The organism is Hydrogenoanaerobacterium saccharovorans (genome assembly GCF_016901815.1).
GTDB classification, from domain to species: Bacteria; Bacillota; Clostridia; order Oscillospirales; family Ruminococcaceae; genus Avimicrobium; species Avimicrobium caecorum.
The window spans coordinates 57,672-115,342 of the sequence record NZ_JACSNR010000006.1 but is presented as its reverse complement, the minus strand read 5'-3'; the positions used below and the strand labels follow the sequence as shown (position 1 = coordinate 115,342).

Genomic DNA, 57,671 nt, shown 5'->3' with positions numbered 1-57,671 from the left:
ACCAGAAGAACCACTTGTCCGACTGGCGGAGGGTATCTGCCAGCCAGCCGATGGAGGCATCTTCCGGTCCCTGGTCCACGGCATCGGGACAGAACGCGTACTGTTCCATGGCAAGCTCCATGGCCTGATCCGCAGGCACCGGAGCAGGCAGGGCACACTCGAGCACATCGTGAGTAATCACTGCCGGCACAGCGCCGTACTGTTCCAGCCAGTACCGGGCGATTGCCATCAGTTCCGCTGTGTCGGGGCATTCGTTCCAGCCGCCGAAGGGCAGGTAGGCAAAGACTTCCCAGGGATTCTTCACCGGAATCTTTGCCAGGATCAGCGGACAGGTGCGTCGGGTGTCATAATCCCAGTAGGACAGGAACCGGTTCCCGGGCTCGCCGCCCTCCATGGTACCGGTGATCTCCTCCAGACTCATGTCGTCGTCCTCCAGCTCGGAGATACGGTCGTTCATGCGGCTCTGCAGCACCGTTTTGCCGTCCAGCGGGGCGGCGCTCAGAGCGGCCTTGCGGTACTTGGCGACCTGGATGGGGTCAAAGCCATAGTCCTCAGCGCCGTCGCTTTCGGGATCGGCGTTCAGAATGAGCATTTCCCAGAGGGTTTCGTCCACAGCGACCAGCACCGGCAGGAAGCCCTCTTCCATACCCCGGCGGCGGGCATAGCTGTATGCCGCGGTGATGGGGTCATCGTCCCGCATAGGCGGGAAGTATTCACAGTCGCAGCCCAGATACTGCATCATGGCCTGGGCCAGTTCCGAAGGCTCCTCGTCTGACGGCTCATACTGCAGCCAGCTGTCCCAGCGCTGCTGGATCAGCCGGGCCATATCCTGATAATAGACCTCATCAAAGGGGATAAAGAGATAGGTTTCATTCTGATACTTTTCCGAGAAGTACTCCTCCGGCCCGAACCGGCGCAGGGCATAGTCATCAATATCCGACGGGAAGTAGGGAGCGTCCCCCTGACCGTAATAGTACTGGGAGAAGGCTTCTCCTTCCTTATTGAACATCGAGTGCCGCAGTACGCCGCCCAGCTGATCCCGGATAAAGACCCGAAGATCGGTTCCGGCAGGGTCCCCGGCAAACTGACGCATCAGATCCCCGTATTCCGCACGGAAGCTCTCGCTCATCCGGTCGTGTTCCAGATTCCAGCGCAGGTAGATTGCCATGTGGTTGTAGGCGGTGATCTCATCCACCGGCAGGTGTTTGTCCCGCAGATCCCGCAGATGCCACTGGGCATCATCCATCCGGTCCTTCATCGCCTCCAGCTCCTCCTGAGTGGGAGCCGGGCCGGCTTCTTCCAGAATATCCGGACGTTCCGGGTCCACCACAAAGCTGACACCCTCGTAGAGTTCCAGCAGACTGCCGGCGCCGAAGCGGATCTTATACTCCATCTCGTCCTGATAGAGCGGAATGACCTGATAGAAGTTGATCTCCTCACCCTCAGCCAGCGGACAGATACAGGCATCTTCATCCACCTGCTGGGGTGTCACCAGAATGGCGGCAGAGAGCTGGGTGCTGTCGGCATAGGGCTCCTGGTTATCGATGGTGTGTCCCCAGCCAAGCCAGGTATCGTTGATGCCGGGCAGCCGTGCCAGCGCCTTGAGCAGCCGGACAGGCCAGTACCAGGCTTCCTTCTGCAGCGAGTTGTGATCCAGCTTCCAGTCCGGCGGCAGGGCGATCAGCAGTTCCGCCCGTTCCAGCTTCTGGTCCGCCAGCTCCTCCGGGACATTCATACGGTGCGCGCCCATGCCCATGGTCACCAGGGTGTAATAGTTCTTTTTCGGGCTGGGCGGAATCAGGCAGATATCCACATGGATATCCGGGGAGACCAGCTCGTGCATGACCGTCTCGAACTCACCGAAGTGGCTGGAGATGTGTTCCTCCACCCGTTCCAGTTCTTTCGGGGTATAGTATTCAGTTTCAAATTCACTGGGGTCGGGCATGTCCGGCTCCTCCTGGGGCTCCTTCGGACAGCCGTTTTCATCCAGCAGAACCGGGAAGGGCTCACCCTGTTCCGGACGCCAGATCAGTGCCGCAGCATGGCTGAGGTCAAAGACCACGGCTTCCAGTTTTCCGGGAGTGCCGTCCGGGAGGGTCAGCCACATGCCGCTGTCCAGCCGCTCCTTCTGAAGGCGCAGCCAGTCCGCCTTGAGCTTGGAAAGGCCGGCCCGGTTCATGCGGAACACCAGCTCCACTGTCTGTCCCTGCACTGTATAGGGGAAGGAGCAGTAGGGGGAATCGACGGTGAAGGTGTCAGGGTCGGGGGCAAACAGCTCCATAAAGCGTTCCAGTCCTGCGGGGTCGGTGTTGATGCAGGAGATGGCCTGGAGCTTGCTGTCCGAGTTCTCGTCCAGTCCCTTCTGGAGCAGCAGGTCGGCATCGGGGTGAATCCAGTGGTATTCCATCTCCTCGAGGGTGGCCCCCTTTTCGATCTCCTGGCGCAGGGTGGTGAACTCATAGTCGCCGGGCACCAGCTCCAGGCCCCGGTCGGCTGCTGCCAGTGCCCCGGCACGGTCGCCGAAGTGACTGCGCAGCTTACCCAGCTGCAGCCAGATCCACGGATAGTCCGGCTCTTCCCGGGCGCCCTGTTCGGCATACCGGAGCGCCTCCTCCGGGTGTCCGCAGTAGGTCAGGCCGATGGAGTAGCGGTAGTACCAGGTGCCGCAGCCGGCGGCATTCTTCTCCGAATCCCGCATCCACTGGACACCCCGGTAATAGAAGGGGTATTCGTCAATATTCATGCAGGCGTAGCCGTACCACAGCGCGATCTGCAGGTCTTCCCGGGCCTGCTGCTCTGTAAAGCGGTGAGACTTTACACCGTTTTCAACGAAGGTTTCCAGGTAATCCAGCGCCCGGTAGAAGTAGCCGCTCACATCTCCGATGAAGGATTCCAGTGTTTTGATGTCCTCCTTCGAGAGCAGAGAGCCGGTTTCCGGGTCCACATTGGGGGCGGGAGCCGGGGCGAGGGGTGCCTCCTCGGGAGAGATCAGCCGCACAGTGCTCACATCCCGGCGGAAGCTGTGGAAGCTGGCCCAGGGCAGGCCGGATTTTTCAAAGAAGGCGACAGCGGCATCCAGGACAGCCGGCAGATCCCAGGCGATGAAGTCCAGGTATCCGGCGTACAGTCCGGTGGCGCCGCCCAGCAGGGTAAAGGCATCCTCCCCGGCCTGATCCAGCAGAGCGGCTTCCAGTTCGTCCCGGAAGGAGAGGATCGCCTCACTGCGGTTCTCGCCGGTGAAGGAGTCCAGCGGGTAGATGAGAAATCCCGCCATGACGCCGTCCTGGTGCAGCAGGTCCATGGTGTCGCTCTCAGCACGCAGGTAGTCCCCGACGATCACCGGGAGCCGGGTGGAACCGGATACGGTATCCAGCCGCCAGTCAGCTTCCGGGTCCTGTTCGGGCTCCATCTGGTAGACCGCGTAGGCCGAATCCAGGTAATCCCCGGCGGAAGCGGGTACCTCGAATCCCATCTGCTGCACCCAGGCGGGCAGATCGCTGAGCAGCATATCCTCTCCGTCCAGCGGGGTATCGGAAATATCAAAACCGCGGATCAGCGCCATAGCGGGGATCTCGCCCAGCACCTGGTCTACCAGGGTGGAGAGCAGCCACCAGGCCTGATTCTCGTCCTCCCGGAGCAGCGGGAGCAGGGCTTTGCAGTACAGGGTCAGGGAGAGGGAGTCATCATCGGTCTTTTCCGGCAGCACCCGGACATCCTGCCCGGAGATCTCCATTCCCGCCGCAGTGCGGATGGAGAAGTTGACCGAAGCCTGGCGCCCCACAGGGAAGTTCCAGTGTTTCAGCAGTTCTGCGGGGGCATGGCGCTGGAAGTAGACCAGCTCATAGAGCCTGGCAAGATTCCCCTCGGGGGTGAGGATCAGTTCGTATTTCTGACCGTTGTGTCCCACTTCAAAGGCGGGGTTCAGGAAAGCCGGGAGGAGGGCTGTTTCACACAGGCTGATGAGCTCCTCCTGGACAGCGGAGCGATCCCGTACATCCAGAAGCTGCCGCAGCTGGGCTTCCACTTTGGAAAAGGCAGCCCAGGCCTCCTGGGTGCGCTCCCGGAAACTGGGATCGAACCGGGGCAGGGCCAGACGGCGGCGGCAGTCGTCGACCATCTGCTGGGTGTCCTCATCGCCGGGACGGGCTTCCAGAGCCTGTTCGAAATAGCGCAGGGCCTGTCCCTCCTGGTCCAGGTAGTAATAGGCATAGCCCACACGGAAATTCCAGTTGTGATCCCCCTGGAAGTGCTCCTCATAGGGCAGGAGCAGGGACAGTGCCTTTTCATACATTTCCTTGTCATCCACATCGGCGGCATTGTTGTAGGCCCGGGCGAGCTCACTGCACAGCTCGGGGGTGCGGCTCTCTTCGGGGATGGCTTCGATGGTGTCGATGATCTTCTGGTACTCGTCCTTCTCGTTCCAGATCTGACATTGTTCCAACAGGGTCATATTGATGTCCTCCTTCAGCAGTGGATTGGATATGGAAAGCAGTGTTTTTTATATGGAAAAATCTGCGCAGGCAGAAAGGGCTCTTATCAGCGCTCTGCCTGAATTCCATGGACAGCGGGAGATTTCAGCAGGCGGCGTGGTCCGGCGAGCGATCTCCCGGGAATGTTCCGCTCAGTATACAGGTGTATGGACAACGGATACACTCTCTCAACTCTAATGATACTAAGAAACCCTCACAGGCGCAATCCATGAATCACACAAAAAATGTGAATTTTTATATCCAAATTCCCAAAAGGCAGCAGCATATAAAAACTCCCCCGTCCGGTTCGGAAACGGGGGAGAAGAAGCTGAAACCGGGCTCAGCGCAGATATTTTCCGGTGATGCTCCAGGGATTTTCCCGGACCTGTTCGGGGGTGCCGGCAGCGACGATCTGTCCGCCGGATTCCCCGCCGCCCGGGCCCATATCGATAATGTAGTCGGCGTTGCGGATCACGTCCAGGTCGTGCTCGATCACCACTACGGTGGCGCCCTTTTCGATGAGGGTCTGGAACACGCCCAGCAGAGTCCTGACATCCAGCGGATGCAGGCCGATGGTGGGCTCATCAAAGACAAAGACGGTGTCCGCCTGACCCCGGCCCATCTCGCTGGCGAGCTTGAGCCGCTGGGCCTCACCGCCGGACAGACTGGGAGTGGCTTCCCCCAGGGTGAGGTAGCCCAGGCCCAGATCCCGCAGCACCGAAAGGCGCTGGCTGACTGTTTTCCAGCCGGCGCAGAGGGGCAGGGCGGAGTTGATGTCCTTTTCCATCAGGTCGGGGAGGGAGTAGCTCTGTCCGTCCGGGGCGGTGTGACGCACCCGGTCAGCTTCCCGGGCATAGCGGGAACCCTGGCATTCCGGGCAGGGGATTTCCACATCGGGCAGGAACTGCACATCCAGGTCGATGACCCCGGTGCCGTCACAGACCGGACAGCGCAGGCTGCCGGTATTATAGGAGAAGTCGCCCGCCTTGTAGCCGGCGGCCTTGGCATCGGGGGAGCGGGCGTAGATCTTGCGCAGCTCATCGTGGACACCGGCATAGGTTGCCACCGTGGAGCGCACATTGATGCCGATGGGAGTGGCATCGATGAGCTTGACCCGCTCGATGCCCGGGGCCTCCACTGCACAGATATGCTCTGGCAGCGGGGTGCCGGAGGTGGCGGCTTCCAGGGCCGGGATCAGGCTTTCCAGCACCAGAGTGGTTTTGCCCGAGCCGGATACACCGGTGATGACGGTGAGCTTTCCCTTGGGGAAGTCCGCTTCCAGCGGCTTGACCGTGTGGATCGCCCCGGTGGAGAGGTGGATGTGCCCCTGTTCAAACAGCTGTTCTGCCGGGGTGCGGGGACGGACCATCGTTTCGGCCTTGTCGGAGAGGTATGGGCCGATCTGGGAGTCCGGCTGGCAGCAGAGATCTTCCACCGTGCCCTGGGCGATAACCTGTCCGCCGCCGGCACCGGCTTCCGGGCCCATCTCTACGATCCAGTCCGCTTCCGAGAGGATCTGGGTGTCGTGGTCCACCAGCAATACCGAGTTGCCGTCCGCCACCAGATCGTGCATGACCGCAGTGAGCCCGTCGATGTTGGAGGGGTGCAGGCCGATGGAGGGCTCGTCCAGCACATACAGCACTCCGGTGGTACGGTTGCGCACCGACCGGGCCAGCTGCATCCGCTGGCGTTCTCCGGTGGAGAGGGTGGAGGCGGCACGGTCCAGGGTGAGATACCCCAGTCCCAGTTCCATCAGCCGCCGGGCCGCGGTGCGGAAGGAGTCGCAGATGCTCTCCGCCATGGGACGCATCTCCTCCGGCAGGGAGCCGGGGACACCTTCCACCCAGTCAGCCAGGTCGGACAGGGTCATTTTGCAGGCTTCATCCAGGCCGATGCCCCGGAGCCTGGGCGCCCGGGCCTCTTCCGAAAGCCGGGTGCCGCCGCAGTCCGGGCAGATGTCCTCCCGGAGGAACTTTTCCACCCGCTTCATGCCCTTTTCGTCCTTGACCTTGGAGAGGGCATTTTCCACTGTATACACCGCATTGAAGTAGGTGAAGTCCAGTTCCGCGGCGTCATTGGAGTTCTTGGCCTTGTAGAAGATGTGCTTTTTCACTGCCGGGCCGTGGTAGACGATCTCCTTTTCCGCTTCGGTGAGGTCCCGGAAGGGGATATTGGTACGCACCCCCATCTCCCGGCAGACATCGGTCATCAGCGACCACATCAGTGTGTTCCAGGGGGCGACGGCGCCCTCCTCGATGGTCAGGGAGGGGTCAGGGACCAGGGTGGCAAGGTCCACGGTGCGGACAATGCCGGTGCCGCCGCAGGTACGGCAGGCGCCCTGACTGTTGAAGGCAAGACTTTCGGCAGCCGGGGCATAGAAATGTTCCCCGCACACCGGGCAGACCAGTTCCTGTCCCGCAGCCACTGCCAGGGTGGGTTCGAGGTAGTGTCCGTTGGGGCAGCGGTGATGGGCCAGCCGGGAGAACATGAGCCGCAGGCTGTTGAGCAGTTCGGTACCGGTGCCGAAGGTGCTGCGGATGCCTGGTACACCGGGGCGCTGGTGCAGGGCCAGGGCTGCCGGGACATAGAGCACCTCGTCCACTTCAGCCCGTGCAGCCTGGGTCATCCGGCGGCGGGTGTAGGTGGAGAGGGATTCCAGGTAGCGGCGGGAGCCTTCAGCATAGAGGACACCCAGTGCCAGGGAGGATTTGCCCGAACCGGAGACGCCGGCAATGCCGACGATCTGGTTGAGGGGGATATCCACATCAATATTTTTGAGGTTGTGAACCCGTGCGCCGCGGATCTGGACCGCGCGCGGGGGAATGGATCGTTCTTTTATGGGGATCATCTCATTTCTGTGTTGGTCGTGTGGGAAAGCCGGGAGGGGGGAGTGCTGTTCCCCGGCGGTGGATTCTCCCTCTATTCTGCGCCCCGGGCAGTTGTGTGTCAAGACCGGCGGCTTGTTTTTTGGCTCCATAGTTGGTACAATGGTAAAAAACAAAGCTGTGTCCCGGACATGCCGCACTCTGCCGGGCCGCAGGAAAACGGCAGCGGAACACTCCCCTGCCAGAGGAGGAGCCATGCCCAAGGTAGCATATTCAGAAGAGGATCGCAGACGGGTCCGGGAAGAGCTGCTCACCACAGCCCTGAAACTCATGTCCACCCAGGGAATCCAGCATACCACGGTGGAACAGGTGTACCGGTCGGTGGGGATTTCCCGCAGCTTTTTCTATGCCTTTTTCCCCACCAAGGAGGATCTGATCGTAGAGGCGCTCTATCTGCAGCAGCCCCGTCTGCTGGAATATGCCCGCAGCCGGATGGAAGATCCGGCGATCAGCTGGCGGGAAGGGGTGCGGCAGTTCCTGGATACCTGCTGCTATGGCGGCAGGAATGGGGTGGCGGTGCTCAGCGTGGATGAGCAGCAGATGCTGTTCCAGCGGCTTTCGGAGGAGAGCTTCCGCACCTTCCGTACCCGGCAGCGGCAGCTCTTCGAAGGCATTCTGGAGAGCTTCGGCATCGCTCCGGAACCGGACCGGGTGGATCTGTTCATCAATCTGAGCCTGGCGGTCATTGTGCTGTCCCGGGCGATCCCCCAGACCTTGCCGATGTTTGTGCCCGATGCCGCCCGGGAGTCCACAGCCTTCCAGATCCGCTGTATTGTGGACTGGCTGGAATCCCTGCGGGAACAGCCGGGAGAACAGCACTGAAAAATCCCGCTTTTCACAGAAGATACAGAAAAACGGTGTCCTTTTAGGACACCGTTTTTGCTGTGCGTTATTTCCGGAGATTCAGCCGGGAGCGTCAAAGGGCCGAATAGCTGATTTTCAGCGTCATAACCGGCAGGGCGACACCCGGGCTGCGGGTGATGGCGTGCTTATCCTCTGCCGAGAAGCCGATGGTCTCGCCATCGTGCAGGGTAACTCCTCCCGACAGCACATATTCCACCATGCTGGCAAGGAAGTCCCGCACTTCCGAGGGATCGGCATCGGCGTCCAGCACTTCCATCTCATCGAAGCCGAACACATCCATGCCGTAGGTATAGCCGCAGATGCCCTTTTCGCTGCGGTAGAGCCCGAACCAGATCCAGTTGAAGATGGGCAGTTCCCCTTCCTGCATCATGTCGGCAAAGCCCTCATAGAACCGGGGCTCGAATACCACGCCGCTGGTATAGACACCCAGGGCATTTTTCTGGCGGCAGCAGGAAGCCAGCAGCTTGACATAGAGCTTGCCCCGTTCCAGCAGATCTTCCTCCTGACCCAGCACAACCACCATCAGATGGGCCTGGTGGGTCTTGGTGATCTCCACCGCTTCGGGCCACAGGAAGTTGTTTTCGGCGTTGAGTTCTGCCTCGCCGTTGGGAATCGGCGCCGCCATCAGGCTGACAGCGGCGATCATCTTGCCCTCCTCAAAGACAAGGGTGTCATCGCCGGTTTCCTCATCCTCGTCCTCCTGGACAGTGAGACCCCACTTCTCCTGGAGATCCCGGATAAAGGCAGCCTTGTCCCAGCTCGGGTCGGAGAGCAGTACAAATCCGGCAAAGGCTCCGGTGCGCTCGGAATCCTCTCCCTGGGAGTCGGCCTTTTCTGCCTGCTGCATCCAGTAGGCACGGATCATCTCCACCATGGCAGTGGCCTTTTCCACCGCGGTGGATTCGTCATAGGGTTCCATTTCACTCCACACATGACCGCAGTGTTCCAGCTCATCGCCTTCGTAGCCGCCGCAGACACCCAGAAGCCAGCTTCCCAGCAGGGTTTTCTTGTAGCGGAACAGATAGTAGCGCAGTCCATGCAGTTCAAAGGTGCCGGTGCATTCGATGCGGGCCGGGGCTTTTCCCAGCTCCTGGGGGTGGGCAAGCCATTCCTTCATGGCCTGCAGAGCAGCATTTTCCTGTGTTTGAGCCATATTCAGTTCCCCTTTCACAGTCGGTTTCGGGCTGGCGCGGACGGTGGGACCGGCACGCCATTGTTAAGAAAAGTATATCAAATCCCTCAGGGAATGACAAGGGAAAGCCTGCCGTCCGGGCGGGGATTTTCTCAGAATCCGGGGCTGGGAACGGGGAATATGCAGGCTTTCCCCAGAAGACAGCCGCACAGCGGATGATGCGGTTTTATGCTCTGGTATCTGTACCATTTTCTGGCGCTTCATGGTATAATTTACAGACAGACGAGTGTATCTGAGAGAGAATATCCCCGGGACGGGTCAGCCGGTTCCGGGCACAGAGAAGGGGAAAACAGATGGAATACCTGAGCAAAAGGGAATATTTAAGGCGGTATGTCAGCCGGGTGGATCAGCTCCGGATCGGAGTTCTGGGGCTGCTGGTGCTGTTCGGCGGAGTCATCGGCATTGCCCTGGGACTGCGGGGGCAGAATCATGGCCTGGCTCTCTGGGGGCTTCTGATCGCAGTCATGGGGCTGGGGATTCTGCAGTTCCAGAGCCTGGCCTGTTCGGTGGGAACGATGGTCTGCGGGCTGGCGGGCGTGACAGGGCTGATCGACGGCATGAATCCCATCTGCGGCGGCCTGCTGATTCTGGCAGCGATCGGCGCGATCCGGCTCACATATCTGCTGAACCGTGACTATCGCAGTTACCGGGACAGCAGTGCCCCGGCATCGGCTCCAGAGAACCGGCAGGCCCTCTCCAAAGGGGACGGCCCGGCGGCAGCCGCTGTATTTATCCCGCTGCTGGGAATGATGTGCAGTATGGGGCTGATTGCCTTTTCCCTCAACCCCTTCTTCCTGGAGCAGCTGGTGGGGCATGCCCGCACACCGGAGGAGCTTCTGCAGGGGTACAGCCAGTGGTATATCGCGGTGATCAGCGCAGTGGCGTCAGCGATCCTGATCGGAGCTGTGGCGGTGATCCTCTACTGGAAGTGGGGCATCGGTGTGGAAAAGGGCATCCGTCTGATGCTTCTCACCATGGCCTTCCCGCTGCTGCTGGGCGGATTCATGCTGCTCAGTGAGGAGGTTCCCACCCTGCTGATCCACTCCTGGGAGGATCTGGCGCAGATCCGGAGCGGGGAGCTCTCCGAGGAAACTGTCTGGCTCAGCTCCAAAACCTGGACGGAACGGCTTCCGGGGCCTTACAGCAGCGGACAGCCCGAGCCGGTGATCCGGTACGGCGCCACTGGAATGGAGCCCGGCAGCGGCTGGGAGGACTTCTATATCCCGGAAAATCTGGACTTCCGGCCCGACCCGGAAACCCTCTATAAAGAAAGCCAGAGCATCAGCTGGAATGAGGAGCATGCCCAGAAATACCGGCTGCGGTTTACCGATCATTTCCGGCTGGTGGTTTCGGTGGAGCCGGTGGAGGAATAGGCGGCATCCTGCAATCAAGTCAAAAAGCACACAGGAGGAAAGTCACTCCTGTGTGCTTTTTTCATGCGTGTTCGGCTGTGCCGGAAGTGCTGTCCGGGTCAAGGGGCAGCCGGATCCGGAAGCAGACCCCCTGTCCGATGTTTTCCACCGAGCAGGAGCCTCCGTGGGCTGTGACGGCAGCCTGTACAATGGCAAGTCCCAGCCCGGTTCCGCCGCTTTCCCGGCTGCGGGAGCGGTCGCCCCGGAAGAAGGGTTCCCAGAGATGGGGAAGATCCTCAGCGGGGATGGGAAGCCCATCATTGCAGACCGAAAGGCAGACCCAGCCGGCTTCCCGGGTCAGGGCAAGGCGGATCGCACCGCCAGTGGGGCAGTGGCGCAGGGCGTTGGAGAGGAGATTCCCCACCACTTCCCGGAGCCGTTCCCGGTCGCCGGTGAGCGGGAGTTCCGGCAGATCAGCGGTCAGGCGGATCTGCTTCTGCTCCAGCTGGAGCTCCAGCGGCTCCAGTACCTCCCGGATCAGCCCGGCAAACTCCAGCGGTTCCCGATGCAGAGCTGCCCCGGATTCCAGCCGGGAGAATTCCAGCAGCCGCCCCACCAGCTCTGCCATACGGTCACATTCCTCCAGCACGATGCCGAGGTACTGCTCCCGCTTCTCGGGGAGAATGTCCTCCCGGAGGGCTTCGGCATGGGTGCGCAGAACAGCCAGCGGGGTTTTCAGCTCATGCGCCGCCGCCCGGGTGAATTCCCGCTCCCGTCGAAGCTGCCCGGCAAGCTGATCCTGCGCCTGATTGAAGGAAACCGCCAGGGCGTTGAGCTCGGTGATGGGGCCGTCCACCCGGCAGTGTCCGGTGGCTGCCTGCTGGGAGAGCTCCTCCACCGGGCTGGTGACCTTCCGGGACAGATGCCCCGAGAGAAGCAGCACCACTGCCGCAGTCAGCAGGAAGGTGCTAATATAGAGGAACTGCTCCTCCTCGATGGCAGCTGTCAGGGTGCTGCACTGTCCGGCAACCATCCGCATAGTGCCGCTGCTTCCGCTGCTCATTCCGGTGATCTTTCCGCCCCGGGTCTGGACAACCCGGTCTTCGTCTGCCAGCTCCCGGCTCACAATGGCCTGGGCCTCCCGGAAGTTTTTCAGGCGCAGCTGCATATCCACCGGCGAATTTTCCAGCTCGCCTCCGCTGTAGCTGAGCCCGGGGAGCAGGACGCTGCTGATCTTTACATAGTGCAGATCCAGCGTGATGGTGGGTTCTCCGGGGGTGGTGGTTTCCACCATCGTCTCGGTTGTACCGTCCGGGTGGACGATCTCAACCTTCTGCACCTCAATGGCATAGCCCGGCAGCTCGATTCCGGTGATCCGGGCATACCGTCCATCGCAGTTGGGGTCTTTGGCGGCGTCCTCAGCAAACCAGCTGTCCGCTGGGTAGAGGGTATAGGACCAGTGCTGAAGCCGGTGCTCCATGAGCCACTGGGCCAGTTCCAACTGTCCGGCATCGTCCAGACCATTGTCAAAGCGAAGGTGCCATCGCTGTCCCATATCAACGTCGGCTTCATGACCATATCCCCAGGCCAGCTGGCTCTGAATCACATGGTTTTCTTCGTCCCGTGTGACAAATGCCATGCCGCCTTCGGCAATATCGGTGAGGGCAAGGGAACTGCTGCTCAGATTGTCCACCAGAATGTGTTCAGCTTCCGCTCCCAGCCCGTTTTCCAGATTTGCCTCGTAATAAGACCACTGCTCCTCCAGGTCGTCCCGGGCGTCCTTGTAGATGCGCTGGACTGTGATATCCAGCCGGTCCTGGGTGCTGGCAGTGAGCAGCGCCATAGTGCCGAGCCACAGCACCGAAAAGGCCAGCATGAGCGGCACGGCGATCCGCCGCCGGAGCCGGTATGCACGCAGTTTCTCCATGGTATCACGCCTCCTCCAATCGGTATCCGGTCTTGTAGACAGTTTTGATCTGCGTGCCGGCGCTGCCCAGGGCGGCCCGCAGGCTGCGGATGCGCACATCCACAGTGCGGTCGTCCCCGTCAAAGTCCAGCCCCCAGACCTTGTCCAGAAGCTGACTCCGGGAGAGCACCTGTCCCCGGTTGCGCAGCAGGCAGCACAGCAGGGCATAGTCCCGGGGCGGGAGTTTCACCGGCTGACCATTTGCCATACAGAGCTGGCTGCCGGTATCCACTGTGATCGCTCCGCAGGTGAGCTGTTCCGGATGCCCGCCCCGGCTCCGGCGGATCAGCGCCTGGGTTTTTGCCAGCAGCACCGCCAGGGAGAAGGGTTTGGTGACATAGTCATCACAGCCCAGCGCATAGCCCCGGAGCATATCCTCCTCGCCTCCCAGGGCGGTGAGGAACAGAATCGGCACCTGGCTGTTCCGGCGCACGGCGGCACAGACTTCGAAGCCATCCAGATGGGGCATGAAAATATCCAGCAGAATGGCGTCATAGTCGTGATCCCGCAGCAGATCCAGTGCCTCCTCGCCATCCCGGGCCAGATCGCAGTCCAGGCCGTGGGCGGCAAAGTAATCCCGGACAATATCCCGGATGCGTGCCTCATCCTCGACGATCAGAACGGAACTTTTCATACAACCACCTCTTTCCCTTACAGGATACCGCCGTTTTGTGTCGGAGTTGTGTTCAGTTTCATTATAGCGCCCTGGCTAAGAGCGCACAAGGAGGGCCCGCGGGAGGAAATTTGCGGAAAATGAGAGGCAGAAAAATTCCCCGGTGCCTTTTCACAGACACCGGGGAAAAATCAGCTTGTTTTGATGGCCTCCAGGGCGGAGATCTGTACAGCCTTGTTGGCGGGGTAGTAGCCGGAGCCAAGGCCGATTCCCACCGAGAACAGCACCGCAGCCAGCAGCAGCCAGGGCGGGACAACACAGACCCGGGAGAGGGTTTCGCTGCCGACGACGGCGGCGATGAGCCGGGAGGGTTCAAACGGGCCGGGGAAGGAGGCGAGGTTGATGCCGATGGCGATGAGCATGCTCACCACGCATCCCACCAGGCCGCCCAGAAGTCCGATGGCGCCGGCCTCGGAGAGGAAGAGCAGCCGGATGTCCCGGACATAGCAGCCCAGGGATTTCATGATGCCGATCTCCCGGGTGCGCTCTGAAATGGACATGATCATGGTATTGGTGATGCCCAGCGCCGCCACAAAGAGGGAGATGGCTCCCAGACCGCCCAGCATCATCTGCTTCTGACGGGCTTCCTTTTCCATGGGTTCCCGGATGCTCTCCATCGAGGAGGTGGAGTAGCCCATGGAGCGGATCTCCTTTTCCACCGCTGCCACATGGGTGATGTCAGTGACCTTCACCAGCACAGTTTTGTAGCTGGGGTCGGCTTTGGCAGAGCCCTGCAGATCCTGAAGCAGTTTCTTCAGGTCGTCGATGTTCATCAGCAGTCCGTCCGAGGTTTCACTGCCCTTGACATAGTCCTCTTTCAGGACGCCGGTGGTTTTCAGGGGAGTGCGCACCTTTTTCCCGTTCATCTCGATTTCCAGGGAGATGGGGGTGGAGGCTGCGTCAAAGTAGGGGTCCGGTACCGAAACCGGATTGCCGTCCTCGCCGAACCCGCCGCCCCAGCGGTCCACGGTATTGCTGCCCTCGGGACGGAAGGTATCGGCAAAATTGTAGGCCAGGTACTGCCCGGTGAGCACATCGCCGCTCTGTCTGGCATTCTGCCCCGAGATCAGCTTGTAGCCCATCCGGTCCAGTTCCCGGGTATCGATGCCGGCAACGGTGGACCACTCTGCCACATACCGGTCATTGGCGCCGGCATAGAGCCTGATGGTGCATTCATACTCCTCCAGATTGAGCTTGGGCGTTACCGCGGCCACATGCTCCATGTGCCGGATCTGTCCCAGGGCGGAGTCGTTGAGCTTGATCTTGCCCTTGCCGTTCTGTTTGGGAGTGACAGTGATGATGGTCAGGTCGCCCATCTCTGCCAGCATCCGGTTCTGGGATTCCGCCATGCCGATGCCGATGGACACCATGATGACAATGGAACAGCAGCCGATGAGCACACCCAGCAGGGTCAGCAGGGTCCGGGACCGCCGCCGTTTGAGGTTCTGGATGCACATCTTGAGGATATCTTTCCGGTTCATTGTGCATCATCCTCCGGGTTATTGCTGCCGGATTCTGTTTCCGACGGCTCCTGCAGATCGTCCCAGTCGTCCCAGTTCTCGTCCGAAGCATGGGACAGTTCAGTCCGGGCTGCATTCTTCCGGCGGCGCATCCAGATCACTCCTCCGCCGATGAGCACCACAGCCGCTCCGTCTGCCAGCCAGAACCAGAGCCCGAATCCGCTCTGGGGTTCCTCGTCCGGCAGATCATCCAGTTCCAGGTCAGCATCAAATGCCTCCTGGACTTCCAGTGTCACCGGGAAGGTGAGAGTGCGCAGCGTCTGGTTGGCGTCCTCATAGCTCACCTTCAGGGTCAGTTCGGTGCGTCCTGCCTCTCTGGGGGTGAAGATAAAGCCGATGTTGCCGCTCTTGCCGGAATCGAAGTTCCCCAGGTACTGGGAGGCGCTGGGGGTGTCCACTTCGCCCTCAATGGAGGTTTCCACATTGCTCACTTCCTCCTTGCCCTTGTTCACATAGGGCAGGGACAGGGTGACCTCCTCACCGGCCCGGATCATATCCGGGAGCACCGGCGCATTGACCTGGAAGCGGTCGGGCTGCATCACCGGCACCGAGAGCCGGACTTCCGATGTGGCAGAGGAACGCTTGGAGCCGTCCACATACTCATATTTGCAGCTGACCGAAATGGACTGGGCACCGCTTTTGGCAGTGGTCAGCGCCTGCATCCGGATGGACTGACGCTGTTTCCCGGCTGCGGGGATCTTTTCATAATAGAAGGTGTTGGTGCCGCCGTCCACTGTAAAGCTGTCCCCGCCGTCCACAGTGACGATCATGTTTTCCACCGGGCGCTTGCCGGTGTTGAGCAGAGTGAAGTCCAGCGGGAAGCGTCCGCCGGCGGCAACGGTGCTCTCGCCGAACTGGAAGTCGCTCACCACCACATTCGGCACCGAGCCATCCTCGGCGGCCTCTGCGGCATTGACCGGGATATTGACCCGCTCGGTGGAACTGCCCTGGGCCATTTCGTCTCCGGCATCGTAGTTGTATTTGAGATCCACACTGATGCTCTGGGTCGAGCCGGTCAGTTCCTTGCCCGCTTTGAGCTTGAGCGGGAGTTTTTCAGTCTTGCCGGGGGCGATCTGCTTGATCACAAAGGTGGAGGTGTTGTTCTGCAGGATCAGCGAATCGGAGGTGGATACCGAGGCCACAACGCTCTCCATGGTGGTGTTGCCCGCGTTTTCAAGGGAGAGCACCACCGGGAATTCCTGATCGGGGGAGATGGGTTCCACGGCACTGCGGGTGACGATCACCAGCGGCTGGGGGTGCTTTTCATTGCTCTTGACCGCTGCCGGAATGGTGACGCGGTCGCTGGCAGACCCCTGGAGAGGGCCGCTGGCGCCGTCATAGGTGAATTTGAGCTCCACTCCCAGGCTCTGGACCGCGGCGGAGATGGAGTCGGTGGCCTGCAGCTTGATGGTGACTGTGCACGAGGACTCCCCGGGAATATCGCTGAGCTGGAAGGAGGAGGAACCGCCCTCCACCATGAGCGACTCGGACGGGCTGATCACTGCCACCGGAGAGCGCAGGGTGGACTTGCTCAGGTTGCGGAAGGTGAGGGTGACCTCGGTTTTCCGTCCGGGGCGGATGGGTGTGCGGACCTCGCTGCGGCTCACCAGTACAGTGGGCACCGGTGCGGAATCGGGCTCCTTTTCGGAGGGGTCCGGCTCGGCGGCGGAGGGGGCAGCCGGGCTGGCGGGAGAGGCCTCCGGTTCAGCGGCATAGGCAGTCATCGGATAGGCAGCTGCCGCAATGGACAGCGCCAGGAACAGGGAGAGAAAACGCTTCATAGACATGGTCAGTTACCTCGCAGTCTGTGGATTTGGGGAAGTCTGGGAATGGGGTGTGCGCTCATCGCTGACGATCTCACCGTCGATGAGCTTGACCACCCGGTCCGCATAGGCAGCCATTTCCGGGTCATGGGTCACCAGAATGATGGTCTGGCGGAATTTCCGGGCAAAGCCGCAGATCATCTCCATGATCTCGGCGGTGGTGGCGGAGTCCAGGTTGCCGGTGGGTTCATCGGCAAAGACGATGTCGGGACGGGTGATGAAGGCCCGGGCGATGCCGGCCCGCTGCTGCTGTCCGCCGGACATCTGGGAGGGGAAGTGATCCAGCCGGTGGGCGAGTCCCACACGACACAGCATTTTCCGGGCGATGGCCTCCCGCTGTTCCTGGGGCATTCCCCGGAACATGAGGGGCAGGGCAACATTCTCGGTGGCAGTGAGGTTGGGAAGCAGGTTATAGGCCTGGAACACGAACCCGATGTGCCGCTGCCGGAAGGCGGCAAGCTCCTCCTCAGGCAGGCGGGAGATGGGTACACCGCCGATATAGACACAGCCCCGGGTGGGCTTTTCCATGCCGGCAAGCTGGTTGAGCAGGGTGCTCTTTCCGGAGCCGGAGGTGCCGAAAATACAGCAGATTTCACCCCGGTAGATATTGAGGTTGATCCGTTTGAGGGCTACGACTGTTTCGTCCTCCAGGGGGTACTCCTTACGGATATTTTTCACTTCGATGATGGGTTGTTCTCTGGGATACTGCGGCATGGCAGAGCCTCCTTTCACCATCACTGTACCAGACCAGTCTTAAAAGCGTATTCAGGCAGTCTTAAGATTTCGTAAGGTAAGGGGGATTCAGGACATAAAAAAGGGCGGCTGTCGGGGGGACAGCCGCCGGGGAAATATGGATTTATCGGGGGATCAGGATCTCAAAGACAGTGCCGCCAGCCCCGGTTTCCGGAGAGAGCCGGAGGGTCCAGCCATGGGCTTCGATGATCTTCCGGGAGATTGCCAGGCCAAGGCCGCTGCCTCCCTTGGAGCGGGACTGATCGCCCACTGTAAACGGGGTGAACAGATCTTTACGCAGGGCTTCGGGAATGCCGTTGCCATTGTCCGCCAGGCGCAGCAGGACAGCGGAGCCGGTCTGGATCAGCGAAACCCGGATGCGGGTGCCCAGCCGGTTGTGCCGCAGGGAGTTGCCGAGGATATTGTCCAGGGCTCTGCGCATCTGGAAGGGGTCCAGACGGCAGGGAAGGCGCAGGGTTTCGGGAATATCCACCTCCAGGGAGAACCCGGCCAGATCGATTTCATTGAACTTGTCTGCGAGGTATTCCCGCAGGAATTCACACAGGTCGGTTTCCACCGGTTCCAGACGGAAGTCGGGGTGTTCGGTCTTGCTGTACTCATAGAAGCTGTTGATAAGCTCGGTGAGGGCATCGGCCTTTTTCCCGATGATCTCCAGGTACTGGGGCAGATCCTCCTCCGATACCTTTCCGTCCCGGACAGCGCTGATATAGCCGGAAATCACAGTGATGGGCGTTTTCAGGTCGTGGGAGAGGTCGGTGAGCATCTTGATGCGCTGTTCTTCCAGACGCCGGGTCTCAGCCTGACTTTCGGCGAGCTGCCGGGCCATGGCATCAAAGCTGCGCCCCAGCTCCTGGATCTCCTCCGGGCCTCCGCAGGCGGCGGCAGACACCGGTTCCCCGGCTCCCAGACGGCGGATGGCATCTCCCAGCCGGGTGAGCGGACGGCGGAAATGCCGGTTGAGCAGCACGATGAAGAGCAGCGTCACCCCGCAGTACAGCGGAATGGTGAGCAGCCAGAGACGCCCTGCCTTGTCAAAGGCGGCCTGGAAGTCGGCGTCGGAATAGCTGGACAGCAGAATCAGTACCGTCACCGGGGCGCCGGAGGAGTCCTGGGCGGATTTCCGGTAGAGCGTATACTGGCTGGACCAGCGGTTGGTGAGCAGTTCCAGTTCCCGCTGGGTGTAGTCGGTTTTGCCGGGGATCAGGCTGGTGCCGTCCAGCACACGCAGATCCTCGTCCAGGATCATCACCTCGGTCTGAGTCAGGTCGTCCTCCAGCATCAGATCCCGGATCACGATCCAGCACTGCTGACCGTCCTGGGCCTCAAACGGCACAGCGGATACAGTATCCCCAGCGTCAAAATCCGCAACGCACAGCAGTTCGTCCGGGGTCTGGATGGCGGGAATCCGGCTGGTGGAAACATACAGGAGTTGTCCCTGGGCATCCAGCACGGCAAAGCCTCCGGAGGGTCCCAGATACCGCCGGGTGTCTATATCGGCGTATTCGCCGTTCCGGAACTCCCGGGACTGGAACAGGGCATCCGGGTCGGGAATATGCAGCAGGTCCACATAGAGGCGGTCCCAGAGATGGTAGAATCCAAAGAAGAGCGCAAGCAGCACCAGCGTGAATGCCAGATAGTAGCGGGCAAACAGCAGGGAGATGCGCCGGGTGGGTCGGTTATTTTTCAAAGCGGTACCCCAATCCTCTCACAGTGACCAGACGGGCAGGCTTGCGGGGGTTGTCCTCGATCTTTTCCCGCAGCTTGGAGATATGCACCATCATGGTGTTGTCGTCGTTTTCGTAATATTCGCCGTTGATGGCTTCGCTGAGCTGAACCCGGGTGAAGATCCGCCCCGGAGAGCGCATCAGCACCGAGAGCAGCTTATATTCAGTGGGGGTGAGCAGCACCGGTTCTCCGTCCTTGGTGACGGTGCAGGTCTCGGGGTTCAGGGTCAGCCCGCCGGCGGAGTAGACTGCCGTCCGGGAACGGTCGCTGCGGCGCAGATGTGCCTTGACCCGTGCCACGATCTCCAGCGCGTTGAACGGCTTGGCGATATAGTCATCCGCCCCCAGGTTGAGCCCCAGGATCTTGTCATTGTCCTGGTTCCGGGCGGACAGGATCAGGACGGGAATATCGCTCTGCTGCCGGATGGCCCGTACCACGGCAAAACCGTCCAGCTTGGGCATCATGATGTCCAGGATCACCAGATCCGGCGAACCATTCCGCACCGCAGCCACTGCGGATTCGCCGTCGGCAGCCTCCAGCACCTCATAGTTTTCGCTTTCCAGATAGAGCCGGAGAATATTGCGGATATCCGCTTCATCTTCGGCAATGAGAATGGTTTGTTTCATAGCGGCTCCTCCATCCGGCATGGGCCTGGGCCAGATGCGCTCCGGGCCATTGCCTTTCTCCAGAATTCTCGCTCACACAGTTCCGGGGCTTTCCCGGTCAAGCCCATTATATACGATAACCCGCATCCGGCGCAATGCGGTTTCGGGTGATTGGCTCTGAAAATGCCGTTTTTATGGCGGGACAGAAATTTCCAGAAGATACAGTTTTTATATTTCCGGGATACATTTTGTTGTATAATGGAGGAAGTGTGGAGGGCATTTCCGGACGCCCGTCCAGACAATGGAAAGGAGGGCGTGATCCAGTGGCAATCATCGGAATCGACCTGGGGACAACCAATTCCCTGGTGAGTGTTTATCGGAACGGGCACGCAGAACTGCTCCCCAATGAGTGGGGCGAATTCATGACCCCCAGCTGTGTCGGGGTGCTGGAAGATGGAACTGTGACAGTCGGCGCAGTGGCAAAGGAACGGCTCATCACCCATCCGGAGGAAACAGCGGCCTCATTCAAAACCTGGATGGGAACGCAGAAGGAATATATCCTGGGCGGCAGACGGTTCCTGCCTCAGGAACTGTCGGCCCTGGTGCTGCGGAAGCTGGCCCAGAGCGCCCGGGAAGCCCTGGGGGAGGAGATCGAAGAGGCGATCATCAGTGTGCCGGCCTATTTCAACGACAATCAGCGCTGTGCCACACGGCTGGCAGCGCAGCTGGCGGGACTGCCGGTCAAGCGGCTTATCAATGAGCCATCGGCAGCGGCACTGTATTACAGCCAGAGCCGGGCGCAGAGCGAGTGCCGCCTGCTTGTCATCGACTTCGGCGGCGGTACGCTGGATGTCAGCGTGGTGGACTGCTTCGAGAATATGGTGGAGATCGTTGCCATCGCCGGCAACAACCATCTGGGCGGCAACGACATCGACCAGGCCATTGCCGGGTATTTCTGCAGCCAGACCGGGCTGGTCTGGAGCGCTCTGGACCCCCAGCAGCAGCGGCAGCTTCTGGCTCTGGCGGAACGGGGCAAGATCGCCCTTTCCAGTGCCGGGGACCGCAGCTGCATGCTGGCCTGTGAGATCGGCCCGGAGCTTTACAGTGTGCCGCTGGACTCCCATATCCTGTCTGAGATCTGCCAGCCGGTATTCCAGAAGGTGCGGGAGGTGATCGTCCGGGCAGTCCGGGACAGCGAGATCCCCATCTCCGCCATACAGGATGTGGTGCTGGTGGGCGGATCGTCCCAGCTGGGCGTTTTTGTGGACTATCTTGAGGAGCTGTTCTCCAGGCGTCCCACCCTGGCGGAGCATCCGGAACATACCGTGGCGCTGGGCGTGGGAATGTATGCCGGCATCAAGCAGCGGGACGAGGATCTGCGGGAGATCGTCATGACCGATGTGTGTCCTTTTTCCCTGGGAGTGGCCTCCTATAACGACCTGCAGGACCTCAATCCCCACATGGCAACCCTGATCCAGCGCAGCAGCATCCTGCCTGCCCGCCGCACCGAGCGGTTCTATACCCTGTCCCCGAACCAGCGGCGCATCCGTCTGGAGATCTATCAGGGGGAGAATTACTATGCTTCGGAGAATCTCCGGCTGGGCGAGCTGACTGTTTCGGTGCCGCCGGATGAGCCGGGCAAGCAGTTTGCGTCGGTCACCTTCGCCTATGACATCAACGGCATCCTGGAGGTGACAGCCCAGAGCAGCGGTGGCGACATCCGCCGGACCGTGATCCTCAATCCGCAGCTCAACTGGTCGGAGGAGGAGATCCGGCAGGCTCTGGAACGGCTCAATGCCCTGCCCGATCCGGCCCGGAGCGAAGAGGAGGATCTCTGGCTCCTCTCCCGGGCGGAACGGCTGTTTGCCGAACTGTCGGACAGCCGCCGGGCAGAGGCAGCGGCGATCATTCAGTGCCTGCAGGAGGCAATGCAGTCGGGCAGTCCGACCCGGCTGGCCCGGGAACGGGAGCGGCAGCGGAAGCATCTGGAAGAGCTGGAACGCTGGGCTCAGCGGGATATATGGGACGATTTTGATGGACAGTAAGGAGGAATACCTGTGAATATATGGGAGATTTTGGGGATCGAACCGACCCGGGATCAGGGCGCTGTCCGCCGGGCGTATGCGGCAGCGGCGGCGCGGTACAATCCCGAGGAGCATCCAGAGGAATTTCTGGCGGTGCGTCAGGCGTACGAACAGGCGCTGGCTTTTGCCCGGAGCGCGGAGGAACCGGCGGAAGTGCCGGAACTGCCGGAGCTCACCATGTCAGCGCAGCCGTTGCCTGCCATGGAACCCGGGAGCCGGACAGCAGCTACCGGCGGCTTTACGCTGGAACTGGAGCCGGAAGGCAGCAGACAGCCGGATTTTCCGGAGCTGGAGCGGTTCCGGGAACTGTATGCATCCAAACAGCGCCGGGACCGCAAACAGTGGGATCTCTGGTTTACCTCGCCGGAGTTTCTGGCGGTCTATCGTGACCCGGCGTTTACCGCTGCCCTGCACCAAGCTGTGGAGGAGCTGAAGGAGGAATTTCCGCTCTGCAAGGAGTTCCAGACAGCACTGGCAGTGGCATACCGGTACCGGGCGATTGTCTATCAGGACCACACCGAATTTGAGCTGGAAGAGGGCGCCGGCTTTGAAGGGCTGCAGGAGATTCTGCAGATTGCGGTCCAGGGGCCGCTGGTGCGGAAGCTCCAGGGCAATGATGTCACACTGTCGGTGGCCTATGCGGACTACGAGGAGCTGATGGATCTTGCCCGGAACAGCGTATGGAACAGCCAGACATTGGATCAGCTGCACTGGATTCTCAACCGGTACCTTATGGCACACCTGCGGGAGAAGTCCACGGGCAATATCAAGACCGAGCGGTGTGTGATTTCCCTGCGCATTCTGGAATTCTACTTTGACAGCCAGCCGCTTCCGGAGGAGGTCTATGAAGTGCTCTGGCGGGTGCTGAGCCTCGATTCAGTGAAGATGGGCCGTGCAAAGATCTTCTATGGGCGGCTGCGTGAGATCGTGGAGCAGAAGGCGCCGGCAGTCTGTGAGGAACAGGAGCGCTTTGTGGAACTGCGTACCGCCTATCACGATCTGGGATCGGATATTCCGTGGGTGGGCGGCGATGATTCGCCCCGGGGCCGGGAATTGGTGGAGCAGTTTCTGGCCCGGGAGGACTTCCAGCGGGCGATCCGCAGCCGTTCCTTTGTGCGGGAGGAGATGCTTCCCCACTGGTGCAGCTGGTACATCCATCCGTATCTGATCCGCCGGATCTCCGAGATCTTTGAGGCGGACCCGACCCTGCCCTATGCCCGGGAGGTCGTACAGAGCGTCCGGGAGGCAGAAAGGCAGCACGAGCTGGATCTCCAGCGCAGGGAGGAGCAGGAGCGCCTGGCGCAGCGGGCTCTGGAGGAGATCCGTCCGGAGAACTGCGCCCTGTCCGATCCGCTGTTCCTGCGCTATTTCCTCCAGACTGCCTTTTACTGGGCTGAGGGACAGGGGCAGCAGAACCTGTACGGACTGCTGGAGCAGGATTTCCCCTCCAATGAGGGCTGGAACCGCCGTCTGGCACAGGAGAACTTTACCCGTACCATTCCGCTGACCCAGACCATCACCGATGAACAGGGCCAGACCACCGAGCAGACCCTGGAAATACAGATCCAGTTCCACCAGTATTATGTGGAATACCGCCTGAACGGCGAGGAACTCTGCAATCCGCTGCTTCCGTTCTGGGGAATTTCCGGGATTGAGGACGATGAAATCTTTTTCCTGCTTCTGCCTGTACTTTCCGCGTATCAGGACGAATATCAGGATGTGACAGCTTATCTGCGGGAGCGTCTGGGACATCTGCAGCTCCCGGAGGAACTGCCCGGCAGGATCGCAGAGGCTCTGGCGGGGGAAGTGGCCTGCCTTGCGCCCACAGAAAACGGGACAGCGATCCTTCGTCCGGCACGGTTCTACCGGGAATCGGAAACCGATTGCTGCTGCTGTGCCTGGTATGGCAATGGGCGTCTGCTGGTGTCCCGGCGCAAGGGGCAGGAGCTGGTGCTGCTGCAGGAATTCTGCCGCTGGGATGTGACTTCGCTGGATCAGGCAGCCAGAATCGCTCAGGATACCTTTGATGAGGTGTTCCAGCCGGCCCGTGACCTGGAAGGGATCGGGCTGTGCCGTCACCTCTATGTGGAGTACTCCGGCCTGCCCAGCGAGGAATATGAAGGGGAGGCCATCACTCCGGAACTGCTGGAACAGCTGCTTGAAAAGTTTGAGATCAAGACAGTCACCCGGCTGGAAGTCAACCACGAACTGGTGCTGCTTTGGAGCAAACGGAGTTTCTTCAACCGGGAGGTACCCGGTGTCTGTGCCCTGCTCCGCTTTGACGATGCGTCCTCTTCCTGGGGGGCTCTGCTGTCCGACTGGAACAGCTATCTGTATGCGGAGGCCGATACGGTGCCCCAGATCCCGTTCCGGCTGGGCTTCCTGCCGGACTATGCGGCGCACCAGACCCCCAAAAAGCCCATTGACGCGCTGGTGGCGCTTCTCCATGGTGTGAAGGACGGCAACGGCAGATGGAGCGACAAGGTCTACCTGTACAATCAGGAGAGCAGCTATTACTTTGCCAAACGGGCACTGGGCGGATTCTCCATCGAGCGGTCGGGCGGACCGCTGCTGCGCAGAAAGTATGTGATCCCCAAGATCCCGACCCGTTTTGCCTGGCGCCAGCCCGGCGGCCCGCTGACTGTGCAGGAGATGGACGCCGCAGCCAGATTTGCGCTCGTCGACCAGATGGCGCGCTTTGAGCTGGGTGCTCTGGACTATCTGTCCATGACCTGGGAGTTCCCGGAGGAGGGCACGGTGCATCTGGTGCTGCTGCATGAGCAGGACGATTCCGGGCGCCGGGACCAGCTGGTGCTGATCCGGGACAATGCCCAGAGCATTGAATACCTTGTGGGGAACAAGGAGGAGTATATGGAGCGGGAGGGCAAAGTACCCAAGGCTCCCTTCGGAGGGCGCATGATCCCACGCTATCTGCTCCACTATGATTTTGTACTGATCCGGGACTTCCTGGATCTCTTCTTCCTCAGCCTGCCCCGGATCGATTCCCTGGTGCGGAATAACTACGCCGCCTTTGCCTACGGGCCCAAGCACCTCACCCAGCTGGGATTTGAGGAGCACCGGCGTAGACTCCTGGAGCCATAACCGGCAGGCACCGGTGCTTCCTGGCAGAGTCGGGTGCCGGCCTGTGCGAAAGGGCGGCACGCTGAATACCAGGGCGTGGGGAAGGCTTCTGACAGGATAAGAATTGGTGTATAGAAAAGGAGAACACAGGTGAAACTGAGGGGAAAATGGACACGGAAGCACAGCTGTCATACGGCGGGCATCATGGTTGCGGCATTCATGGTGATTGCGGCAGCGGGATTCTGGATGGTGCGGTCCCTGCTGCTGGAAAACGCCCAGCGGCTGGGCAATGAGCTGGCAAACCAGTACGCGGAGCTGGAACTGCAGGATGTCCGGTCGGCGGAACTGCTGCTGACAGCGGGCGTCTGGACCATGGAGGATCTGGAAGCCTCGGGAGCGGATGCGGACCGGGTGGAGGAATGGGCTCAGAACTACTTCCAGGAGACTGTGGACCGGTTCCCGAACCAGTTGGTACCCTATGCGGTCATTGACGGGAAGGTCATCACCTCCGATGGGGAATCGGACCGGACACTGGAGGAGATGCCCTGGCGGGATCAGGTGGAGCGGTCCGAGGGGGAGACCCGGCTTTCAAGCATGCGGACCGATTCGGAATACGGACAGATTGCCATTGTGGTATCCCGGAAGTGTGCGGGGTCATCGGATGCGCTGGTGTTTGAGCTCTATCTCGGAACACTGCATGGCGATGAAACCGAGTCGGCGCTTCCTGAGGGCAGTTCCTACTATCTGTGCAATCCCCAGGGGGATCTGATCTATGCCCGGACCCAGCTGGACGCCACGCCGGAGGAACTGCAGCAGTATGTCACCACCATTCTGGGGCAGATCAAGGCGGGCAATCTGGATGACGCCCAGGAATATGTCTACGACCTTACACATGAAAAGCGGGCTGTGTATTTCTACACCCATGAGAGCGGCGGTGTATCCATCATCACTGTTTCCTATTCATCACTGCTCCGGAATCTGGACCGGGTCTTCTTCCTGATCATGTCGGTGAGCAGTGTGGCGCTGCTGTTCCTGATCTTTCTGGGGGTCTGGGAGCGGCACCTCCAGAAGAAGCTCTCCCGGGTCAATGAAACGGTGGCGGCGCTGGGAAACCTCTACTATGCCATCTACCGCATCAACTGGAAGCAGGGCACCTATGAGTTCATCAAGGAGTCGGAGGAATTTGCCCGGCAGGTTCCGGCGGAGGGACAGTATGAGCAGTTCCTGGAGGTTGCCCGTCAGCTGATCGAACCCGAGGCCTATCCCCAGTTTGAAACCAGCTTTTCCCTGGAAAATATGCGCCGTCTGGTGGAGGATAATATATCCGACTTCGGCGGAGATTTCCGCCGCCGGTTCGGGGATGAGTACCGCTGGGTGAATGTGCGTCTGCTGTTTGATCCGTCACTCCGGCAGAATGAGGCGATCCTCTGCTTCCGGCTGGTGGATCAGGAGAAGTCCAGCCAGCTGCAGCATCTGCGGATGCTCGAGGAGGCTCTGGACGATGTCCGGGAAAGCGAGGCTTCCCAGGAGAAGTTCTTCTCACAGATGAGCCATGATATGCGCACACCGCTGAGTGTCATCATGGCGTCGGTGGAGCTGGCCCGCCAGCAGGAGGGGGACTGGGCCAGAACCGATGGCTATCTCCGGAAGATCCAGGTTTCGGCGGATCAGCTGATGAAGCTCATCAACAGCATTCTGGAGATGTCCCGGATGGAAAAGACCGAGCTGATTCTCTCCAACGACCCCTGCGACCTGCGTGAGATGGTCAGCGAATGCCTGTCCCCCTTCCAGGCCCAGGCGGATCTTCAGCACAAGACGCTGGATGTCACCTTTGATCTGCGGCATCCGCGGGTCTATGTGGATACGTTCCGGCTCCAGCAGATTCTCAACAATCTGGTGTCCAATGCCATGAAGTTCACCCGGGAAGGGGACAGTGTCCGGGTGGAGGTCACCCAGTCCGGCTGGCAGGAAGAGGAGATCTGCCGGATTGTGGTACAGGATACCGGTGTGGGAATCTCGCCGGAATTCCTGCCCCAGCTGTTCACCCCCTATGCCCGGGAGAACCGGTTCGGCACCCAGACAGTGATCGGGACCGGGCTGGGCATGGCGATTGTCAAGACCATCGTGACCCGCATGAAGGGACAGATTCAGGTGGAGAGCACCCCGGATGTGGGGACGACCTTCACGCTGACAATCCCCATGGAGTCGGTGCCGGAGCAGCCGGTCCAGACTGAGGCGGAACCGGAAAAGCGCAGCCCGGCTGAGGTGCTGGGCGGCAAGCGTGTCCTTCTCGCCGAGGACTATGAGATGAACCTGGAGATCGGCACCGAGCTGCTCAAGCTCTGCGGGGCTGAGGTGACCCAGGCCCGGGACGGGCAGGAGGCAGTCGGGCTGTTCCAAGAGTCGGAGCCGGGCTGGTTTGATGTGATCCTGATGGATATGAATATGCCGGTGATGGATGGCTGTGCCGCGGCAGCGACCATCCGTGCCATGGATCGGGAAGACGCAGCCACAGTCCCGATCATAGCGGTCACAGCCAACGCTTTCTCGGAGGATATGGTTGCCACAGCTCGGGCGGGAATGAATGCTCACATCACCAAGCCCATCGATCTGCAGGAACTGGCAGACAGGTTGGAACAGCTGAAGCGATAAGAAAAAACCGGAAACGGATCAGAGTCCGTTTCCGGTTTTTTGTATAGCGGGGATTACATCATGGCGAGGATGGCGTCAGCTTCCAGTTCTGCGGTATGGTAGAGTTCCGGGGCGATGATGGAGCCCACTTCGCTCTTGAGCATCCGCAGGGAGCGTTCCATGCGGTCATCGCCGTACTGGTAGTATCTGAGATAGAGCAGCAGCCGCAGGGCGGTGCGGGTGAGCTGGGCGCTGACAGGGATCAGCGAGCCGTCCTTTTCCAGAGGATAGCCGGATCGCCGAAGTCCTGAACGAAACCCCGGATATGGCCAATCCGGCCCAGCCGGAGAAAACTGTGGCGGATGGCAGCATTGACTTTAACCATGTGAACTTTTCCTACAAGCATGGCAGCGGGGAGGAGACCTTGCAGGACATCGACCTGCATATCCGTTCCGGCGAGACCATCGGCATCATCGGCGGGACCGGCAGCGGCAGATCCAGCCTGGTGAGCCTGATCAGCCGTCTGTATGATGTGGACAGCGGCAGTGTCTGTGTGGGCGGAAAGAATGTCCGCTCCTATGATATGGAGGCGCTGCGGGATCAGGTCGCGGTGGTGCTGCAGAAGAATGTCCTGTTCTCCGGCACCATTCTGGAGAACCTGCGCTGGGGCCGGGAGGACGCCACTGAGGAAGAATGTGCCGAAGCATGCCGGCTGGCCTGTGCGGACGAATTCATTGAGCGTTTCCCGGACGGGTACAACACCTGGATTGAACAGGGCGGCAATAATGTTTCCGGCGGACAGAAGCAGCGGCTCTGCATTGCCCGGGCGCTGCTGAAGAATCCGAAGGTGCTGATTCTGGACGATTCCACCAGTGCGGTGGATACAGCCACAGATGCCCGGATCCGGGAGGCCTTTGCTAAGAAGATCCCGGGTACGACCAAGCTGATTGTAGCGCAGCGGATTTCCAGTGTTCAGGAGGCGGACCGCATCCTGGTGCTGGACAATGGGCGGGTCAATGGCTTTGATACCCATGAGAACCTGCTGCGGACCAACCCGATCTACCGGGAGATCTATGAGGCGCAGACCCAGAACGGCGGCGACTTTGACCAGCCTGTTCCGGATGGAAAGGAAGGTGATCTGGCATGATGGCACAGACAAACAGTAAAATGAGTACAAAGCAGCAACTCCAGGCCATGAAGCGGGTACTGGGGTATATGCTCCGGAATTATAAGTTTTCATTCCTGATCGTGGTAATCTGCATTCTGGGGTCGGTACTGGCGACCCTGCGGGGAACCCTGTTCATGCAGAGCCTGATCGATGATTATATCGTGCCCCTTACCCAGGCACAGACCCCGGATTATACAGCCCTGGCGGGAGCACTGCTCTCGGTGGGGGGCACCTATGGGCTTGGCATCCTCTGTGCTTACAGCTATAACCGGATCATGGTGAATGTCAGCCAGGTCACCATGCGCAATCTCCGGATCGAGCTGTTCCGGCACATGGAATCGCTGCCCATCCGTTATTTTGATACCCATGCCCATGGCGACATCATGTCGGTCTATACCAACGATGTGGACACCCTGCGCCAGCTGATGAGCCAAAGCATTCCGCAGGTCATCAACTCCAGCGTGACTATCCTCACCTCCTTTGTGAGCATGCTGGTGCTGGATGTCCCGCTGACCCTCATCACACTGGCGGCAATCGGAGTCATGCTCTTTGTCACCTCCCGGATTGCCGCAAAGTCCTCCATGTATTTTGCGCGGCAGCAGAAGGATCTGGGCATTGTGAACGGCTATATCGAGGAGATGATGGACGGACAGAAGGTCGTCAAGGTATTCTGCCATGAGGAGAAGAGCCTGGAACAGTTCCGGATTCTCAACAAGCAGCTGCGGGAGAGTGCTGACAAGGCCAACACCTTTTCCAATATCAGCATGCCCATCAACGCAAACCTTGGAAATGTCAGCTATGTGCTGTGCGCGGTGACAGGCGCCATCTTTGCGCTGAACGGCTATCTGGGGCTGACCCTGAGCACACTGGTGTCTTTCCTGACCCTCAATAAGAACTCCACCCAGCCGGTGAGCCAGATCAGCCAGCAGCTCAACAGCATTGTGATGGCAATGGCAGGCGCCCAGAGAATCTTCGACCTGATGGACGAGGAGCCGGAGGAGGACGATGGATATGTCACCCTGGTGAATGTCCGGGAGGAACCTGACGGCACTCTGACTGAAACTCAGGAACGCACCAACCTCTGGGCCTGGAAGCATCCGCATAGGGCAGACGGGACCGTCACCTATCAGAAGCTGGAAGGGGACATCACCTTTGACGATGTGGATTTCGGCTATGAGGAGGGCAAGATTGTCCTGCACAACATCAAACTGTATGCCACCCCGGGCCAGAAGATTGCCTTTGTAGGCTCCACCGGTGCCGTCAAGACCACCATCACCAACCTCATCAACCGCTTTTACGACATTGCGGACGGCAAGATCCGCTATGACGGCATCAATATCAACAAGATCAGAAAGGCTGATCTGCGCCGGTCGCTGGGGATTGTCCTGCAGGACACCCACCTGTTCACCGGGACTGTGATGGAGAATATCCGCTATGGACGGCTGGATGCCACCGATGAGGAGTGCATCGCCGCGGCAGAGCTTGCCAATGCCGATGGGTTTATCCGCCGCCTGCCGGACGGCTACCAGACCGTGCTGACCGGAGATGGCGCCAACCTCTCCCAGGGACAGCGGCAGCTGCTGGCCATTGCCCGTGCCGCAGTGGCGGACCCGCCGGTGCTGATCCTGGATGAGGCGACATCCTCCATTGATACCCGTACCGAGAAGCTGGTCCAGGAGGGCATGGACGCCCTGATGAACGGTCGCACCACCTTTGTGATTGCGCACCGGCTGTCCACTGTGCGGAATTCCGACTGCATCATGGTACTGGAGCAGGGACGCATCGTCGAGCGGGGCACACACGATCAGCTCATCGCGGAGAAGGGCCGGTATTATCAGCTCTATACCGGCAACGCCATCGGGGCATAATCAAACCAGTTCGGAACAACTGTGCAGCCATGTCTGTGCAGTTGTTTTCTTTTAGCACAGTGCAGCTCGGAATTTTTGCAAGAAATCCGGCTACAACAAGCGGCAGTGCGCTATAATAAATAAAATATATATTGATTTGAGTATGGTTTGGATGCTGATAGCGGGGATCTGATGACGGCAGTGCATATCGATGACGAAGGATGGCATATATCTGCTCACTGCGGACATTGATACAGAGGGCGTGGAATGGACTCCGATTGGGGATACCAGGCGGGTACAGGCACAGAATTTCCGCAGAGTGCAGCAAAATGAAAGGTCGGAGATCAGATTCTGCATTTTGTTTAACACTTCTAATGAGTAAATCGAAGAATTGTCAGCGTTTCACAAAAATATTCCGGTGGGGTTGACAATGTAAAACCCACGGAATATAATGCAAAAAAAGCGATGATAAGGAACCAGTAGCAAGAAGTCAGAATGCTCAGAGAGCCTCGGTTGGTGTGATGAGGTGCAGGATGCGCTTGTGAATTCCTCCTTTAGCTGACCGATGAAAGGGCAGTCTGCCTGTGTAGTCGGCTCCGGGTCCGCCCGTTATCGCGCAGGGTATTCTGCAAAAAAGGCACGATACCCGTCGAGGTCGGATTCCGTGAGGAGCCGATAAATAGAGGTGGTAACACGGGAATTTCTCCCGTCCTCTGAAATTTTATTCAGAGGACGGGATTTTTGTTTTGTCCTCGAAAAGAAAGAGGGTTATCTGTATGAAAAGAACACTTGCACTGCTCATGGCTTCCGCGCTGATGCTGTCACTGGCTGGCTGCTCCCAGACCGGCGGCAGCTCCTCCTCTGGCGAAGCAGAGACGCTCCGCATCGGCATTATCCAGCCCATGGAGCATGAATCACTGGACGCAGCCCGGGAGGGCTTTGTCCAGGCTCTGGCAGACCATGGCTATATCGATGGCGATACCATCGTGCTGGACTACCAGAACGCCCAGGGTGATTCCTCCGCATTGCTCACCATCAGCCAGCGGTTTGTGGGAGATGACTGCGACCTGGTGCTGGCAATCGGCACCGGTGCAGCCCAGAGCATTGCCTCCCAGACCAGTGAGATCCCTGTTCTGATCACCGCTGTGACCGACCCGGTGGACGCCGGTCTGGTGCAGTCCAGTGAAGCGCCGGGTACCAATGTCACCGGTACCAACGATATGAACCCCATCCGGGAACAGCTGGAACTGATCCCGGAGATTCTGCCCGATGCGCAGACCGTAGGCCTCCTCTACACCAGCAGCGAGGACAATTCGATTCTTCAGATCGAGGAGGCAAAGGCCATTCTGGAGGAGATGAATCTGGACTATGTGGAGCAGACCGTCACCGGCAGCAACGATGTGCAGCAGGCTGTACAGTCCATTGTGACCCGATGTGATGCGATCTATATTCCCACTGACAATACCTTCGCATCTGCCATGCCGCTGGTGGGAAGTGTGGTCATGGAGTCGGGAACTCCGGTCATCTGCGGCGCCACAGGCATGGTGGAAGCCGGCGGTCTGATCACTCTGGGGCTCAACTACTACAACCTTGGCTACCAGACCGGTGAAATGGCAGCCCAGGTGCTGGAAGGTGCGGACCCTGCTTCGATGCCGGTCCAGTCCCAGAACCAGTATGACTATGTGGTCAATGAGGAGATGCTTTCGGCACTGGGGATGGAACTTCCCCAGTCGCTGCTGGAAAAAATGGGCGATGCAGCCTGATTGATTTTTCAAACAGACTGAATGGTGCAGCTTGACAATCATAACATGTATTCTCAGGTTATCCACAGAAACCTCTGCTTTAAATCGGTAAATTGTACAGTTTAAAGTGCAAAAGTGCCGGCTGAAATGCAGCAGAATGCCAAAGAATTGCCGCCGATATTGACAGGGGTCTGCAGTGAGGATATAATGCAGAAAAAGCAATAATAGGGGACCAGTAGTGAGCAGTTCAGAACATTCAGAGAGCTTCCGGTTGGTGAAAGAGAAGTATGTTCCTTGCTCCCGAATACACCCCTTAGCTGACCGGTGAAAGACCTCAGGGTCCGGGTAGCCGGCTCCGGGTCCGCCCGTTACAGCGCAGGGTATTCTGCAAAAAAGGCACGATACCCGTCGAGGTCGGTCTCCGTGAGGAGCCGATAAATAGAGGTGGTAACACGGGAATTTCTCCCGTCCTCTGAAATTTTATTCAGAGGACGGGATTTTTTGTTCCTCTGGGAAAGAAAGAGGGAAATGTTATGAAAAAGTTTGGCCTGGCAATGACAGCAATGCTGCTGGCAGTATCAATGACTGCCTGTGCATCGAACCCATCGGATTCCGGGGAGCAGAAACTCCGGATCGGCATTATCCAGCCAGCGGAACATGCCGCACTGGATTCGGCCCGGGAGGGATTTGTGGACGCCCTGGCAGACCATGGCTATGTGGACGGGGAGACCATTGAGATCGACTATCAGAATGCTCAGGGTGATTCCTCCGCACTGCTCACTATCAGCCAGCGGTTTGTAGGCGATGACTGTGACCTGGTACTGGCAATCGGCACCGGCGCTGCCCAGAGCATCGCCTCCCAGACCAGTGAGATTCCCGTGCTGATTACTGCGGTGACCGACCCGGTGGATGCCGGCCTGGTCCAGTCCAATGAGGCGCCGGGCACCAATGTCACCGGTACCAACGATATGAACCCTATCCGGGAGCAGATGGAGCTGATCCGGGAGTTTCTGCCCGATGTGCAGACCGTGGGCCTGCTCTACACCAGCAGCGAGGACAACTCGGCGCTCCAGATCCAGGAGGTCAAGGCTGTCCTGGAGGAGATGAATGTGGGCTATGTGGAGCAGACTGTCACCGGCAGCAATGATGTGCAGCAGGCTGTACAGTCCATCCTGGGTAAATGCGATGCCCTGTATATTCCCACGGACAATACCCTGGCAGCTTCGGCGGCACTGGTAGGATCTGCGGCGCAGACAGCCAAGATCCCGGTATTCTGGGGAGAGGGGAACTGTGTGGCAGAAGGAGGACTGGCCTCGCTGGGACTGGACTACTACAATCTTGGCCGGCAGACCGGCGAGATGGCAGTGGAAGTCCTGGAAGGTGCTGATCCGGCAGTCATGCCCATTCAGTCGCAGAGCGATTACAGTTACACAATCAGCAAATCCATGGCAGAGGAGATCGGAATCGAAATTCCGGAGCATTTGCTGGAATTTGCGGAATAACAGTGAGAAAAGAGGCAAGCAATGCTGAATATAGTACTAGGCGCAGTTTCATTGGGACTGCTTTGGGCAATTATGACACTGGGTGTATTTCTCACCTACCGGATTCTGGACTATGCCGACCTCACAGTGGAGGGAAGCATTACAATGGGAGCTGCCATTGCGGCAAGGCTGATCTATGACGGAGTGGACCCTGTCCTGGCTACTGCCGCTGCCATTGCAGGCGGTATGGCAGCGGGATGGGTTACTGGAGTCCTGCATACCAAGCTGAAGATTCCCGGGCTGCTCTCGGGCATTCTCAGCATGATTGCCCTGTATTCCATCAATATCCGGATCATGGGAAAGGCGAATATCACCCTGCTCAAGAGTGATACCGTCTTTACAGGCATCTCGGCACTGGGGATCACCGGTCAATGGGCTGTGATGCTGGTAGGGGCCGGTCTGACAGCCGCAGTGATCCTCTTCCTCTACTGGTTCTTCGGCACCGAGCTGGGCTGTGCCATCCGTGCCACCGGCGACAATGAGAAAATGGCACGGGCCCAGGGGATCAATACCGATACCATGAAGCTGCTGGGCCTGATGCTCAGCAATGGTCTGGTGGCATTTTCAGGAGCACTGATCGCTCAGAACCAGCGCTATGCCGATATTACAATGGGCCAGGGTGCCATTGTGATCGGCCTGGCATCGGTCATCATCGGTGAGGTGCTGTTTGACCGGGGCGGCTTCCTGCGGCGTTTCTTCTCTATGGCACTGGGCGCAGTGATCTACCGGATTATCATAGCCTTTGTCATTGAGCTGGGAATGCAGCCTACAGACCTGCGGTTGTTTACAGCCATTACCGTAGCGGCAGCGCTGTCTATCCCCAATATCCAGGGGAAGGCAATCACCCTGTTCCGGCCCCGGCGTGTTTCAGCTGGCTGTGCCGTACAGAGCAAGTAATGGGGGAGGGACTATCTATGACTGATATGCTGCAGATTACCAATCTTCACAAGACGTTCAATCCCGGTACCCCCAACGAGAATCATGTGCTCAAAGGGGTGTCACTGACGCTGAAGGAGGGGGACTATGTCACTGTTATCGGCGGAAATGGCGCTGGAAAGTCCACTCTGCTCAACAGCATCGCCGGTACCATCGGGGTGGATTCCGGCGAGATCCGCATCGATTCGGTGGATGTGACCCGCCTGCCGGAACACAAGCGTGCCGGATTGCTGGGCCGGGTGTTCCAGGACCCCATGCAGGGCACTGCTGCCAAGATGTCGGTATCAGAGAACCTGGCACTGGCTGCCCGGCGGGGAAAGCACCGGGGACTGCGCTGGGGCCTCCCCAAAGGGGAAAACCAGGAGTTCATCAAGGCGCTGGAAATGCTGGGTCTGGGGCTGGAGCGCCGGCTGGATGATAAGATCGGGCTGCTCTCCGGCGGTCAGCGCCAGGCGATCACACTGATTATGGCGACGATGCAGAAGCCGAAGCTCCTGCTGCTGGATGAGCATACCGCCGCGCTGGACCCCAAAACAGCGGCTAAGGTGCTGGATATTACAGATCAGGTGGTGAACCAGAGCCAGCTCACAACCCTGATGATCACCCATAACATGAATGATGCCATACGCCATGGCAACCGTCTGATCATGATGGACGAGGGACGGATTATCCTGGATATTCAGGGCGAGGAGAAAAAGAAGCTCACCGTGGATCAGCTCCTGAAGCTGTTTGCTCAGGCCGGAGGAGAGAATGCACTCTCCGACCGGATGCTGCTGCACAACTGATAGGATTGTCTGAATCCAGTCTTTCAAATATCGGGAAAGAGCCGCTGCAAAACGGCTCTTTTCTTTTTGCTTTTTATTCCGTTTTCGGATCGGACTCTGCCTCACCCACAGCGGCAGAGGCGCCTCTATAAAAAAGACCGTCCCCCGGGAAGTTCCGGAGGACGGTCCGCAGAAGAGAGGATTTATGGAAAAAGTCAGCTGTGAATCACAGCCTGTACTTTACGGCGAACGATCAGCGCCATGACAAAGGCCACAGCGGAAATGGCACAGGCAGCCAGGAAGGCCATGGAGTAATCCCCGCCGGTGCTGAGCTTGACGGCAATCTGCGGGCCAGCCAGACCGGCAAAGCCGAAGGCCAGATACATCACGCCATAGTTTTCGGTGACATGAGCCGCACCGAACAGGTCAGCGGTGATGGGGGTGATGGTACTGCCGAAGCCGCCATAGCAGAGGGCAGTCACAGCCAGACAGACCACAGCTACCATCATGGCATCGGAAACCGCCAGGACTCCCATGGCGATCACCGGCAGACCGCAGATGATGCAGAGGGTGATATACTTGTCAAAGTGGTCGGTGACAATGCCCCAGAGGAAGCGTCCGGACATGCTCATAAAGGACATGATGGACACATAGAAGGCCGCCTGAGTGGCAGTGAGGGCAAAGCTCTCCTGCATGATGGCAGACACCTGACTGATGACCATCATACCGGAGGTACAGCCAAAGGCAAAGGCAACGATTGCCACATAGAACATGGCAGTTTTCACCATACCGGCCCGGTCGAGGTCATAGACCGAGCGGGCAGCCCGGCCCGCGCCGGCGGAACCGGAACCGCACTTGTATTCCAGATAGCCCTGGGGAACCGGCTGGATCAGCATGGCAACGGCGAAGATGACCACCAGAGCGGCACCGCCGGCCACAGTCAGGGCAAAGGAGAGACTGCGGCTCTCGATCATACCGGCGAGCATCGGGGACAGGAAGATGGACGCGCCGCCATAGACACCGGCGATAATGCCCGAAACCGAGCCCCGCTTATCGGGATAGAGGCTTGCCATATAGCCCATGATGGTGGGGTAGATCAGGCCGGAACCCACGCCGGTACCCAGACCGAAAGCCAGGAAGAAGACCGCCATGGAGGTGGTATAGCCGGAGATCACATAACCGGCGCCGAACAGAATACTGCCCAGGGCGATGGTGCGGCGGGTGCCCAGTTTTTTGATGAAGCCGCCCAGAATGGAGGGGCTCATGGTAGAGGAGAGCACTGTTACAGTATAGCAGAGCACGACAGTGGACTTGACCGCGTCGCCGCCCAGCAGGGCAATGAACGGGGACTGGAGTACCGACCAGGTATAGGCCAGGCCCACAAAGAATGCCCCCACCAGACAGCAGGCGAAATAGAACTTCCGCCGCTCATCGAGTTTTTGATAGTCCATTACAGCAGTGTCAGTCATCGCAGCGATCCTCCCGGTCATATTCTTCCAGGATCTTGGTCATCTGGATAATGCGCCGGCTGCGCTTTTCCGCATACTTTTCCGGGGACGGATACTTGAGCAGACCCTCTCCCGCCCGGACACCGGTCTTGCCTTCGGCAATGAGCTTTTCACCCAGCGGAATGGACTGGGTATCATTACAGAGGCTGGGCAGTACGTCCTTGGCAACCGTCATGGGGATTTCCAGACCCACAAAGTCCCACAGGGCAATGGGACCCTCAAAGCCGAACCGCAGACCATCGGTATACCGGATGGCGTTTTCGGCATCTTCCGCCGAGATCCAGCCCTGATCGATCATGTAATAGAGTTCCCGGTTGATGACTGTCGCCAGACGGTTGACAATAAAGCCGGGCACAAAGTGACGCAGTACCGCCGGTTTCTTGCCCGCATATTCCAGCAGACCCCGGACAGCCGCAGCAGTTTCCTCCGAAGTCTTGGGGCCGCAGACCACCTCGATCAGCTTCATCAGATGGGGCGGATTGAACCAATGGGTGATGATGAGCCGTTCCGGATGGCTGACGACATCATCGCACACCGAGAAAATATCCATACCCGAAGTATTGCTGGCAAAGATGCAGTCCTCCCGGCAGCTCTCGTTGAGCAGGGCATAGATCTGCCGCTTGGCCTCCTTGTTCTCATAGATGACCTCAAAGGCACAGTCGATCGCCTTGCCCACCGACGGAATTCCATCGTTGGTCATCACATGGAGATTCTTCCGGACTGTCTCCCGGTAGCTTTCATCTGCCATGCCGTTGTCCTTCAGAATGTCGATGGCCCGGTCAATCTCCCGCAGGGCATTGTCCAGATACTCCTGCTTGAGGTCGGTCATATAGACGGTCAGACCCTGTGCCGCCATGACCTGCGCAATCCCCCGGCCCATGACACCAGCTCCCACAACCAGTATCCTGTACTCACTGAAATTCTGTTTCATACTGCACATTCCTTTCCGAATTCTTTGTTAAAAATATATCACCAAACCGGGCGGTGTGCTCTTAGAAATCTCCTAACGGTATTAGACAATCTCTAATAAACCCGCTATAATAAAGGAAAGAAAGGGATGGGATCGCCATGGAATTACAAAAACTCAAATGTTTTGTGGCAGTGGCAGACAAACTCAGTTTTACCCGGGCCGCAGAGGAACTCTATTTTTCAGTGCCCACTGTCACCCATCATATCAAGAGCCTGGAGGAACAGATGGGTGTCCAGCTCCTGTTCCGGGATAAGCATTCGGTGCGTCTAACCCCCGCCGGAGAAACCTTCTATCCGGTGGCCCGGGATATTCTCTCCAAACTGGACGCCGTCACCCGGCAGATCTCCCAGGAACGGGATTTTGAACTGCTGCGCATCGGCTGTACCTCCCATGCGGAAATGGTGATGCTCACCTCCGTCTTTACCCGGTTCCGGCTGCGCTATCCCAATATCCTGCCCGATATCCAGATCGCCAACTTTGATCAGATCCTCGACCTCTTCGAGGACGGACAGCTCAATCTGGCCTTTGTTACCGACAATATGCTGCTGCGCCGCCAGGAGGGCTATCAGTTCCACCGGTTCTGCCGCAAGGGAGGGTTTGCGGTACTGCCGTCGGAGCATCCGCTGGCAGCCCGGGACTCCATCTCCTTTTCCGAGCTGGAAAAGCAGGTGATCATCCGCATGGGCAATGCCTATGTGCCCTTCAATACCGGCAATCCCCTCACCCGGCTGGTACAGCTGCACGAACTCAGCAACCGGGACATCTACTGCGATGACGACCGCATGATGATGTCCTTAGCCAAGGCAGGCTATGGCATTGCTGTGCTGCCGGGGTACTGCATTCCCGAATACGCGCCGCTCATCGGGCTCACAACGGTTCCCATCCAGGAGAGCCAGCAGCTGATCTATGGGGTGGTGTCCCACAAGGGACGGCTGCGGGAGAGCTGGCGGTACTTCCTGCACCTGGCAGAGGAAAAGCTCCTGCGGGACCCCACCTCCACCCGTCTGGACCCTGCGGACACCCCGCCTGCCCCCTGACCTTCGCTGCCAGCTGCTGAACCCTTCCCTGCCAAGAGGACAGCAAAACAATACCATTTCCTCTGACCGGCAACACACAGACTGCCGGTCACTTTTTTGCGCTGCAAGGCATCCGGTTCAAATGAAAGGCTCCTGGAAGGAGGCCTTTTTGCGCGCCCGGCAAAGCATTTTTCCGGGCGAAAATGCGGATGCGCCATAACCGAAGCGCTGTATCATAATCAGCGGGATAGTTTTTGACTATGGCTTGCCTAAAGATTTATGTATTTTACCTTCCCGGAATTTGCGCTTATAATAGGGGACATGGAAACGAAATTGCGCATTCTGTATTCTGATAGAAAACAATCTTGGAGGAACGAACAATGCTGAATATTAAATATGATATTGTGGGCTCTTTCCTGCGGCCCGAACCCATCAAGAAGGCCAGAGCAGAATATGCCCAGGGCAAGATCACCCTGGAAGAACTGCGGAAGGTAGAGGACGCAGCCATTGCGGATCTGGTGTCCAAGGAAGTGGCCCATGGCCTGAAGATCGTGACAGACGGTGAGTTCCGCCGGCGCTGGTGGCATCTGGACTGGCTCAAGGAGTTCGATGGATTTACCACCGAGCATCTGGACAAGGAGCGCAACGGCGTAGTCAACCACATTGAGCTGGGCTATGTGTGCGGCAAGATCCGTTATGATGCCAGCCGTCCCCATGCTGAGGTGCAGGCCTATGACTTCCTGCGCAGTGAGGCTGCAAAGTATCCGGGTGTTATTGCCAAGAAGTGCATCTCCGGCCCCAATATGATCCTGGTGGATAACTATCTCCAGCTCAACCGGCGGAATGTTCCCTATTATGGCGAGAATGTGGATCTGCTCATTGAGGATATTGCCAAGGCCTATCAGGATGCCATCCAGGACTTTTATGCCCATGGCTGCCGCTATCTGCAGATTGATGACACCTCCTGGACCTATCTCATTGACGAGGAGTTCCAGAAGAAGATCGCCGGATTCGGTTATGACAAGGCCGAAGTGCTGGAGTGGTTCCGGAAGGTTTCCACCAAGGCGCTGGAGGGCCATCCGAAGGATATGGTAATTGCCAGCCACTTCTGCAAGGGCAACTTCAAGGGACATCCGCTCTTTGCGGGCTTCTATGATTCTGTGGCGCCCACCATTGTGCAGATCCCCTATGACGGCTTCTTTGTAGAGTATGATGATGAGCGTTCCGGTTCCTTTGAGCCCTGGGCTCCGCTCAAGGACAGCGGCAAGACCTTTGTAGCGGGTCTGATCTCCACCAAGAAGGCAGAGCTGGAGGACCACGACTATCTCAAGGCCCGGTATGAGCAGGCCAAGGCAGTTGTAGGCGATAACATTGCCCTTTCGCCCCAGTGCGGATTCGCATCGGTAGAAGAAGGCAACTGCATCGATGAGGATACCCAGTGGAAGAAGATTGACCTGCTGGTATCCTGCCGTGTCTTCCTGTAATCCGGAATCTGACAATTTATATTGAAATGGAAAAAGCAGAGGAGAAACTTCTCCTCTGCTTTTTGTATAAAGAAAACCACTCGCTAGGCGAGTGGTTCAAAAGAAGGCTTTTGCCGATCATGAGGACAAGAAAAACTCCCTTTGCTAGAATAGAAGTGCGGTCTGGCAACTGCACAAAGAAGCAAAGGGAGGTCACTCAGAATGAACGACAGTAATAGTTTAGCGCATACGAAATGGAATTGCAAATATCATGTGGTATTTGCTCCAAAGTATCGGAGGAAAGTAATCTATAAAGAAAAAAGAGTAGAGATAGGGAAAATCTTAAGAATGCTGTGTGAGTGGAAAAGCGTAAGAATCATAGAGGCAGAAGTATATCCAGATCACATTCATATGCTTGTAGAAATCCCGCCAAAGGTAGCGGTATCAAGTTTCATGGGATATCTGAAAGGGAAAAGCAGCCTGATGATATACGAACAGTTCCCGGAACTAAAATACAAGTATAAGAACCGAGAATTCTGGTGCAGAGGGTATTACGTTGATACAGCAGGCAAGAATGCAAAAAAGATCCAGGAATACATACAGCAACAATACGAAAAGGACAAGGCTGGAGAACAGTTAACGATGCCGAATTTCTAAACAACCCGTTTACGGGTAGCAAGTAGCAAACTCCATGCAGGTGTCAGATCGTATCTACGTGACGTGACACGTGGTCAGCAACATAGGGCTATGCCCGTCATGTGAAATACCCCCGGCTCCGCCGGGGGATTTTTATTTACTGCTTACAGGGAAGAAGCAGGGGGAGATTTCGGGTAGGCACGCCGGATCAGTGAGGTGAGCCCCTCTTCAAACAGGCAGCCGAAGGGAGCACAGCCGGGATTATCCAGGGCAATCAGCTGCCCCTGCCCGTCAAACAGGACACAGCAGGCGTCATCTGAGATGATCTCGTCCAGACTCCGGGTGTCATAACACAGCTCCCAGGGCACTGTCTTGTAGTTTTGCCTATTGCGCAGCTCTTCTGCCGCCTGATGGGCCTGGCGCTGGATCTCGGCAGGGCAATCGGGCTTTGCCGCCAGTGCGGTAAAGAGCGGGTGAAGCTGCTGTGTATCGCAGAACAGATCGCCGCTGCGGATGAAAGGCAGGTCATCGGGCGAATAGGGATAGTAGACCGAATAGGGGAGCCGGGCATTGCGCAGCATGGCACAGGCTTCATCGGCCTGATCGCCCCAGCGCACCACCAGCATGAGGTGCCGCAGGGGAGTGATCTCATCCAGCACGGCGGGACTGATGTCCTCTGGGCGGCAGAAGAGGAAGAAGGCACTGTCCGGATGGCGCTCGATCAGCGGAAGCAGTTCCAGGAGGTTGCTATGGGACAGGAGAATCCAGCTGTAAATCCCCAGTTCCTTCCCTTCGGACACAGCACGGTTATACTGGGGGAGATGCTGGGAGCAGTGGGGTTCCTCCATCAGGAAGAGCACGGTCCAGGGAATATTGAAGCCCAGCTGTGCCTCATTGGTACGGATGCGCTGGGCACCCCAGGTGCAGCTGTTGTAGCCGAGGTTCATGCCGAATGTCACCAGATGTTCCTGGTCAATGTGGTTGGCGGCGTCCTCCACCAGGGCATAATAGGCGCTGCCCTCATGTTCCAGCATGGTCTGGGCAGTCCGGAAAAACCGGCTCTGGAAACGCACATCCGAAAAATGCAGAGCCATGTCCACCACATTCCGGATGCTTCGTTTGGGGTCGTCCTGGAGTCCTTTGAGGGTCTGGCGGACTGTGGTTTCGATCAGAATGCGGGACATACTGTTTTCCATAGAGAGGGCTCCTTCCTGGTAAACTGCGTTATGTTTGCTAGAAAAAAGTTTAGTATATTGCTCCTGTATGAGCAATGGACATTTTGACCGGTTTGTCCCAAAAGGTAACGGCGCAGGGGGCATGTCGCAATTTGGGACTGCCGGTTGTCCCCGGCGGTTTCTTTTCAGCGGAGTTCCTTGTGCTGTGCGCCGGAAGAAACTATAATAGGAAATCAGGAGGGCGGATCTGCGCCGCACGGTAGGTTTGCCGAAAATAGATAAATAGTTGAAAAACAGCTGCTATATTGGTTCTGGGAGGTGAGCGCAATGAGCCGGAAGATTCTGATTGCCGACGATGAAAGCGATATTGTAGCCATGCTGGGCAGCTTCTTTGAAAGCAGGGGCTTTTGCGTCCTGCGTGCATCCAATGGAGCGGAGGCGCTCCGGCAGGCGGAAAAGCAGCCGGACATCATTCTGCTGGACATCAATATGCCCGGAACAGACGGACTGGAGGTCTGCCGGAGAATCCGGGATTATATATCCTGTCCGATCCTGTTCCTGACCGCCCGGATTGAGGAGGCTGACAAGGTGAAGGGCTTTGCAGTCGGGGGCGATGACTACATCGTGAAGCCCTTTTCGCTGGCGGAGCTGGAGGCACGGGTGCAGGCCCATCTGCGCCGGGAGGCACGGCACAGCATAGAGGCGCAGCTCCGGTTTTCGGGGGACCTGACGATTGACTATTCTGAGCGGTGCCTGTATTTTGACGGACAGCGTGTCAGCCTTGCGAAGAAGGAATTTGAGATTGTAGAGCTGCTGTCACAGAACCCGGGGCAGGTCTTTGACAAGGAGCGGATCTATGAGCGCATCTGGGGCTATGACAGCGAGGGGGACAGCAGTGTGGTAGCGGAGCACATCCGCAGAATCCGCACCAAATTCGCTGCCCATACCGACCGGGTCTATATTGAAACTGTCTGGGGGTGTGGATACAAATGGGTCAGATAAACCGCCTGTCGCTGCGCAAAAGCCTGGTTGCCTATATTGCCGCCTTTCTCGGGCTTGCGGCGATCCTCTCGGCTGTGACCTTCGCCGTCTGCGGGAATACCGCTGAAAGCATTCTGGCGTCCTATCCGCCGTCCGGCGAAAAGTACTACCTGACCAACGAGCAGGGGGAACAGCTGGGCGAAGGCGCCTACATTGGGAAAGACCCTGTTCCCATGACCGAACAGGACGAGCGTATGATCGAAGTCCTGGAGGCTTTTCCGGTTGCGGCAGCCCCGGTTTATACGGCAATCTGTATCATTGCGGCGGCGATGCTGTTTTACCGGAACAGGCTGAGGAAACCGCTTGCCGAACTGCGGGCCGCCTCGGAGAAGATTGCGGACAATGACCTGGATTTCTCGGTGGAGTACCGCAGCGAAGACGAACTGGGGCAGCTTTGCAGGTCCTTTGAGATCATGCGCGGAACCCTTGCGGATAACTTCACCAAAATGTGGCGGCAGGTGGAGGAGCGCAAAGCCCTCAATGCTGTCTTTGCCCACGAGCTGCGTACTCCCTTGACGGTGCTCAAGGGCTACAATGAACTGCTGCAGGGCAGCGATGATCCCCGGACACGAGAGACCGCTGCCACAATGGGCCGGCACATCACCCGTATGGAAAGCTATATCAGCAGCATGAGCAATCTCAGGCGCATGGAGGAGGTGCAGCCGGAATACAGGCTGACCGCTCTGCAGCCGTTTTTGTCTTCACTGTATGACAGCGCCAAAATTGTATGCGTACAGAACGGGAAAACCCTGCTTCTGCAGAATGATATATCCATTGCTGTGCTGTCTGTGGACAGCGGCTTTGTATCGCAGGTGTGCAATAATCTGATCTCCAATGCGGTCCGGTATGCCCGGAGCACAGTGACACTGTCCTTTGCCATGCAGGATGGCGGGCTGTTGCTCACTGTATCGGACGATGGAGAAGGCTTTGCTCCGGGCAGCCTGCAGAAAGCCACTGATCCGTATTATACCGGGGAGAGCAGCCATTCCGAGCATTTCGGACTGGGGCTTTATATCTGCCGGCTTCTCTGCGAGCATCACGGCGGCTTTCTGCAGATCCGGAACACCGCAGATGGGGCAGCTGTATCCGCCTTTTTCAAAGCGCCTGCCTTGTAGATAAAAAGTAGAGATTCTCCCGCTATACTCTCCATGAAACCACATGGGGAGTATTTTTATTGCTCCCTGTGAAGAAAGGGGCTTATTTATGGAACTCAAGACAATCGGACTGACCAAGAAATTCGGCTCCAAAACCGCTGTGGATCATCTCGACCTCACCCTGACAAATGGCGTATATGGGCTGCTGGGGGCGAATGGCGCAGGGAAAACGACGCTGATGCGACTGCTCTGCGATATTCAGGAACCCACTTCAGGGCAAATCCTTCTTGACGGCAAGGAGATAGCGGGATTGGGCGAAGCCTATCGGGACTGTCTGGGGTATCTGCCCCAGCAGTTCGGGTATTATCCGGAGTTTTCGGCGCTGGATTTCCTGCTCTATATCTCGGCGTTGAAAGGTCTCGGGGAGAGCACAGCCCAAACGAAGTCCCGGGAGCTGCTGGAAGCGGTGGGGCTGTCAAAGGAGGGCAGACGCAGGATCAGAACCTTTTCCGGAGGCATGAAGCAGCGTCTGGGGATTGCCCAGGCCATGCTCAATGACCCGCATATTCTGATCCTGGACGAGCCGACAGCGGGGCTCGATCCCAAAGAGCGGGTCCGGTTCCGCAATCTGATCAGCGCCTTTTCCAAAGACCGCATTGTGATCCTGTCAACGCACATTGTTTCGGATGTGGAGTTTATCGCGGAGGAAATTGTGATGATGAAATCCGGGCGGGTGATTCACTTTGGCAATCCTCAGGAGATCACATCGGAAATAGAGGGTCAGGTGTGGGAATGCACGGTTCCGGCGGCCTCTGCGGAGCGTTACGCGGCAGCTTATAACACAAGCAATCTGCGGAACATCAGCGAAAATCAGACTGTCCTGCGCATCATCGCTGACCGTCCGCCGATGGAGAATGCGGTCCGGGTGCAGCCAACCCTGGAGGATCTGTATCTGTACTATTTCAAAGGGGGCTATGAAAAATGAAAAGGCTGATTTACTTCGAACTGCGGAAGATCTTTTCAAGGCGGCTGGCTCAAATCGCCCTGATCGGAGTGCTGCTGTTTACTGCCCTGCTCTCCATTACCACATACCGGAACAAGTACGCCTATGATCCCTATATCGGTCAGGGCTCCGGGAAAGCGGCGGTGGAAATCGACAAAGCAGCTGCGGCAAGGTATGAGGGGGTACTGACCGATGAAACGGTGCGGAAGATGATGTCCGATTTTGCACCGGCCTCGGATCTGCATGGAATGAATGCGGTCTATCTGTACCAGAATGCCACGCAGTCGGCTGCTTTTGCCCGCTTTGCCAACCAGGACGGCAGCTGGAACGGACAAACCGTTTCCGATGTATTCGGCGATGAAGAGATCCGGATCGGCTATGTGGATGGCTGGCTTTCCACCAGCCAGAATATGGCGAGAAGCTTTGTGGCACTGGCACTTGCAGTCATTGTAATGACCGCTCCGGTCTTTTCAGGCGAGTATGAGGGAGTCGACAATATTATACTGACAAGCCGCTATGGCAGAACCAGATGCACCGCCGCCAAGGTAACTGCCGGGGTTTTTGCCGCCATTTTCGCCACAGCGCTGACTGTGGCGCTGAACCTCATTCTGGCGCTTCTCTTCTATGGCACAGAGGGGCTGGACTGCAGCATTCTGTTTGCCTCCATCGATTATGTGGAGGGGTTTATTCCATTCAATATCACCTGCGGGGCACTTGTGAGCTATCAGGTGCTGCTGGCGTTCACCTGCACTCTCAGCACAGTCGGGGCAACGCTGCTGGTTTCTGCCATGAGCAAAAACCAGGCTGTCGCCTTTGTTGTGTCCATGGCAGTTTTTCTTTTCCCCGCCTTGGTGCCGATCACAGAAGCCAGTCCGCTGTTCCGGTTGGTGGGGCTTCTGCCGCTGTACCATGTTCTGGCGGTTGCGCTCCTGTCGGTGGAGCAGATGGGGAATGGCCTGCTCTATGCGGTGTGGGCAGTCCCGGCAGCGCTGTTCTTCCTGGGGGTAGGCGCAGTGTTCTCCCGCCGTATATTTGCCAGACACCAGATTGTGTGAAAAGCAGAGCAGCAGCTGCCCGCCTGCAATAGAAAAACCGTCCCTTACCGGAATTCCGGCAGGGGACGGTTTTTCTGCTCACCAGAGGGATTTATCCCTGGCGCAGGTCATACAGATGTTCATTTTCCAGAATGTCCCGCCGGTTCAGACGGCGCATCATAGTATCAAAGGCTGCTGCTGCCCGTTCCAGCACAGCCTGTTCCGATACCTGGGTCAGGCGGCGATGCTCCATCATCACCTGGCCATCCACCATCACCCAGTCCACATCCTGACCCATGGCATGGTAGACCAGACGCTGCACCGGCATTACGCCAAAGGGCGCCAGATGCGGCTGCATTACATCAACCGCAATGATGTCTGCCTTCTTGCCCGGCTCCAGCGAACCGATGAGATGATCCATTCCCAATGCCCGGGCCGGTTCGATGGTGCAGAGCTCCAGCACCCGTCCGCAGGGCAGCAGACTGCCGTCCTTGTATCGGTACCGCTGCAGCAGCTGGATGTTCTTCATATCCCGCCAGAGGTCATAGCTGCGGTCTGAGGCAGTGCCGTCGGTGACAACCGCCAGATTGACCCCCTGCTCCAGCATCTCCATTACCCGGCAGTGTCCGGTGATGTTGCTGTGGGTGGTGGGGCCGTGGAATACATAGGCGCCGGTTTCCGCCAGAATCTCCAGCTCCCGGTCACTGTATCCGGTGCTGTGTACCAGCGAAAGCCGGGGAGTCAGTACCTCCGGGGTGGTGTCATACAGGAACTGTACATCACCGCCATAGGCATGGGTGTGCAGCGGTACATCATATTCCCGGGTCAGACGGTCCATCTCCCGGTTGTGCCGGATGTTCATCTCCCGGCTCTCATCCGGGCGCAGTCCCATCCGTCCCGGCGCTACAATAAAGATCTGCCGCGGATGCCGTCCGTTGTAGCGGCGGAGGGTTTCCTCGGTGGTTTTCCAGGCCATTTCGGGGGTGACTTCATACTCCCGGAAACTGCCGTCTGCCTCCCATACCCGGGCCCGCTTGGGGAAGGCTCCATAGGCGCTGCCGATGCCGGTCAGCTGCCGAATTCCTACCGAAGCAGAACCCTCCAGATTGGCACCCACCGGCTCAGGACGGTCAATGCGCGGTGTGCTGCCCAGCATGCTCACCGCTGTGGTGGTGCCGAACTTGAGCCGCTCTGCCGCTGCCAGTGCACCTTCCGCATACCAGAATTCCTCATCGGTACAGCAGTAGTAGATTTCCTGGGCCATATCCTCCCAGTCCTCCCGGTGTTCGCCCAGGGTTTTGATCAGGCAGTGTCCCGCGTGACCGTGACCATCCACCAGTCCCGGAAGCAGAACAAGCCCCTTCAGTGAGATGTGCTGCCGGGCCTGGGGCAGTTCGCCGCCCAGTTCCTCCATCGGTCCCAGAGCCGCAATCCGGTCTCCGGTGATGGCAATATAGCCCTTCTCCCAGATGTGATGCTCCGGGTCCACAGGGATCACCATGGCATCGGTAAGCAGAATGTCATACATGGCTGTCTCCTCCTTTATTCGGGGGCTTTTTTTGGCTTTATTCTAACATCCGGCCCGACAAAGTTCAAGGCTCTGCTGTCCCTTCGTTCGGGTGAGATTTCTTGAAACCCTTGTCTTTGGGGTATAGCCGTCCGGTTTTATCCGGATTGACTGACTTTTCTAGTGCCAGATGACAGAATTGGCTTCTTTGAATGTACGCAGGAAGCGGTTCTCCGCACCTGTTTTTGCGGCATAGAGGACGAGGAAGATCCTTCCCGGAAGTGATAATGGAAACAGTTTCCCAATTTTGTTACAATTTTTGGGATATTAACCAAAAATTCATAGCTTATTGACATATAGGGAAGGCTGATAAATTTTACTGATATTAAACAATTAGTGCTTTTTGTACAAAAATCCAAGAAAAGGTGGAGATGGTATGGAATATATTTTGCAGACCGATAACCTATCGAAAGTTTATGGAGAAAAAACAGTTCTGGATCATGTGAGCATTCATGTGCCGAAGAAGTCGATCTATGGTCTGGTGGGAAAAAACGGAGCGGGAAAAACCACACTGATGCGTATTGTCTGCGGTCTGGCACAGCAAAGCGAAGGCAGCTATACACTGCTGGGAAAGACAAATGACAACACGGTGCGCAGTCACATGGGAATGCTGATTGAAAAACCAGGCATCTATGAGCACATGACAGCGTTAGAAAATTTGCGCTATTTTTCGCTGCTGTTTGGTCTTAAATCCCAGGATCATCAGAAAATACTGGAAATGGTTGGACTGCAGAACGCTGGGAAAAAGAAAGCGTATCAGTTCTCTCTGGGAATGAAGCAGAGATTGGGCATTGCCATTTCGCTGTTGGGAAATCCGGATCTTCTCATTCTTGATGAGCCGATCAATGGCCTTGATCCGGAAGGCGTATATGAGATGCGCAGGATGCTGGAGACGCTGAATCGTGAAAATGGCACCACAATCATGATTGCCAGCCATATCCTGAGTGAGCTGTATAAGCTGGCAACGGATTATGCCATTATCGACGGCGGACATCTGATTGACGAGTTCAGCAAAGAAACTTTGGAAAGCGTGTGCAGCAGCGGTGTCCATGTTATGGTTGAGCCGGAATACCTGCAGGAGGCAAAAACACTCATTGCAGCGCGTTATCCGGATGTTCCCTGCGAGATTCTTTCCAATCAGAGCCTGCGTTTGCATGAGAAAATCAACCCGGCGGATCTCAATCAATTCCTGGTTGAAAACAAAGTGCGTGTATGTGGTTTGGGAGCCAACGATGGCGATATTGAGAAATTCTTTGTAGAAAAACTCTCGGGGGGGCAGGCAGTATGAAAAATCTAATCCGCGGACATATTTATCAGCTGAAAAAAGACAATTTCTTTTTTGGATGTCTTGCTTTCAGCCTGGCTTTTCTGTTTATGTCGATCCGATTCCTTTCCCCGGGGCCTGAAACAGGCGTTGTTCCGGGGACAGAAAGTCTGTTTAGCACATTCATGGGTGGAGATATCGTTCTCTATGCCTTTATGCTGCTTACAACCAATATGATTGCTGAAGCCTATCGCTCCGGCGTGATGAAGAATATCATAGGACGGGGTATCCCGAAGGAGCAGTACTATCTCTCGATTGTTTTCGTAATATCTGCTGCATATTTGCTGGAAATGCTGATCAGCAGTATCGTTATGGGAGGTATTGCAAGCAGCAGATTCGGCATGGGGACAGTCCTTTATCCTGGTTACTATGCGCTTTCCGCAGCAGCACGCATCCTCTTTGTAATGGCATACATCAGCTTTGCGGTTACAATGGCGATTTTCACCAGGAATGCAATTACAGGCGTTATTTTGGGCCTTGTGATTCCCAATATCCCGCAGATTGTGGAAATGGTTCTGAGCTTTTTGAAGATTCATATCAGCCTTGACTTTCTCAAAATTTCCACATATATGCCGTCTGTTTATGAAGCATCGAATGATTTGTCATCGTTCCTGCCGTGCTTCATTGTATTGTGCGGATACTTTGTTGTGTCTGTTTTCATTGGGTTCAGACTCTTGAGGCGTCAGGATGTCAAGTAATTTAACCCTGGGTCTGTACAGCACGATATTTCCTGGCTTTGCGAATTTTATCGGAAACTCCAGATCCGGCGGATCAAGGAATGGAGAAGGCTGTCCCCGGTATCAATGAGCCGGAGAGCACAGGAATCAATGGAGTGAATATCTTCATATAAAACGGCAGACGCCGTCAGCACTTATCGCTGACGGCGTCTGTTTTTATGGGAAAAATTCGTCTGTCTGTGGGGACACGGGCTTTTACAGTCCGGCTGAGAAAGCAATCACTGTTTTTGCCGGCCTGCAGTGTATGGCCCGGAGATGGGGCAGTTTTTACTGCTTATCATTTGCCGCCGGAGAGCAGAAGAGCTCTATGGGGACAATGGCGTCACAGAGTGCTTTCAGATTGCAGATCCGGTCATCACCCTGATCGGACAGAGGCGGAGTGTTGGCCCAGGGGCGTTTCAGGCAGATGGGCGATTGGGAGGAGCGGCGGTACAGGTACCGCCAGCGTGACGGATTATTGCTGGAATCTGCATCCAGGATCGCATAGGAGTCCTCGACCTGGAGATAGAGATTGGTTTCAATATAGATTCCCGCAATGATCTCTCCGTCACGCAGCACATCCATGATCCGGTTAGGATCTTCAGCGCCATTCAAAACCCGGACTTCAATTCCCTCAGGCAATGGGTACAGGGCCATCTGAAGATAGCGAAGCTGGAAACTGCGCAGGATAGAATCCCGGTTCTGATACAGGTAGTTCAGGATGCTGATGTTTTCCATTGGATTGCTCTCCGGGAACAGGGTGTCTGTGATTCTTTCGGTATTGGTGTCGGTCATAGAACGGATTACCTCCTGAAACTGCCGGGCTGTGTCGGCAGTGCGAAAGTTCTGCTGTTCATCTGCTTTCTGAATGATGGCATTCAGCCATCGCGTAATATCTCGCTGGAAGCTGATCTGCCGGATCTGATCCGGTCGCAGATCGCCAATGCTCTTTTGTGAAGGGCAGGTGCCGTATGGCGTCAGATAGCAGATTCCGGCAGGAAGCGCATGCCCCAGGTGTTCATAGTAGTGATAGTAGTCACAGAGCTGCTGATCCTGGTCTTCGGCCCAGATTTTCACCTCAATGGGAAAGACCTGCTTTCCGCCCCTGGTATAGAGGGCGATGTCCACCCGCCGGTTTGCATCTGTATGGTCCTCCAATTCGAGATAGGCGTAATCAAAATCTTCCGGAGGGCAGCTTTGCCCCAGAATATCGGTCAGAAACTGCTGCATCGGGAAAACTCCCAGCCCATGGGCCCCGTTTGGTTCCATCAGAGCTGCCAGCAGCCGGCAGATTGGCACCTCCCGGGAGCTTACCTGAAGAATATTCAGGAGATTGAACTGCGCAGCAGCAGGCTCTGGAATCAGTGGCCTGAGCTGATCCAAAAATGCGGAAAGATGGGTGAGGTCTCTCTGTGCCATGGGAATCCTCCTTATCGTTGGAATATATTCATTGTAACAGTCTGGATTGTGCGGTACAAGTGCGGCAGTGGGAAATGAGACATTTTTGTCCCGTTGATTTTTCTATACTGAGGAGGAAAGGAGGAGAGCGAAAGATGGAGAATCAGACAGAACAGCAGGAGCAGTGTTTTTTGCATCAGGGGTTCATTCTGAAGGAGCGTGTACTGGGGCTTGGTCCGCAGCGGGCAGAGAAGCTGCTGCAGACGCAGTATAAACTCTGCTGCACCTCTGCAGAACGGGCTGGAGATCAGATTTTGCTGCGCCGGCATTTTTATGTCTGCCCATGCTGCGGGGCACGAATTCCGGCCTATATCCGGTATTTTCCGACAAAAGGGCAGAAATCGCCGCCAGGCCTTTCGGATGATCTGATCCGGCAGTGGATTCGGTTTCCCCAGGCCGACAAACCGGTTTTACAGTTGAATCTGCCATTGACAGGCAAGAAGATTCTGATTTGTCCGGTGTGCGGTCTGGATGGTGCGAGAAGCGATGATATTCAGCTTGTGAAGCTGAAAGGAAAACCAGGCTGTATTACTGTTTCCGGCAAGCTGCGGAAGGGGGAAGGCTGCCCGTCAGCATGGCCTTGTCTGTCAGAGCATGAAACTGAGGTGGAAGAACGGGCAATCCTGGATATGGAGAATGGTTCCATTCGCCTGGTTCTGCAGGAAGCGGACAGGATTCTGTGGGAACGGCAGCTTATCAGATGGGAGTGCTGGTATCAGAAAGATCCGCTTCTGTCAGTCTTTTTCAGAAATCCATTTCTCCAGAAGTTCCGGAAGATGTTCCGGAAGTATTACCCGGGAGCGATCCCGTTTCAGGATGCGGAACTGCATCTGGAACAGATTTTATATCTGACCCGGTATATCGGATACAGCCGGTCGTTTTATCTGACAGTACAAACCCTTTTGCAGCCGCTTTCAGACATCGTCATGGAGGGCCTCGATCTGCCAACAGTTTCTGGAGGAATGCATCGGAAGGAGAAACTGCCTGGAATTATTCAAACCCTGGAAGTGTCAGGTTACCAGCCGATCAACCAGCTTCTCCAGAGCCGTCCGGAATTTCTGCTTTTCCTCGGGGAAATAGAACAACTGGAACGGCTGTTTGAGGATTCCAACTATCTCTATATGCTGATGAAATCACCACTGTCGATCTGGGTACTGTATTATCTGCATTTTTACGGGCGGATCTGGGAGGTATTAAGGCAGTTAAAAACGCAGTATGACAGTGAATGGATTTATCATCAACTGACAGATCTGTCCTCCCTGGAGTGTATGGTAGAGCTCTCTGCCATGGAGCCAGCTATGTACCGGAAGATGATCCAGGGACAGAGGGGAGCATGGAGGGCCAGTCCTTTGATTTTACAGCGCCGGATTCCTGAAATGCACGCCGGGCAGTTCTTTGCACCGGAGTTGGTCGGAGAGTACCTCTTCGCTTCGATGATGACTGCCTGGGAATTCAGCAAGGCCGAGCGGGATGGCGTTGAGTGTCTGAGGCTGTTTCAGAATATGGATTATGGCTATACCTATGTTGGGATCTGGAAGTGTGGGACATGCCGGGCTGTGCTGGAGATTCAGGATTATACCGTCTGCCGGATAGAGCCGAGCATCAACACCGATATACATAAATCCCGATTATTTCAGGCGGTACAGGAGTGGTGCAGCCAGATGTGGTATGATATTTTAGGAGACTGAACAGAAATGGCATGGTCTCGAGAGAAAGGAAAAAGCAATGATAGAGGTACATGGAAAATATGGAGAAGCAATCGTATTTACACAGCTTCTGGAACCATCGGCAGAAAAACAGATCCGCACATTTTGCGATCGGCCTCAGTCGGAGAACAGTAAAATCCGGATTATGCCGGATGTACATACCGGAAAAGGCTGTGTAATCGGACTGACCATGACGATTACAGATCAGGTGATTCCCAATCTGGTGGGAGTGGATATTGGATGTGGAATGCTGACGGTGAAGCTGAAAGAAAAGCGGCTGAACTTTCCCGAGCTTGACAGCGTAATCCGGGCCAATATTCCCTATGGCCGCAATGTTCGGGAACGGCTGCACCGGAGTCATGGTCGTCTGGATATCCAGAAGCTGTGCTGCTTTAAGAAAATCGATACCCGCCGGGCGTTGGAAAGTCTGGGATCGTTGGGAGGAGGAAACCATTTTATCGAAGTCGATACAGATGGGGAGAGCCTCTATCTTGTGATCCATACAGGGAGCCGGAATCCAGGACTTCGGGTAGCGGAATACTACCAGAAAATCGCCTATAAGGAATGTGGAGGGCGCACTCAGACAGAAATCCCCTATGGGCTGGCATATCTGACCGGAAACGCAATGCAGGAGTATCTTCATGACATGGAGATTATGCAGAAGTTTGCGGACCTGAACCGAACAATCATCAAGGAGGAGATCCTGGATCGCCTGCATCTGACAGAGGAAAGCAGTTTTACAACGATTCACAACTATATTGATATGGAGCAGATGATCCTGCGGAAGGGCGCTGTATCAGCGAAAGAAGGAGAGAGACTGCTGATCCCGATGAATATGCGGGACGGGAGCCTTATCTGCACAGGGCTTGTGGAAACAGTGACTGGAACTGCAGTGCACCTCATGGCGCTGGACGAAGGCTGAGCAGGAAAGAGACCATGAACAACTATACTCTTCATGATTTTAAGGAGAGCATGAAGGGCATTTACACCTCCTCTGTGTCAAAGAATACCATAGACGAGTGTCCCATGGCCTACAAGCCAATGGATGAAATCCTTGAGAATGTGCGGGATACTGTCCGGATCGATCAGGTTATCAAGCCTGTCTACAATTTCAAGGCCAGTGATCGGTAAATCATGGCCTGAACAGACAAGAAAGCTGCCATATCTCAGATATGGCAGCTTTTCTATTGGTCTGTGGATCCAGTTGACTTTGTACCCGTCAGCGGAGGAGTCCCACATAGGTTATTTCTTTGACGGCTTGTATTCACTCAGGCAATAACCGAGTTTTTTTACACAAAAGTCAGCCTTGTCGGCCTGACTCATCTCTGCTTTATCGGCAAGATACTCCTTGACAAGGCTTTCCCGCTTGGGTAGCTTGACCTTTGCATCAAACTCCTTGTCAAAATCGCGTGCAATTGCCAGCTTTTCGTTTTTGAAAAAGCTCTTCATTTCTTTGATTTCGGGATTCTTTTCCTCGGAGTCAGAGAGGCCGATTCTGGTAGTACAGGAAATGAGACCTTCGGGATTTGCATTGTGCATCAGAATGTCGTTTTGCTTTCCTTCCGCATATTTTTCCCGGATCAGCGGGCTGAGCTCAGACTGTGACTTCAGCTGTCCATTTACAGTGGTGTATTTCAGCAGGAACGAAAGATAGTAATCACCCAGCGAAAGACAGAGATCTACGCCATTTCTCTGGTCATCGGTGCTGTGATGAAAGTACAGTATATCGTATTCTTTCTGTTCCGGTCGACCGTGGACAAACGGATCGGGAAAACAGTTCTGGTTGTAGTAATAGGCCTCAACCCACAGGGGCTCAACAGTGACGTCATCAACCTGAACCACATAGTCGGTCAGCAGCAATTTTCCGATTTCCTGCAGGCTTTTTACAATCGCTTCATGGTCTGTCTGAGTTTCCAGTTCCTTTACTTTGTTCTTCAGAATATCCATTTTCACTTCTCCTTTCCGGGTGTCACAGGGCTGAAAGACAGATTTTCCATCGTCTTCACTCCTGTCATCATGATAGCAGGGGAAACACAGCGCTGCAAGGTGTGCAGTCGGCAGTGGGACATTTTTGTCCCACAGGGCTTTCGGCGACCAACGCGGGGAAATCCAAACAACCCGCAGGGCCGGATTCCAGTTTAAGCGGGACAAAAAGGGACATGTCCGATGATATATTGAAAGCACATCCAGGACGAAAGGAAGTTTTTATGATGAGTGCTTTTGATCGAATTATCGGATATGCCTTGGTAAAAAGGGAGCTTCAGCAGATCAGTGATACCCTGAAAACCCGGGAGGCATACAGCTGGTTGGGTGTTTCGGCACCGAAAGGGGCTGCTGCTTTATGGCGAGCCGGGGGTGGGGAAGTCGCTGATGGCCGAAGCTCTGATCGAAGAAAGCGGCTGCCGCTCTTTCTTTTGCTGGAAAGATGCGTCCGGGACATTGTTTATTTGGGAGCAGCTTGCTGCAGCGGAAGTTGAGCGCTATTACAGAAAGGCAAAGGAAATTTTTGCACAGAATCAGGATTTCCTCGAGAAAATGGCCCCAGCACTTGTGGATCGGGGCTTCTGCTGTCCAGGAAGTGAAGAATAATGGCCATATTATACCTTATACGCTGAGGGATCTGATATAAGAGAATACAATTGGGAAGAGAAAATATGGTGCAGCTGATTTTCCTTGAGCCCGGGGAGCTTGTTTGACTTCATAACAATGATCCGCTACACTATAAGCAAAAGCAGCAGTTCAGGAGGGATCAAAATGGAGAGTCTGGAGCCCAAAAAACTAGCCTTACTCCGAATCTGGCAGATTCTCAAGCAGTACAGTGATTGCGACCATCCGCTGACACAGGAAACGATTGCGCACTATCTGGATCACGATTATGGGATTGTAATGGAGCGAAAGGCGATCGGCAGAAACCTTTCCCTTCTCAAGGAAGCCGGCGCAGATATTGCTTCAGTGCGGGAGGGAAGCTATCTGGTGTGCCGGGAGTTTGAGGATTCAGAGCTGCGCATGATGATTGATGGAATCCTGAGCAGCCGGTATATTACCACCCGGCATTCGAAAGATCTGATTGACCGGATCTGTCAGCTCTCCAATCGGTATTTCAAGGCACGGGTGCGGTATATCTGTTCAGTGGGCGATTGGGGCAAAACCGAGAACCAGTCCCTCTTTTACAATATCGATGTCATTGATTCCGCCATCGAGCAGGGCAAACAGATCCATTACAATTACAACAAATTCGGACTGGATAAAAAGCTGCACTGGTCTTCTCATCAGTATGTAAGTCCCTATCAGATGATCCTCCACAATCAGAGGTACTACCTGATGGCATATAGTGAATACTGGGGCAATATGGTATTCCACAGACTGGACCGGATCACCAGTATCAAGATTGCAGATCGAAAAGCAACCCCGCTGCGAAACATTCCTGGATACGAGCAGGGAGTGAATTATCAGGAACTTGCCTCCGGTTTGCCCTATATGTATACAGATCCCAAGGAGACAATCCGTTTTCTTGCGGATAAGGAGATTGTCGATCAGATTGTTGACTGGTTTGGCCCTGAGGTTGAGATGAGAGAAGCGAAAGATTCCACAAAGGTCCATGTCACAGTTCGGGTGAGCCCCAATGCTATGGAGCACTGGGCGATGCAATATATCAATCATGTGGAGATCCTTGCGCCGGAGTCGTTCCGGAGCAGAATCCGTGGGGTTCTGGAAACGGGACTTGCAAAATACAGTCAGAACACAGAGGAAAAGTAAAAGCAGATCTTTTTTGAATATTCTGAAATCAAAAAAACAGAGGAGCCCAAAAGACTCCCCTGTTTTTATTTGGCTGATACAGGACAAGAGACCGAGCAGATTTTATAGTTTATCAGTCAATCCCGTCTTCCCAGCTGATGCAGTTCAGTGCGCCTCCTTTCTTCGGTATTGCGGAGAGCAGAACCGGAACTATGTCTTTCCGGAACAGACCGGAAGCCTCCTTCAGCGCATCCGCATCTGTGAAAATACCAAACACAGGAAGAAATATGTGCTTGGGTGTTTCCAGATAGTTCAGATAAGAACCCACTGCGCTGATACCTCCAGAGTAGAAATATGGAAATTCCACCACAGTAAATCCAAGTTCTCGCAGGGCCTGGGACTGGCGCTGCTCCAGTCCGCGTTTGAAAGAGGTTTTATTGATCAGGACAGTATCTTCAGACAAAAACCGCACCATTCCATCGGCATGCCCAGTGAAGTCAGAGGGCAGGGATTCGATGAAGATAATTCTGGCGTCCAGAAGTTTTGAAAGCTCTTTTTCCAATGTTTCCCGATTCCATTCCGGGTTTTCGGAAAAGATCCGGTC

At 56.8% G+C, this 57,671-nt stretch carries 37 protein-coding genes, 4 pseudogenes and 2 other annotated features (2 of these 43 cut by a window edge); of the genes and pseudogenes, 24 read left to right on the top strand and 17 right to left on the bottom strand.

Annotated elements, in window-relative coordinates; all coding sequences use genetic code 11:
* On the bottom strand, nucleotides 1-4,450 hold the 5' portion of the coding sequence (locus H9X81_RS07145; RefSeq protein ID WP_204720899.1) for a suppressor of fused domain protein. Its footprint begins 8 nt before the window's first position; the window shows 4,450 of its 4,458 coding nt (coding positions 1-4,450); the start codon lies at nucleotides 4,448-4,450; its stop codon lies off the left edge, out of view.
* 359 nt (nucleotides 4,451-4,809) lie between these two features.
* A complete protein-coding gene (locus tag H9X81_RS07140; protein WP_430673033.1) occupies nucleotides 4,810-7,233 on the bottom strand; it encodes an excinuclease ABC subunit UvrA in 2,424 nt (807 codons plus the stop codon).
* A gap of 316 nt (nucleotides 7,234-7,549) precedes the next feature.
* On the opposite strand from H9X81_RS07140, the gene H9X81_RS07135 reads away from it, so the two are divergent.
* On the top strand, nucleotides 7,550-8,176 hold the full coding sequence (locus H9X81_RS07135; protein ID WP_177502720.1) for a TetR/AcrR family transcriptional regulator: 627 nt from the start codon (nucleotides 7,550-7,552) through the stop codon (nucleotides 8,174-8,176).
* Nucleotides 8,177-8,273: 97 nt separating this feature from the next.
* On the opposite strand, the pseudogene H9X81_RS07130 reads toward H9X81_RS07135, so the two are convergent.
* Nucleotides 8,274-9,044, bottom strand: a pseudogene (locus H9X81_RS07130) (DUF4261 domain-containing protein); the annotation flags it as partial.
* Nucleotides 9,045-9,703: 659 nt separating this feature from the next.
* Between H9X81_RS07130 and H9X81_RS07125 the strand changes: the two are divergent.
* The gene (locus tag H9X81_RS07125) at nucleotides 9,704-10,783 is read left to right on the top strand and encodes a hypothetical protein (protein WP_204720893.1); all 1,080 of its coding nucleotides are present in this window, start codon (nucleotides 9,704-9,706) and stop codon (nucleotides 10,781-10,783) included.
* Between the two features lie 61 nt (nucleotides 10,784-10,844).
* Here H9X81_RS07125 and H9X81_RS07120 read toward each other — a convergent pair whose 3' ends face one another.
* The 7 genes from H9X81_RS07120 to H9X81_RS07090 form a co-directional block, all read right to left on the bottom strand.
* Nucleotides 10,845-12,689 carry a sensor histidine kinase gene (locus H9X81_RS07120; protein ID WP_204720891.1) on the bottom strand — a complete coding sequence of 615 codons (1,845 nt, stop codon included), beginning with the start codon at nucleotides 12,687-12,689 and terminating at the stop codon, nucleotides 10,845-10,847.
* A 4-nt stretch (nucleotides 12,690-12,693) separates the two neighbouring features.
* Nucleotides 12,694-13,362: a response regulator transcription factor gene (locus H9X81_RS07115; RefSeq protein ID WP_204720889.1), complete on the bottom strand. Its 669-nt coding sequence runs from the start codon at nucleotides 13,360-13,362 to the stop codon at nucleotides 12,694-12,696.
* Between the two features lie 170 nt (nucleotides 13,363-13,532).
* Complete coding sequence (locus H9X81_RS07110; protein ID WP_204720887.1) at nucleotides 13,533-14,882, bottom strand: ABC transporter permease; 1,350 nt, start codon at nucleotides 14,880-14,882, stop codon at nucleotides 13,533-13,535.
* Complete coding sequence (locus tag H9X81_RS07105) at nucleotides 14,879-16,708, bottom strand: COG1361 S-layer family protein (protein ID WP_204720885.1); 1,830 nt, start codon at nucleotides 16,706-16,708, stop codon at nucleotides 14,879-14,881. The genes H9X81_RS07110 and H9X81_RS07105 overlap by 4 nt, the downstream gene beginning before the upstream one ends.
* Before the next feature lie 6 nt (nucleotides 16,709-16,714).
* Nucleotides 16,715-17,458, bottom strand: a complete 744-nt coding sequence (locus H9X81_RS07100; RefSeq protein ID WP_191391893.1) for an ABC transporter ATP-binding protein — start codon at nucleotides 17,456-17,458, stop codon at nucleotides 16,715-16,717.
* A gap of 142 nt (nucleotides 17,459-17,600) precedes the next feature.
* Nucleotides 17,601-19,184 carry a sensor histidine kinase gene (locus H9X81_RS07095; protein ID WP_204720883.1) on the bottom strand — a complete coding sequence of 528 codons (1,584 nt, stop codon included), beginning with the start codon at nucleotides 19,182-19,184 and terminating at the stop codon, nucleotides 17,601-17,603.
* Nucleotides 19,174-19,848: a response regulator transcription factor gene (locus tag H9X81_RS07090; RefSeq protein ID WP_177502702.1), complete on the bottom strand. Its 675-nt coding sequence runs from the start codon at nucleotides 19,846-19,848 to the stop codon at nucleotides 19,174-19,176. The genes H9X81_RS07095 and H9X81_RS07090 overlap by 11 nt, the downstream gene beginning before the upstream one ends.
* Before the next feature lie 302 nt (nucleotides 19,849-20,150).
* Here H9X81_RS07090 and H9X81_RS07085 point away from each other — a divergent pair, with 302 nt between their 5' ends.
* From H9X81_RS07085 to H9X81_RS07045, 9 genes and pseudogenes are all read left to right on the top strand, one after another.
* A complete protein-coding gene (locus H9X81_RS07085) occupies nucleotides 20,151-21,872 on the top strand; it encodes an Hsp70 family protein (RefSeq protein ID WP_204720881.1) in 1,722 nt (573 codons plus the stop codon).
* 12 nt (nucleotides 21,873-21,884) lie between these two features.
* The gene (locus H9X81_RS07080) at nucleotides 21,885-25,013 is read left to right on the top strand and encodes a hypothetical protein (RefSeq protein ID WP_204720879.1); all 3,129 of its coding nucleotides are present in this window, start codon (nucleotides 21,885-21,887) and stop codon (nucleotides 25,011-25,013) included.
* A gap of 183 nt (nucleotides 25,014-25,196) precedes the next feature.
* Nucleotides 25,197-27,644 carry a hybrid sensor histidine kinase/response regulator gene (locus H9X81_RS07075; RefSeq protein WP_204720877.1) on the top strand — a complete coding sequence of 816 codons (2,448 nt, stop codon included), beginning with the start codon at nucleotides 25,197-25,199 and terminating at the stop codon, nucleotides 27,642-27,644.
* A 271-nt stretch (nucleotides 27,645-27,915) separates the two neighbouring features.
* A pseudogene (locus H9X81_RS07070) lies at nucleotides 27,916-28,770 on the top strand (ABC transporter ATP-binding protein); the annotation flags it as partial.
* A 20-nt stretch (nucleotides 28,771-28,790) separates the two neighbouring features.
* Nucleotides 28,791-30,659, top strand: coding sequence for an ABC transporter ATP-binding protein (locus H9X81_RS07065; protein ID WP_243424067.1), 1,869 nt, complete (start codon nucleotides 28,791-28,793; stop codon nucleotides 30,657-30,659).
* 435 nt (nucleotides 30,660-31,094) lie between these two features.
* Nucleotides 31,095-31,355 (top strand) — a binding site (T-box leader).
* A 59-nt stretch (nucleotides 31,356-31,414) separates the two neighbouring features.
* A complete protein-coding gene (locus tag H9X81_RS07060; protein WP_204720873.1) occupies nucleotides 31,415-32,401 on the top strand; it encodes an ABC transporter substrate-binding protein in 987 nt (328 codons plus the stop codon).
* Nucleotides 32,402-32,592: 191 nt separating this feature from the next.
* Nucleotides 32,593-32,856 (top strand) — a binding site (T-box leader).
* A gap of 57 nt (nucleotides 32,857-32,913) precedes the next feature.
* Entirely contained in the window at nucleotides 32,914-33,882 is a 969-nt protein-coding gene (locus H9X81_RS07055; RefSeq protein WP_204720871.1) for an ABC transporter substrate-binding protein, read from the top strand.
* 21 nt (nucleotides 33,883-33,903) lie between these two features.
* On the top strand, nucleotides 33,904-34,818 hold the full coding sequence (locus H9X81_RS07050; RefSeq protein ID WP_191391899.1) for an ABC transporter permease: 915 nt from the start codon (nucleotides 33,904-33,906) through the stop codon (nucleotides 34,816-34,818).
* 26 nt (nucleotides 34,819-34,844) lie between these two features.
* Complete coding sequence (locus H9X81_RS07045) at nucleotides 34,845-35,642, top strand: ABC transporter ATP-binding protein (RefSeq protein WP_204720979.1); 798 nt, start codon at nucleotides 34,845-34,847, stop codon at nucleotides 35,640-35,642.
* 194 nt (nucleotides 35,643-35,836) lie between these two features.
* Here the strand turns inward: H9X81_RS07045 and H9X81_RS07040 are convergent, their stop codons facing one another.
* Both H9X81_RS07040 and H9X81_RS07035 read right to left on the bottom strand, forming a co-directional pair.
* On the bottom strand, nucleotides 35,837-37,090 hold the full coding sequence (locus tag H9X81_RS07040; RefSeq protein ID WP_243424066.1) for an MFS transporter: 1,254 nt from the start codon (nucleotides 37,088-37,090) through the stop codon (nucleotides 35,837-35,839).
* Entirely contained in the window at nucleotides 37,083-38,060 is a 978-nt protein-coding gene (locus H9X81_RS07035) for a 3-hydroxyacyl-CoA dehydrogenase family protein (protein ID WP_204720869.1), read from the bottom strand. Before H9X81_RS07035 ends, H9X81_RS07040 begins: the two co-directional genes overlap by 8 nt.
* A 137-nt stretch (nucleotides 38,061-38,197) precedes the next feature.
* On the opposite strand from H9X81_RS07035, the gene H9X81_RS07030 reads away from it, so the two are divergent.
* The 3 genes and pseudogenes from H9X81_RS07030 (at nucleotide 38,198) to tnpA (ending at nucleotide 41,261) form a co-directional block, all read left to right on the top strand.
* Entirely contained in the window at nucleotides 38,198-39,136 is a 939-nt protein-coding gene (locus tag H9X81_RS07030) for a LysR family transcriptional regulator (protein ID WP_204720867.1), read from the top strand.
* A 359-nt stretch (nucleotides 39,137-39,495) separates the two neighbouring features.
* Entirely contained in the window at nucleotides 39,496-40,599 is a 1,104-nt protein-coding gene (locus H9X81_RS07025) for a methionine synthase (protein WP_204720865.1), read from the top strand.
* Nucleotides 40,600-40,800: 201 nt separating this feature from the next.
* Nucleotides 40,801-41,261, top strand: a pseudogene (gene tnpA / locus H9X81_RS07020) (IS200/IS605 family transposase).
* 117 nt (nucleotides 41,262-41,378) lie between these two features.
* On the opposite strand, the gene H9X81_RS07015 reads toward tnpA, so the two are convergent.
* Entirely contained in the window at nucleotides 41,379-42,410 is a 1,032-nt protein-coding gene (locus tag H9X81_RS07015) for a hypothetical protein (protein WP_204720861.1), read from the bottom strand.
* Nucleotides 42,411-42,716: 306 nt separating this feature from the next.
* On the opposite strand from H9X81_RS07015, the gene H9X81_RS07010 reads away from it, so the two are divergent.
* The 4 genes from H9X81_RS07010 to H9X81_RS06995 all read left to right on the top strand — a co-directional run bounded on the left by H9X81_RS07010 (nucleotide 42,717) and on the right by H9X81_RS06995 (nucleotide 46,582).
* Nucleotides 42,717-43,391 (top strand): response regulator transcription factor, encoded by a 675-nt coding sequence (locus H9X81_RS07010; protein ID WP_204720859.1) that lies wholly within the window; start codon nucleotides 42,717-42,719, stop codon nucleotides 43,389-43,391.
* Nucleotides 43,379-44,545 carry a sensor histidine kinase gene (locus H9X81_RS07005; protein WP_204720857.1) on the top strand — a complete coding sequence of 389 codons (1,167 nt, stop codon included), beginning with the start codon at nucleotides 43,379-43,381 and terminating at the stop codon, nucleotides 44,543-44,545. The genes H9X81_RS07010 and H9X81_RS07005 overlap by 13 nt, the downstream gene beginning before the upstream one ends.
* Nucleotides 44,546-44,633: 88 nt before the next feature.
* Nucleotides 44,634-45,509: an ABC transporter ATP-binding protein gene (locus H9X81_RS07000; RefSeq protein ID WP_204720855.1), complete on the top strand. Its 876-nt coding sequence runs from the start codon at nucleotides 44,634-44,636 to the stop codon at nucleotides 45,507-45,509.
* Nucleotides 45,506-46,582: an ABC transporter permease gene (locus tag H9X81_RS06995; protein WP_204720853.1), complete on the top strand. Its 1,077-nt coding sequence runs from the start codon at nucleotides 45,506-45,508 to the stop codon at nucleotides 46,580-46,582. Before H9X81_RS07000 ends, H9X81_RS06995 begins: the two co-directional genes overlap by 4 nt.
* Before the next feature lie 91 nt (nucleotides 46,583-46,673).
* On the opposite strand, the gene H9X81_RS06990 is transcribed toward H9X81_RS06995, so the two are convergent.
* Nucleotides 46,674-48,089, bottom strand: coding sequence for an amidohydrolase family protein (locus H9X81_RS06990; RefSeq protein WP_204720851.1), 1,416 nt, complete (start codon nucleotides 48,087-48,089; stop codon nucleotides 46,674-46,676).
* A 415-nt stretch (nucleotides 48,090-48,504) separates the two neighbouring features.
* Here H9X81_RS06990 and H9X81_RS06985 point away from each other — a divergent pair, with 415 nt between their 5' ends.
* Together H9X81_RS06985 and H9X81_RS06980 are read left to right on the top strand one after the other, a co-directional pair.
* Nucleotides 48,505-49,416: an ABC transporter ATP-binding protein gene (locus H9X81_RS06985; RefSeq protein WP_204720849.1), complete on the top strand. Its 912-nt coding sequence runs from the start codon at nucleotides 48,505-48,507 to the stop codon at nucleotides 49,414-49,416.
* Nucleotides 49,413-50,150: a hypothetical protein gene (locus H9X81_RS06980; protein WP_204720847.1), complete on the top strand. Its 738-nt coding sequence runs from the start codon at nucleotides 49,413-49,415 to the stop codon at nucleotides 50,148-50,150. Before H9X81_RS06985 ends, H9X81_RS06980 begins: the two co-directional genes overlap by 4 nt.
* 306 nt (nucleotides 50,151-50,456) lie before the next feature.
* On the opposite strand, the gene H9X81_RS06975 is transcribed toward H9X81_RS06980, so the two are convergent.
* The gene (locus tag H9X81_RS06975) at nucleotides 50,457-51,587 is read right to left on the bottom strand and encodes a PD-(D/E)XK nuclease family protein (RefSeq protein ID WP_204720845.1); all 1,131 of its coding nucleotides are present in this window, start codon (nucleotides 51,585-51,587) and stop codon (nucleotides 50,457-50,459) included.
* Nucleotides 51,588-51,721: 134 nt separating this feature from the next.
* Between H9X81_RS06975 and H9X81_RS06970 the strand changes: the two genes are divergently transcribed.
* Both H9X81_RS06970 and H9X81_RS06965 read left to right on the top strand, forming a co-directional pair.
* A complete protein-coding gene (locus tag H9X81_RS06970; protein WP_204720843.1) occupies nucleotides 51,722-53,314 on the top strand; it encodes a hypothetical protein in 1,593 nt (530 codons plus the stop codon).
* A 37-nt stretch (nucleotides 53,315-53,351) separates the two neighbouring features.
* Nucleotides 53,352-54,463 (top strand): annotated as a pseudogene (locus H9X81_RS06965) (RtcB family protein).
* Nucleotides 54,464-54,574: 111 nt separating this feature from the next.
* Here the strand turns inward: H9X81_RS06965 and H9X81_RS06960 are convergent.
* Nucleotides 54,575-55,279, bottom strand: coding sequence for a hypothetical protein (locus H9X81_RS06960; RefSeq protein WP_204720842.1), 705 nt, complete (start codon nucleotides 55,277-55,279; stop codon nucleotides 54,575-54,577).
* A gap of 363 nt (nucleotides 55,280-55,642) precedes the next feature.
* Between H9X81_RS06960 and H9X81_RS06955 the strand changes: the two genes are divergently transcribed.
* Nucleotides 55,643-55,921 (top strand): AAA family ATPase, encoded by a 279-nt coding sequence (locus H9X81_RS06955; RefSeq protein WP_345941531.1) that lies wholly within the window; start codon nucleotides 55,643-55,645, stop codon nucleotides 55,919-55,921.
* Between the two features lie 165 nt (nucleotides 55,922-56,086).
* Complete coding sequence (locus H9X81_RS06950) at nucleotides 56,087-57,088, top strand: WYL domain-containing protein (protein WP_204720837.1); 1,002 nt, start codon at nucleotides 56,087-56,089, stop codon at nucleotides 57,086-57,088.
* 112 nt (nucleotides 57,089-57,200) lie between these two features.
* Here H9X81_RS06950 and H9X81_RS06945 read toward each other — a convergent pair whose 3' ends face one another.
* On the bottom strand, nucleotides 57,201-57,671 hold the 3' portion of the coding sequence (locus H9X81_RS06945; RefSeq protein WP_204720835.1) for an agmatine deiminase family protein. 327 nt of this gene lie beyond the right edge of the window; the window shows 471 of its 798 coding nt (coding positions 328-798); its start codon lies off the right edge, out of view; it ends in the stop codon at nucleotides 57,201-57,203.

What these genes read in the sequence shown, in the direction of transcription:
- H9X81_RS06975 (WP_204720845.1), bottom strand. Translation starts at nt 51,587, where the DNA reads ATGGCACAGAGAGACCTCACCCATCTTTCCGCATTTTTGGATCAGCTC.
- H9X81_RS07050 (WP_191391899.1), top strand. Translation starts at nt 33,904, where the DNA reads ATGCTGAATATAGTACTAGGCGCAGTTTCATTGGGACTGCTTTGGGCA.
- H9X81_RS07115 (WP_204720889.1), bottom strand. Translation starts at nt 13,362, where the DNA reads ATGAAAAGTTCCGTTCTGATCGTCGAGGATGAGGCACGCATCCGGGAT.
- H9X81_RS07030 (WP_204720867.1), top strand. Translation starts at nt 38,198, where the DNA reads ATGGAATTACAAAAACTCAAATGTTTTGTGGCAGTGGCAGACAAACTC.
- H9X81_RS06950 (WP_204720837.1), top strand. Translation starts at nt 56,087, where the DNA reads ATGGAGAGTCTGGAGCCCAAAAAACTAGCCTTACTCCGAATCTGGCAG.
- H9X81_RS07090 (WP_177502702.1), bottom strand. Translation starts at nt 19,848, where the DNA reads ATGAAACAAACCATTCTCATTGCCGAAGATGAAGCGGATATCCGCAAT.
- H9X81_RS06990 (WP_204720851.1), bottom strand. Translation starts at nt 48,089, where the DNA reads ATGTATGACATTCTGCTTACCGATGCCATGGTGATCCCTGTGGACCCG.
- H9X81_RS07005 (WP_204720857.1), top strand. Translation starts at nt 43,379, where the DNA reads ATGGGTCAGATAAACCGCCTGTCGCTGCGCAAAAGCCTGGTTGCCTAT.
- H9X81_RS07065 (WP_243424067.1), top strand. Translation starts at nt 28,791, where the DNA reads ATGAGTACAAAGCAGCAACTCCAGGCCATGAAGCGGGTACTGGGGTAT.
- H9X81_RS07075 (WP_204720877.1), top strand. Translation starts at nt 25,197, where the DNA reads ATGGTTGCGGCATTCATGGTGATTGCGGCAGCGGGATTCTGGATGGTG.
- H9X81_RS07110 (WP_204720887.1), bottom strand. Translation starts at nt 14,882, where the DNA reads ATGAACCGGAAAGATATCCTCAAGATGTGCATCCAGAACCTCAAACGG.
- H9X81_RS06970 (WP_204720843.1), top strand. Translation starts at nt 51,722, where the DNA reads ATGGAGAATCAGACAGAACAGCAGGAGCAGTGTTTTTTGCATCAGGGG.
- H9X81_RS06995 (WP_204720853.1), top strand. Translation starts at nt 45,506, where the DNA reads ATGAAAAGGCTGATTTACTTCGAACTGCGGAAGATCTTTTCAAGGCGG.
- H9X81_RS07045 (WP_204720979.1), top strand. Translation starts at nt 34,845, where the DNA reads ATGCTGCAGATTACCAATCTTCACAAGACGTTCAATCCCGGTACCCCC.
- H9X81_RS07035 (WP_204720869.1), bottom strand. Translation starts at nt 38,060, where the DNA reads ATGAAACAGAATTTCAGTGAGTACAGGATACTGGTTGTGGGAGCTGGT.
- H9X81_RS07125 (WP_204720893.1), top strand. Translation starts at nt 9,704, where the DNA reads ATGGAATACCTGAGCAAAAGGGAATATTTAAGGCGGTATGTCAGCCGG.
- H9X81_RS07105 (WP_204720885.1), bottom strand. Translation starts at nt 16,708, where the DNA reads ATGTCTATGAAGCGTTTTCTCTCCCTGTTCCTGGCGCTGTCCATTGCG.
- H9X81_RS07010 (WP_204720859.1), top strand. Translation starts at nt 42,717, where the DNA reads ATGAGCCGGAAGATTCTGATTGCCGACGATGAAAGCGATATTGTAGCC.
- H9X81_RS07025 (WP_204720865.1), top strand. Translation starts at nt 39,496, where the DNA reads ATGCTGAATATTAAATATGATATTGTGGGCTCTTTCCTGCGGCCCGAA.
- H9X81_RS06980 (WP_204720847.1), top strand. Translation starts at nt 49,413, where the DNA reads ATGAAAAATCTAATCCGCGGACATATTTATCAGCTGAAAAAAGACAAT.
- H9X81_RS07100 (WP_191391893.1), bottom strand. Translation starts at nt 17,458, where the DNA reads ATGCCGCAGTATCCCAGAGAACAACCCATCATCGAAGTGAAAAATATC.
- H9X81_RS07135 (WP_177502720.1), top strand. Translation starts at nt 7,550, where the DNA reads ATGCCCAAGGTAGCATATTCAGAAGAGGATCGCAGACGGGTCCGGGAA.
- H9X81_RS06985 (WP_204720849.1), top strand. Translation starts at nt 48,505, where the DNA reads ATGGAATATATTTTGCAGACCGATAACCTATCGAAAGTTTATGGAGAA.
- H9X81_RS07040 (WP_243424066.1), bottom strand. Translation starts at nt 37,090, where the DNA reads ATGACTGACACTGCTGTAATGGACTATCAAAAACTCGATGAGCGGCGG.
- H9X81_RS07120 (WP_204720891.1), bottom strand. Translation starts at nt 12,689, where the DNA reads ATGGAGAAACTGCGTGCATACCGGCTCCGGCGGCGGATCGCCGTGCCG.
- H9X81_RS07015 (WP_204720861.1), bottom strand. Translation starts at nt 42,410, where the DNA reads ATGGAAAACAGTATGTCCCGCATTCTGATCGAAACCACAGTCCGCCAG.
- H9X81_RS07060 (WP_204720873.1), top strand. Translation starts at nt 31,415, where the DNA reads ATGAAAAGAACACTTGCACTGCTCATGGCTTCCGCGCTGATGCTGTCA.
- H9X81_RS07000 (WP_204720855.1), top strand. Translation starts at nt 44,634, where the DNA reads ATGGAACTCAAGACAATCGGACTGACCAAGAAATTCGGCTCCAAAACC.
- H9X81_RS06960 (WP_204720842.1), bottom strand. Translation starts at nt 55,279, where the DNA reads ATGGATATTCTGAAGAACAAAGTAAAGGAACTGGAAACTCAGACAGAC.
- H9X81_RS07055 (WP_204720871.1), top strand. Translation starts at nt 32,914, where the DNA reads ATGAAAAAGTTTGGCCTGGCAATGACAGCAATGCTGCTGGCAGTATCA.